48 protein-coding genes (2 of these 48 cut by a window edge) are annotated in these 57,671 nt (G+C 49.6%); 26 read left to right on the forward strand and 22 right to left on the reverse strand.

Features of this window, described 5'->3' with window-relative positions; genetic code table 11:
- The 4 genes in view from ispD to ACXAGR_RS20480 are tightly spaced (at most 56 nt apart) and all read right to left on the reverse strand, a layout consistent with a single transcriptional unit that may run on beyond the window.
- Positions 1-514, reverse strand: the 5' portion of a protein-coding gene (ispD, locus tag ACXAGR_RS20465; protein WP_474852257.1) for a 2-C-methyl-D-erythritol 4-phosphate cytidylyltransferase. Its footprint begins 188 nt before the window's first position; the window shows 514 of its 702 coding nt (coding positions 1-514); the start codon lies at positions 512-514; its stop codon lies beyond the left edge, outside the window.
- Between the two features lie 3 nt (positions 515-517).
- Positions 518-808: a cell division protein FtsB gene (ftsB, locus tag ACXAGR_RS20470; protein WP_119503280.1), complete on the reverse strand. Its 291-nt coding sequence runs from the start codon at positions 806-808 to the stop codon at positions 518-520.
- A gap of 56 nt (positions 809-864) precedes the next feature.
- The gene (locus ACXAGR_RS20475; RefSeq protein WP_474852259.1) at positions 865-2,574 is read right to left on the reverse strand and encodes a TIGR03545 family protein; all 1,710 of its coding nucleotides are present in this window, start codon (positions 2,572-2,574) and stop codon (positions 865-867) included.
- A gap of 23 nt (positions 2,575-2,597) precedes the next feature.
- Positions 2,598-4,229 (reverse strand): methyl-accepting chemotaxis protein, encoded by a 1,632-nt coding sequence (locus ACXAGR_RS20480; protein WP_474852261.1) that lies wholly within the window; start codon positions 4,227-4,229, stop codon positions 2,598-2,600.
- 370 nt (positions 4,230-4,599) lie between these two features.
- Here ACXAGR_RS20480 and putA point away from each other — a divergent pair, with 370 nt between their 5' ends.
- On the forward strand, positions 4,600-8,400 hold the full coding sequence (gene putA, locus ACXAGR_RS20485; protein ID WP_474852263.1) for a bifunctional proline dehydrogenase/L-glutamate gamma-semialdehyde dehydrogenase PutA: 3,801 nt from the start codon (positions 4,600-4,602) through the stop codon (positions 8,398-8,400).
- A 104-nt stretch (positions 8,401-8,504) separates the two neighbouring features.
- On the opposite strand, the gene ACXAGR_RS20490 is transcribed toward putA, so the two are convergent.
- On the reverse strand, positions 8,505-9,119 hold the full coding sequence (locus ACXAGR_RS20490; protein WP_474852265.1) for a TIGR04211 family SH3 domain-containing protein: 615 nt from the start codon (positions 9,117-9,119) through the stop codon (positions 8,505-8,507).
- A 203-nt stretch (positions 9,120-9,322) separates the two neighbouring features.
- Between ACXAGR_RS20490 and ACXAGR_RS20495 the strand changes: the two genes are divergently transcribed.
- On the forward strand, positions 9,323-10,828 hold the full coding sequence (locus ACXAGR_RS20495; RefSeq protein WP_474852267.1) for a CYTH domain-containing protein: 1,506 nt from the start codon (positions 9,323-9,325) through the stop codon (positions 10,826-10,828).
- 54 nt (positions 10,829-10,882) lie between these two features.
- Complete coding sequence (locus ACXAGR_RS20500; protein ID WP_474845180.1) at positions 10,883-11,947, forward strand: helix-turn-helix domain-containing protein; 1,065 nt, start codon at positions 10,883-10,885, stop codon at positions 11,945-11,947.
- 40 nt (positions 11,948-11,987) lie between these two features.
- On the opposite strand, the gene mutH is transcribed toward ACXAGR_RS20500, so the two are convergent.
- Positions 11,988-12,662 (reverse strand): DNA mismatch repair endonuclease MutH, encoded by a 675-nt coding sequence (gene mutH / locus ACXAGR_RS20505; RefSeq protein WP_474845178.1) that lies wholly within the window; start codon positions 12,660-12,662, stop codon positions 11,988-11,990.
- Positions 12,663-12,768: 106 nt separating this feature from the next.
- On the opposite strand from mutH, the gene rppH reads away from it, so the two are divergent.
- The 7 genes from rppH (at position 12,769) to ACXAGR_RS20540 (ending at position 20,247) form a co-directional block, all read left to right on the forward strand.
- Positions 12,769-13,314 carry an RNA pyrophosphohydrolase gene (rppH, locus tag ACXAGR_RS20510; protein ID WP_119500007.1) on the forward strand — a complete coding sequence of 182 codons (546 nt, stop codon included), beginning with the start codon at positions 12,769-12,771 and terminating at the stop codon, positions 13,312-13,314.
- 34 nt (positions 13,315-13,348) lie between these two features.
- The gene (ptsP, locus tag ACXAGR_RS20515; protein WP_474845364.1) at positions 13,349-15,640 is read left to right on the forward strand and encodes a phosphoenolpyruvate--protein phosphotransferase; all 2,292 of its coding nucleotides are present in this window, start codon (positions 13,349-13,351) and stop codon (positions 15,638-15,640) included.
- Positions 15,641-15,763: 123 nt separating this feature from the next.
- Entirely contained in the window at positions 15,764-16,570 is an 807-nt protein-coding gene (locus tag ACXAGR_RS20520; protein ID WP_119500009.1) for a sulfite exporter TauE/SafE family protein, read from the forward strand.
- 3 nt (positions 16,571-16,573) lie between these two features.
- The gene (gene lgt, locus ACXAGR_RS20525; protein WP_119500010.1) at positions 16,574-17,386 is read left to right on the forward strand and encodes a prolipoprotein diacylglyceryl transferase; all 813 of its coding nucleotides are present in this window, start codon (positions 16,574-16,576) and stop codon (positions 17,384-17,386) included.
- Positions 17,387-17,398: 12 nt separating this feature from the next.
- A complete protein-coding gene (locus ACXAGR_RS20530) occupies positions 17,399-18,232 on the forward strand; it encodes a thymidylate synthase (RefSeq protein WP_474845174.1) in 834 nt (277 codons plus the stop codon).
- Between the two features lie 9 nt (positions 18,233-18,241).
- Positions 18,242-19,264 (forward strand): response regulator, encoded by a 1,023-nt coding sequence (locus ACXAGR_RS20535; protein WP_474852270.1) that lies wholly within the window; start codon positions 18,242-18,244, stop codon positions 19,262-19,264.
- Positions 19,261-20,247, forward strand: coding sequence for a sensor domain-containing diguanylate cyclase (locus ACXAGR_RS20540; RefSeq protein WP_474845170.1), 987 nt, complete (start codon positions 19,261-19,263; stop codon positions 20,245-20,247). The genes ACXAGR_RS20535 and ACXAGR_RS20540 overlap by 4 nt, the downstream gene beginning before the upstream one ends.
- On the opposite strand, the gene ACXAGR_RS20545 is transcribed toward ACXAGR_RS20540, so the two are convergent.
- The 6 genes from ACXAGR_RS20545 to rapA all read right to left on the reverse strand — a co-directional run bounded on the left by ACXAGR_RS20545 (position 20,244) and on the right by rapA (position 28,875).
- Positions 20,244-22,430 carry a response regulator gene (locus ACXAGR_RS20545; RefSeq protein WP_474845168.1) on the reverse strand — a complete coding sequence of 729 codons (2,187 nt, stop codon included), beginning with the start codon at positions 22,428-22,430 and terminating at the stop codon, positions 20,244-20,246. The genes ACXAGR_RS20540 and ACXAGR_RS20545 overlap by 4 nt on opposite strands.
- Before the next feature lie 67 nt (positions 22,431-22,497).
- The gene (locus tag ACXAGR_RS20550) at positions 22,498-23,838 is read right to left on the reverse strand and encodes an AmpG family muropeptide MFS transporter (RefSeq protein WP_474852271.1); all 1,341 of its coding nucleotides are present in this window, start codon (positions 23,836-23,838) and stop codon (positions 22,498-22,500) included.
- A gap of 88 nt (positions 23,839-23,926) precedes the next feature.
- Positions 23,927-24,247 carry a hypothetical protein gene (locus ACXAGR_RS20555; protein WP_474845164.1) on the reverse strand — a complete coding sequence of 107 codons (321 nt, stop codon included), beginning with the start codon at positions 24,245-24,247 and terminating at the stop codon, positions 23,927-23,929.
- 136 nt (positions 24,248-24,383) lie between these two features.
- The gene (locus tag ACXAGR_RS20560) at positions 24,384-25,265 is read right to left on the reverse strand and encodes a DUF3530 family protein (RefSeq protein WP_474845162.1); all 882 of its coding nucleotides are present in this window, start codon (positions 25,263-25,265) and stop codon (positions 24,384-24,386) included.
- Positions 25,266-25,321: 56 nt separating this feature from the next.
- A complete protein-coding gene (locus ACXAGR_RS20565) occupies positions 25,322-26,047 on the reverse strand; it encodes a pseudouridine synthase (RefSeq protein ID WP_474852521.1) in 726 nt (241 codons plus the stop codon).
- Between the two features lie 2 nt (positions 26,048-26,049).
- Positions 26,050-28,875 carry an RNA polymerase-associated protein RapA gene (rapA, locus tag ACXAGR_RS20570; RefSeq protein ID WP_474852273.1) on the reverse strand — a complete coding sequence of 942 codons (2,826 nt, stop codon included), beginning with the start codon at positions 28,873-28,875 and terminating at the stop codon, positions 26,050-26,052.
- A gap of 324 nt (positions 28,876-29,199) precedes the next feature.
- On the opposite strand from rapA, the gene ACXAGR_RS20575 reads away from it, so the two are divergent.
- Entirely contained in the window at positions 29,200-30,597 is a 1,398-nt protein-coding gene (locus ACXAGR_RS20575; RefSeq protein WP_119500020.1) for a PhoH family protein, read from the forward strand.
- Between the two features lie 40 nt (positions 30,598-30,637).
- On the opposite strand, the gene ACXAGR_RS20580 is transcribed toward ACXAGR_RS20575, so the two are convergent.
- The 3 genes from ACXAGR_RS20580 to ACXAGR_RS20590 form a co-directional block, all read right to left on the reverse strand.
- On the reverse strand, positions 30,638-31,591 hold the full coding sequence (locus ACXAGR_RS20580) for a hypothetical protein (RefSeq protein ID WP_474845156.1): 954 nt from the start codon (positions 31,589-31,591) through the stop codon (positions 30,638-30,640).
- 107 nt (positions 31,592-31,698) lie between these two features.
- Positions 31,699-33,084 (reverse strand): siroheme synthase CysG, encoded by a 1,386-nt coding sequence (gene cysG / locus ACXAGR_RS20585; protein WP_474852276.1) that lies wholly within the window; start codon positions 33,082-33,084, stop codon positions 31,699-31,701.
- A 149-nt stretch (positions 33,085-33,233) separates the two neighbouring features.
- On the reverse strand, positions 33,234-34,961 hold the full coding sequence (locus ACXAGR_RS20590; protein ID WP_474845152.1) for a DEAD/DEAH box helicase: 1,728 nt from the start codon (positions 34,959-34,961) through the stop codon (positions 33,234-33,236).
- Between the two features lie 187 nt (positions 34,962-35,148).
- On the opposite strand from ACXAGR_RS20590, the gene prsT reads away from it, so the two are divergent.
- Entirely contained in the window at positions 35,149-37,929 is a 2,781-nt protein-coding gene (prsT, locus tag ACXAGR_RS20595) for an XrtA/PEP-CTERM system TPR-repeat protein PrsT (RefSeq protein WP_474845150.1), read from the forward strand.
- Between the two features lie 86 nt (positions 37,930-38,015).
- Here prsT and ACXAGR_RS20600 read toward each other — a convergent pair whose 3' ends face one another.
- Positions 38,016-38,828 (reverse strand): ion transporter, encoded by an 813-nt coding sequence (locus tag ACXAGR_RS20600; protein ID WP_303573822.1) that lies wholly within the window; start codon positions 38,826-38,828, stop codon positions 38,016-38,018.
- 113 nt (positions 38,829-38,941) lie between these two features.
- Between ACXAGR_RS20600 and ACXAGR_RS20605 the strand changes: the two genes are divergently transcribed.
- The gene (locus tag ACXAGR_RS20605; protein ID WP_474845148.1) at positions 38,942-39,109 is read left to right on the forward strand and encodes a hypothetical protein; all 168 of its coding nucleotides are present in this window, start codon (positions 38,942-38,944) and stop codon (positions 39,107-39,109) included.
- Between the two features lie 71 nt (positions 39,110-39,180).
- Here ACXAGR_RS20605 and tolC read toward each other — a convergent pair whose 3' ends face one another.
- Complete coding sequence (tolC, locus tag ACXAGR_RS20610; protein ID WP_119500025.1) at positions 39,181-40,560, reverse strand: outer membrane channel protein TolC; 1,380 nt, start codon at positions 40,558-40,560, stop codon at positions 39,181-39,183.
- A 246-nt stretch (positions 40,561-40,806) separates the two neighbouring features.
- Here tolC and nudF point away from each other — a divergent pair, with 246 nt between their 5' ends.
- The 5 genes from nudF (at position 40,807) to parE (ending at position 45,242) form a co-directional block, all read left to right on the forward strand.
- Entirely contained in the window at positions 40,807-41,433 is a 627-nt protein-coding gene (gene nudF / locus ACXAGR_RS20615; RefSeq protein WP_474852278.1) for an ADP-ribose diphosphatase, read from the forward strand.
- Positions 41,434-41,471: 38 nt separating this feature from the next.
- Positions 41,472-41,867, forward strand: coding sequence for a DUF1249 domain-containing protein (locus tag ACXAGR_RS20620; protein WP_119500027.1), 396 nt, complete (start codon positions 41,472-41,474; stop codon positions 41,865-41,867).
- Entirely contained in the window at positions 41,867-42,601 is a 735-nt protein-coding gene (locus ACXAGR_RS20625) for a metallophosphoesterase family protein (RefSeq protein ID WP_474852280.1), read from the forward strand. The genes ACXAGR_RS20620 and ACXAGR_RS20625 overlap by 1 nt, the downstream gene beginning before the upstream one ends.
- Entirely contained in the window at positions 42,598-43,176 is a 579-nt protein-coding gene (locus ACXAGR_RS20630) for a YqiA/YcfP family alpha/beta fold hydrolase (RefSeq protein WP_474852282.1), read from the forward strand. The genes ACXAGR_RS20625 and ACXAGR_RS20630 overlap by 4 nt, the downstream gene beginning before the upstream one ends.
- 173 nt (positions 43,177-43,349) lie before the next feature.
- Positions 43,350-45,242 (forward strand): DNA topoisomerase IV subunit B, encoded by a 1,893-nt coding sequence (parE, locus tag ACXAGR_RS20635; RefSeq protein WP_474852284.1) that lies wholly within the window; start codon positions 43,350-43,352, stop codon positions 45,240-45,242.
- Between the two features lie 44 nt (positions 45,243-45,286).
- On the opposite strand, the gene ACXAGR_RS20640 is transcribed toward parE, so the two are convergent.
- Positions 45,287-45,745, reverse strand: a complete 459-nt coding sequence (locus ACXAGR_RS20640) for a GNAT family N-acetyltransferase (RefSeq protein ID WP_474845139.1) — start codon at positions 45,743-45,745, stop codon at positions 45,287-45,289.
- Between the two features lie 199 nt (positions 45,746-45,944).
- On the opposite strand from ACXAGR_RS20640, the gene ACXAGR_RS20645 reads away from it, so the two are divergent.
- Entirely contained in the window at positions 45,945-47,567 is a 1,623-nt protein-coding gene (locus tag ACXAGR_RS20645; RefSeq protein WP_474845137.1) for a PAS domain-containing sensor histidine kinase, read from the forward strand.
- Positions 47,568-47,570: 3 nt separating this feature from the next.
- Here the strand turns inward: ACXAGR_RS20645 and ACXAGR_RS20650 are convergent, their stop codons facing one another.
- Entirely contained in the window at positions 47,571-48,749 is a 1,179-nt protein-coding gene (locus ACXAGR_RS20650; RefSeq protein WP_474845135.1) for a GGDEF domain-containing protein, read from the reverse strand.
- A gap of 171 nt (positions 48,750-48,920) precedes the next feature.
- Here ACXAGR_RS20650 and ACXAGR_RS20655 point away from each other — a divergent pair, with 171 nt between their 5' ends.
- Positions 48,921-49,592 (forward strand): HAD family hydrolase, encoded by a 672-nt coding sequence (locus tag ACXAGR_RS20655; protein ID WP_474845133.1) that lies wholly within the window; start codon positions 48,921-48,923, stop codon positions 49,590-49,592.
- 80 nt (positions 49,593-49,672) lie between these two features.
- Positions 49,673-50,962, forward strand: a complete 1,290-nt coding sequence (locus ACXAGR_RS20660; RefSeq protein ID WP_474845131.1) for a hypothetical protein — start codon at positions 49,673-49,675, stop codon at positions 50,960-50,962.
- A 7-nt stretch (positions 50,963-50,969) separates the two neighbouring features.
- Here the strand turns inward: ACXAGR_RS20660 and ACXAGR_RS20665 are convergent, their stop codons facing one another.
- The gene (locus tag ACXAGR_RS20665; RefSeq protein ID WP_119500037.1) at positions 50,970-51,281 is read right to left on the reverse strand and encodes a hypothetical protein; all 312 of its coding nucleotides are present in this window, start codon (positions 51,279-51,281) and stop codon (positions 50,970-50,972) included.
- 145 nt (positions 51,282-51,426) lie between these two features.
- Between ACXAGR_RS20665 and ACXAGR_RS20670 the strand changes: the two genes are divergently transcribed.
- The gene (locus ACXAGR_RS20670; RefSeq protein ID WP_119500038.1) at positions 51,427-51,618 is read left to right on the forward strand and encodes a hypothetical protein; all 192 of its coding nucleotides are present in this window, start codon (positions 51,427-51,429) and stop codon (positions 51,616-51,618) included.
- Here ACXAGR_RS20670 and epmB read toward each other — a convergent pair whose 3' ends face one another.
- On the reverse strand, positions 51,619-52,644 hold the full coding sequence (gene epmB, locus ACXAGR_RS20675) for an EF-P beta-lysylation protein EpmB (RefSeq protein ID WP_474845129.1): 1,026 nt from the start codon (positions 52,642-52,644) through the stop codon (positions 51,619-51,621).
- 36 nt (positions 52,645-52,680) lie between these two features.
- On the opposite strand from epmB, the gene efp reads away from it, so the two are divergent.
- From efp to ACXAGR_RS20695, 4 genes are all read left to right on the forward strand, one after another.
- Positions 52,681-53,250: an elongation factor P gene (efp, locus tag ACXAGR_RS20680; RefSeq protein WP_303573808.1), complete on the forward strand. Its 570-nt coding sequence runs from the start codon at positions 52,681-52,683 to the stop codon at positions 53,248-53,250.
- 93 nt (positions 53,251-53,343) lie between these two features.
- Complete coding sequence (gene epmA, locus ACXAGR_RS20685) at positions 53,344-54,321, forward strand: elongation factor P--(R)-beta-lysine ligase (RefSeq protein WP_474852286.1); 978 nt, start codon at positions 53,344-53,346, stop codon at positions 54,319-54,321.
- Positions 54,322-54,539: 218 nt separating this feature from the next.
- Positions 54,540-56,951, forward strand: coding sequence for a TonB-dependent receptor (locus ACXAGR_RS20690; protein WP_474852288.1), 2,412 nt, complete (start codon positions 54,540-54,542; stop codon positions 56,949-56,951).
- Positions 56,952-57,080: 129 nt separating this feature from the next.
- Positions 57,081-57,614: a GNAT family N-acetyltransferase gene (locus tag ACXAGR_RS20695; RefSeq protein ID WP_474845123.1), complete on the forward strand. Its 534-nt coding sequence runs from the start codon at positions 57,081-57,083 to the stop codon at positions 57,612-57,614.
- 29 nt (positions 57,615-57,643) lie between these two features.
- Here ACXAGR_RS20695 and ACXAGR_RS20700 read toward each other — a convergent pair whose 3' ends face one another.
- A protein-coding gene (locus ACXAGR_RS20700) for a peptidylprolyl isomerase (RefSeq protein ID WP_119500043.1) crosses the window boundary here: on the reverse strand, positions 57,644-57,671 show its 3' portion. It continues 572 nt past the right edge of the window; only the last 28 of its 600 coding nucleotides appear in the window; its start codon lies beyond the right edge, outside the window; it ends in the stop codon at positions 57,644-57,646.

The following is a 57,671-nucleotide window of genomic DNA, read 5'->3' on the forward strand; positions in this document are numbered from 1 at the left end:
CGGCACGAAACAGTTGTGGCGTCAGCGCATGCCATAGTTGTTCTCTGCATTCAGTGTGGGAAACAATATTGTTTTTACTCGCCATTTCCCGCTTCATGGTGTCTTTTACCGGCGTTGCCAGAATGCCGCCTGCCACGTCATCCCGTTCTCTGACCTGTAAAAGTGTGTCTATATCAGTCAGTGACACGCAGGGCCGCGCAGCATCGTGTACCAGGGCCCAGTCATTGTCGTTCAGTTGTGAGAGGGCAGCGAATACCGAGTCTGCCCGTTCTGCACCCCCATCAACCACAGTCAGCCAGGGGGCACTAGCCACCGGTAACTCCGGAAAGAAAGGGTCGCCGGCACTGACCGCTACTACAATATGAGAAATTTTCGGATGGGCGTGCAACGCAGAAAGCGTATGCTCAAGAATGGTTTTTTCGCCGAGCCTGAGATATTGCTTAGGTCTGTCAGCTTGCATGCGGCTGCCGACACCTGCTGCCGGTACCACAGCAACTACAGAAGGATGAGACATGGACTATTCGTTATCCGCGGGAAGGATCCGGTAGAAGGTTTCGCCCTGCTTAATCAGGCCCAGCTCATTTCTGGCCCGCTCTTCAATAGACTCAAGGCCGATTTTTAAATCGCTGATATCAGCCTTAAGCAGATTGTTTCGCTGGGCAAGGTTGTCGTTCTGTAACGACTGTTGCTGAACTTCCTGTTTAAGCGCAAGGTAGTCTGGCAGTGAATTCTTACCGAACCACAAGCGGTACTGGAGTAATCCCAGCAACACAATCAGTACAACGGTAACCCACTTATCTTGCCACACGGCAAACACCTTAACGTTAAATAAATGACTATTATGCCTGTACTGGCCCGGCGGGTCTACTGACCAAACTTGCTTTTAAGTTTGTCCAGCAGTTTATCCTTTTGCTTATCTATCACGCTGTTCAGCTGCGTTTTTAATAACCCTTCCAGTTCGCTGCTGTCTCCCTGCGCTGCTTTCAGCATGCTCTCCACACTCACCAGTTCGGTTTGTGTGTCTGACTGCAGGGCGCTGATCTTACTGTTGAGCTTATTCATGGCTTCGTCCAGCTTATCCTGTTGAGATGCCGTTAACTCTGTAAGTGCAGCCTGTGCCAGCTTATTATCGAGATCTGACTTTATACTGAAGCCGGGATCATTGAGTGTACCGGATAACGCCATTTGCAAATCCAGCGACGATAGCTGTTTCAGTGCATTGGCAATGGCGGTAGTGAGTTTATTGGTGCCGGCTGCCTCCATCGCCAGCCCGGCAAGATCGATATCGCTGCCGCCACTGAGCTGGTTATCTTTAACAGACATACTTCCGGTGGCGCTCATCAGGGCTTTTTGTAAAGCGGCAGAGAGTTTCTCACTTTTGACCATGGGAATATCTGCCAGATTAATGCCAGATAGCGACCATTGCTGGAAGGCCTCAACCACGCCGTCGTCTATGCGGAACTGGCCTGACGACTCAAACTGCTTAAGTAAGGCACCGGCAGCAGAAATGGTGAAGGTAGTCGCATCACCGGCCACATCGTGCATGTTGGTGATGTTCTTCCATACGCTGCCAATGCTTTCATTCTGCCATTTCACTGACACTTCTGCGTCTTTAACCAGAATATAAGGTAAATCAGCAGGGGCCTCTTCTGCAGGTTGCGTATCGCCCTGTATCAGAGGCAACACAATTTCTACGGCAGACATGAGATACTGTGTATATTCCGCGGCTTTGTCGCCGAACACCATCTGCGTAACCTGTTGCATGGCGGCATCGTCGCCGGCGATAACATTTTTAATGAACTGGTAATCCTGCTGCGGGGCGTTCTTCAGGGCTTTGAGGCTGTCTGACAGGGCGGTTCTGGCATCCCCCGCTTTGTCAGTGAACTCCCGGATTCTGGTCCGGTCTGAGGTAATTTCCGCTTTCAGAGACTCAAGCTTTTCCTTTGCAGAAAGCAGGGTTTGAGGATCTTTATAATCTGTATTTTTCAGAGCCTCAATCTCTGATTTATAGAATGCGATTCGGGATTTGTCCGGCAGCGCCTTGTAGTTCGCTTTTAAATCTTCAGAGTAAGTGGTGTAAGCCTGTTGCGCCTGTTCCACCGCCGCAGTAGTTTTCAGCGGGGAGCGGGCCAGTAATTCATCCACCGTAGGTACAGCATCTTTGGCTTTTTGTTTCATTTCGTCAAAGGTCAGACTCTGAGTTGGCTGACGGTATACCGCGCCTGGCGTACTTCTGGGCTGATTGAACTGCACATCCAGCACAGACAGTTTATTGACAATGACCTGATCTGACAGCAAGGGCATCAATGCTATATCGCCGGAGGCTTTTCCTACCAACACCTGATTCCTTGCCGGAGTCGTGGCATCCGTCAGTTGCACATTTTCAAGGGTAAAAGTAGTGGGGTACAGCGAGTGATCGAAACTGCCGATGTTTACCTCAGCTCCGTAAGATTCCGACAACTGAGATTCCAGTACGGACTTGATGAGGGCATTGGCAAACAGCCAGTACGCCACCACCAGCAGAACGATAATGAAAACGGGATAGTAGCGTTTCTTTACCCTCAAACCTGACATGAATAACTCCTGGTTGGATGCGGTCAGTACTGGAATTTTCGCATAGCCTGACGCGCCTGCTCAACATGACCTGCCAGTGCAATACTGGTTTGTGTCATTTCTTCTACGTTACTCACAGTATGCCTTGCGGACTCAGAAAGTTCATTAATTCGCAGGTTTACTTCCTGTGCCGCGTCACTTTGCTGACCGGTAGCCTCCGCAATATGCCGGTTCTTAGCGGCGATGTCAGACATAATACTTAATAGAGTACGTAACGTTTCATCTGCCTGCCTGATATTTGCAACGGTGCTGTCTACAGCGGACTGGCTGGTTTTAACCGCGTTCACTGCGGCAGATGATCCACTTTGTAACTCCTGAATCATCTGCTGAATTTCATCAGTACTCTGACCGGTTCTGCTGGCGAGCGTACGTACTTCATCGGCCACCACTGCAAACCCGCGACCCTGTTCTCCGGCGCGGGCAGCCTCAATAGCCGCGTTCAATGCCAGTAAATTAGTTTGTTCAGAAATACCCCGGATAACATCAAGCACGCTGCCAATCTTGTCGCTCTGCTGGGCAAGCTGGCTCACCGTGTTTACCACTGATTCAATACTCTGGTTAAGCGACTGAATGTCTGTCACCGATTGTGTAACAGCCTGAATCCCTGCTTTGGCACTTTGCTCCGCTGACTCTGTAGAGTGGTCAGCCTCTGTGGCATGACGACTGACATCGCCAATATTCACGGTCATTTCTTCCATTGCAGAGGCAACCTGTATGGCATTGTGACTCTGCGTTTGTGCCTGACTCTCGCTGGACTGACGGATATCGGCTAACCGTGAGCCTTCCTGTGCGACCTGTTCTATTGCACCATGCAGAGACTGCAATGACTCCCTCACTTTCGCCACAAACGCATTGTAATGACGGCTGAGTCTGGCTATTTCATCGTTTCCGTCTTCGGGCAGTTCACGGGTTAAGTCCCCCTGACCCTGGGAAATGTCTTTCATCCGCTCAGTCGTCGCACGTAGCGGAGTAATAATGCTCTGACCAATTAACCAGGCAAACAGAATAACCAGGATCAAACACACCACGCCCAGGCCGATAAACACATTGCGGATATGAGAAAACGCTGCGTCGAGACGGGTAAGGTAAATGCCGGTGCCAACGGTCCATTGCCAGGGAGCGAAACGTTTTACGTAGGATATTTTATCCACGGCTTTTTCGGAATTGGGCAATGGCCAGACGTAGGGAACAAAGCCTTCATTCTCAGACTTCACCAGCCGTGCCATGGTGACGAAGAACTTATCGCCGTTAGCATCTTTGAAATCCGTTAAATCCTGACCGTCAAGCGCGGGCTTCAGAGGATGCATGACCATGGCCGGCGTATCATCCTGGATCCACAAATAGTTACCGTCGTCATAGCGTATTGCTGCTATAACACCTTTGGCCTGCATTTGTGCTTCAGCGATGGTCATATCCCCGTTTTCTGATAACGTGGAAAAGTGTTCCAGTACCGAGTAAGCCGACTCTACGATGTGCTTCGTCTCTTCATAAGCCTTATCTTTTTGCGCTTCATAGTGTTGCTGCAACACTACCACTGTCATTAAAAGCAGCAGGCCTGCTACCAGCAGTACAAGAAAGGCTAACCGTTGAACAACGCTGAAATTTCGTAGCTTCATGATATCTCATCCATTTGTTTATGAAGGGAGTGTAGGAAAGCTTTGGTCATTCTGCCATATGAAAAACGGTGAGTATCAGTAAGAAAGTTGTATTTTCCGCTGGCCTTTTTCCAGGCCCTTTCAGAGATGTACATCTTTTTATACAATTCGCGCCGGACGACAGAAAAGTCAGGACAGAGCGCCCCTTTTCCTTACTGGGGTTTGTGATAGCATGCCGCCGCTGAAAGCCGGTCGTGATCTTTACAGGTCAGGGAACATACTAATGATCAACAATCGACTTTACTTGCTATTTCAGCCCCTGAAGGGCATCGTGAGTGCAAGAATTAACCAGCAGGTAATGACAACACCATACAGATAAAGAAGGGTTTCAATGCTCACTAATGACAATCTCAATTCGCTGCCTTCTATTCGTCAGCGCATCCGCGACCACTACCGTATCGATGAATCCACCGCGATAGATCAAATTCTGCCTGTTGCCGAAGTCAATCCCAGAGCACGAAGCCGGGCCTGGGAGCGAGCACGTAAAATGGTGCTGCAAATCCGCCGGGAGCAGGAGAGTCATGGTGGCGTTGATGCTTTACTCAATGAATATTCGCTGTCTACCGCTGAAGGTGTGGTGTTGATGTGTCTGGCCGAAGCTCTGCTTCGTGTGCCGGATAAAGCCACTCAGGACGAGCTTATCCGTGACAAACTGTCAAAAGGTCAGTGGACTCCGCACCTGGGGAACTCAGATTCCATGTTCGTTAACGCATCGGCATGGGGTCTTCTGTTAACCGGCAACATGGTCAACTATGCGGACAAGCGTCGTAAAGAGCAGTTCGGCTTATTGAAGCAAACTCTGGGCAGATTGGGTGAACCGGTTATCCGCCGTGCAATGAATATTGCTATGCGGGTTATGGGCCGTCAGTTTGTTATGGGTGAAACCATTGCTGATGCGGTAGAGCGGGCGAAAGAGAAAGAGAAGAAAGGTTACGTCTATTCTTACGACATGCTGGGCGAAGGTGCCCGCACCATGGAAGATGCAGATCGTTACTACGACGCTTACGTTAAGGCCATTAAAGAAATCGGCAAAGCGGCAGCAGGTCGCGGGCCCAAGCGTTCTCCCGGGATTTCTGTCAAGCTGTCGGCGATCCATCCCCGCTATGAATTTTTACATGCAGAACGGGTGATGGCGGAAATTCCGCCCAAGCTGAAAGCCCTGTGTATGATGGCGAAAGAGTACGACATTGGCCTCACCGTTGACGCTGAAGAAGCGGATCGTCTGGACATTTCTCTGGACGTCATCGAAACCGTATTCCGCGACCCGGACCTTGAGGGCTGGACAGGATTTGGTCTGGCAGTTCAGGCTTATCAGAAACGGGCTATTCATGTCATTGAGTGGTTACGCACGCTGACCCTGGAAGTGGGTCGCAGCTTGATGGTGCGACTGGTTAAAGGCGCTTACTGGGATACAGAAATTAAGATGACCCAGCAGGCTGGTGTGGACGGTTTCCCTGTATTCACACGAAAATCCTCGACTGACGTGTCTTATCATGCCTGTGCTAACCGTTTGCTGGATTATCGTGATTCGATTTACCCCCAGTTTGCTACCCATAATGCGTACAGCGCATCGGTGATCATTGAGCTGGCCGGTGATGACAAAGACGGGTTTGAGTTCCAGTGTCTTCACGGTATGGGCGACACCCTTTACGATCAGGTTGTGACGCAGGAAAAAATTCAGTGCCGCGTTTATGCGCCGGTGGGTGAGCATGAAGATCTGCTGGCTTACCTGGTTCGCCGCCTGCTGGAAAACGGGGCGAACTCATCTTTCGTTAACGCAATTGTTGATGATGAAAAGCCGGTTGAATCACTTCTGGAAGACCCGGTCGAGAAAACCCAGCGTCTTAAAACCCGTTACAACAAGCAAATCAGTGCCCCACGCGATCTTTACGCGCCGGAGCGTGACAACTCCCGCGGTCTCGACCTCACTGATGTTAACGCCGTGCACGCGCTTCAGCATGAACTGGCCCGCTGGAAAAATTATTATGTGGTAACTGACGGTAAATTACCGGAAGGGGCCACGGCAGTCCTGAACCCTGCCAACAAATCTGATGTGGTGGGTTTCCATCATTATGCAGAACAAAAACAGATGACAGAAGCGCTGGACAAAGCCCACAACGGTTTTGCGGCCTGGTCAAAACGTTCTGTGGAAGAACGGGCGGACATTCTTGAACGCACGGCTTTTGCCCTTGAGCGTCATATGGGCGAACTGATTGCCATTTGTATCCGTGAAGCAGGTAAAGTTACGCAGGACAGTATCGACGAAGTCCGTGAAGCTGTGGATTTCTGTCGTTATTATGCTGTCCGTGCCCGTGAGCTGGACGAGGATCAGCGTTTTGTTCCCCGTGGTGTTGTGCTGTGTATCAGCCCCTGGAACTTCCCGCTGGCGATTTTCTTAGGTCAGGTGGTGGCAGCTTTAGCGACCGGTAATACGGTGGTGGCGAAGCCTGCTGAACAAACCAGTATGATCGCTAAACGTGCGCTGGAAATTATGCACACAGTGGGTCTGCCGGAAGATGCTCTGCAACTGATTATTGCGCCCGGCAAGCATGTCGGCAGTACATTACTGCCTGATGAGCGCATTAAAGCGGTGATGTTCACCGGTTCAACCCAAACCGGTACGTTGATTTCCCAGTTACTGGCAGAGCGGGGCGGTGAGCAGGTTCCTCTGATTGCTGAAACCGGTGGCCAGAACTGTATGATTGTTGATTCAACGGCCTTACCTGAGCAGGTGGTGGATGATGTGGTTCATTCCGGCTTCCAGAGCGCCGGTCAGCGCTGTTCTGCATTGCGGGTGCTTTACGTTCAGGAAGACATTGCTGATGATTTAACTGACATGCTCATCGGCGCGATGAAGGAATTGAGTATCGGCGATCCGGCCCTTCTCAGTACTGACGTAGGTCCGGTGATTGACGAAAAAGCTTTCAACAGCCTGAAACAGCACGAAGAAGTGATGCAGGATAAAGGTAAGTTGCTTTATCAATGTGAGATCCCGGAAGGTTGCACTGACGGTTATTTCTTCCCGCCAACTCTGTACGAGATCAAGAGCATTGATGTGCTGGAGCGTGAGGTTTTCGGTCCGGTCATTCATATCGTCCGCTTTAAAGGTAAAGAGATCGGCGAAGTGGTGGACAAGATCAACAGCACCGGGTTTGGCCTGACAATGGGCATTCACTCCCGCATTGAAGAAAGGGCAAACGAACTGGCTGCCCGCAGCCGTGCCGGTAACGTTTATGTTAACCGCAATATGATCGGCGCCATCGTCGGCGTACAGCCATTCGGCGGACGGGGACTATCCGGTACCGGGCCTAAAGCCGGCGGTCCGAACTATCTGCGCCGTCTGATGCAGGAGCGTGCTACACCGAAGCCTTCTCAGGTCGACGATATCGATAATCTGGATGCTGCATTGTCCGGTGAGAAGCAGGACGCCGAAGCTGCAACCCGCCTGATGAATCAGGGTGTTAATGTTGAAGCGCAATGGCGACATACTCCGCTGAACGACCGTATTTCTATGGTGCGTCAGTTACTGGCAAAGCTTGCCAGAGTCGACATTGTTGATGAACTGGCAGATGACTTAAACCGCACCCTGGCAACCGCCCGTCAGCAACTGACAACGGTTGAACGCACATTGTCCAAACCCACACAGCTGCCGGGGCCGACTGGTGAGTCTAACAAGCTTTACCTTGAACCCCGTGGCGTACTGGTTTGTTTCGCCGATAAAGGCGTGACATTCGAATACTGGACGTTGTCTATCGTGACTGCACTGGCAACCGGTAACGTTGTGGTATCAGTAGTATCTGATCTATTTTATGAAGAAGCGCTGGAATTCCAGAAACACTTCAATAAAACCGGTGCCGCTGAGGGGGTATTCCAGGTAGCAAGATTAAGTCATTTAAACGACTTACTTATGCATGAACATCTGGCCGGTGTGGTGGTGGATTCTCACACTGAACGTACTGCTCAGATTGCGGCCATGTTATCTTCCCGCAAGGGCGCTATTCTGCCGGTCATCACCGCAGAATATAACGATAACCTGATCCAACGTTTGCTTACTGAGAAAACCATCAGTATTGATACCACCGCATCCGGCGGTAATACTTCGCTGATGACGCTGGTGGAAGACGACGAGTAAGTCCTTAAGGTCTGTCGTAAACACCACAAAAAACCGGTCCCGCTTAAAAAACGGAACCGGTTTTATTAACTTTAAATAAAATGGCGTTGCAGGTTATGTCCGGCTTACATCCATTCGTCGTTACGACGGCGCTTCTTCGGCAGGAAGGTAAGGATCACGCCAAGCAGTACGCCACCACCGGCAACAATACCGCCCCAGGTAAACCACTTGATCATTTCATCTTTACTCTGCTGTTCCAGCTTATTGGTAAGACGGGTAATCTGAGTTGTCTGATCGCCGGTTTCGTCCTGAAGTTGTTTCAGTTCCTGACGGGTCGCGTTCAGTTGCTGTTTCAGCCTTTCATTCTCTGACTGTAAACCCTGTACGCCGGCTTCGCTGTCGGCCAGACGCTGAGTCAGCAACGGAATTTTCTCGGCATAAGACATTTCATTACTGATAAAACGGGTTTCTACCCAGCCAGTGCGGCCTTCATTATCTTTTATCTGCGTAAACTCTGTCTCGTTATTTCTGTCCAGTACAGTAATGGGCGTTCCGGCGGCCACAGAGCCTAAAATCCGGTAGTTCCGGCCCGCACCCGTATGAAGAAATACGAAAAGATCGTCGCGGATATAATTTGAAGAAGAAGCTTCCAGCTGCAGAGATTCTTCAATGGAATCCTCCTGTGCGAAAACCTGGATTGAAAGACCAATTAATGCGATGGTCAGCCATTTTCGTAACATAGTGCGTCCGTAGTTGTTTTAAGAAACTGTGTGATGTTATTGGCTGCAAACCTGAAAGGCAAGCGTACCCGCCACATTGGACCGGCAACCCGGCTGACAGTTCACTACGTTTGCACATTTGTAAGGTGATCATCCGTTGCGAAAAATATTATACGAAGGTATTGTGTCGGAATACTGACACTTACCGACCTGCCTTTTTCTCTATGTCGGAAATAGAAATAAAATTTGTTACCCGCGACAATGCTTTACCTGCATTTGTCGAAAAAGTGCTGCCTGCCTTTGAGCAGGCTGGTTTCAGCATTTCCCGTGAGCCGGAAATGCGCCTGCAGAACGATTATTACGATACCGCAGACCACCTTTTCCAGCAGGAAAAGATGGGTTTCCGCGTCCGTGGTAATAATGGCCGTTTTGAACAGACCATGAAAACCCATGGCAAAGTCAGCGGCGGTCTGCATGAGCGTGCCGAGTACAATGTGGCCCTTGACGGTGCTGAGCCGGACTTGCGCCTGTTTCCCGGGGATGTCTGGCCGGACGACTGGCTGATTGAGCAGGTAAACGATAAATTGCAGCGCCAGTTCAGTACCCATTTCGTAAGAACCGCGTTCGATGTTGAATGGGACGGCGCATGTGTAGAAGTGGTGATTGACGAAGGTGAAGCCAGTACGGGTAAGAACAGCTCTCCTATCCATGAGATTGAGCTGGAACTGAAACAGGGCGAAGTGACTCACTTGTTTACACTGGCAAAGTTGATCACAGAAAACACATCTGTGCGCCTGAGCGATGTGTCTAAAGCTGCGCAGGGCTACCAGTTGCTTAACGGGCTGTCGCCGGTTATTTCCCAAATGCAGCCTTATTTAAAGCTGGAACAGGGTACAACAACCGAAGAGGCTTTCTGCCGGGCAGTGCAGCAAGCGTTATCTCACTGGCAGAAACATGAGCATCTGTATTTCGAAACCGGGTCTGTGAAGATGCTCGGCGAAATCGTTAAAAGTGCACGCCTGTTGTTGCAAACCGTATCTTTGTATCTGCCTGTTCTGCAGTGCCCGCAATTATTGTCAGTGCATCAGTTGCTGATGAAATATATGCAAGTCTGGTTATGGCAGGATGATCTGCAGAGCCTTCGCTATCTGTTGTCGAAAAAAAGCTTGTTTAATAAGTGTCTGAGTCGTTATCCGGCACTGACCAGTTATTTGCAGGGCAGAAAAGCCGGGTTAATTCATGCACACACACCTGATGAAATACTGTACAGTAAACAAACTAATACGTTAAAAGTATTAGTTGCTCAGTTATTGCAGGAAAAACCCTGGCGCCAGCATTCAACTGCATACAGCCTGCCGGTAATGGAACATGCACAGGGATGGTTATCTCAGGGCTGGCAAACGGTACAACAAACTATGCCGGGCAGCAAAACAATGACACCCGAAAATTATCTGGCCATTGGTGTACTGCTGAGACAAACCTTATGGAACGGTTTTCTGCTGGCTGATTTATTTGATGAAGAACGACATCATTTCCGCGCGCCATGGTTAGATATTCTTACCGGAATTGACGAATTAAAAGCGTTAATGATGCTGCGGGCCCTTGCTACTGAATCTGAGCTGGACGAACTGTCAGATGTATTCACTTGGGTGGATGATAAGATTGCTAATTTGATGCATGTCATGGAGAGAACCAGACAAGCCGGTATGCAGGGCGACGTATACTGGTAAGCAGGCCGTCTGGTCGCACAACGTTTCTTGAAGGAAGTGAGGTAGAAATACATTATGTTGCATCGCTACACCCTTTTCGTGCTGGTTTTGCTCTACCTGGTGATACTGGTTCAGTTCTTCAGGGAAAAGCACCGTGTTTCCGGTGCGCCATGGGTGCTGGCAGCCATGATAGTGTGGCCGTTCATTCTCACTGATGAATGGTTGCGTGCCTTCGGACAGGATGCCGCCGGACTGTCGGTGCTTACTGTATTTACCCCGTTGCTCTCACTAACCTTACTGTACCGTAGTGTCAAACTGCTGGTTATTGATAATGCCAGACCTTCTAAATTGTTACTGTGGCTGCCGGTCGCCCTGGCGCTGCTGGCAGAAATCCCCTTACTGTTTGTCAGCGCTGATGAAAAAGCGCAGTGGCTGGTCTCTTCTCCCACAGGTCATCCGCTGGACAACTGGCATATTTATCTGGTTTATATGGTCACCGGGTTCGGTATTCTGGTACTCGGGATCCTGATCACCGAACTGATACAGAATTACCACCGTTACCTGTCATCTCAGGTGGCTGATGTGCGGGAATTTCGTGTGCAGTGGCTCGGTGGTGCTATGGGAGTTACTGTTGGTCTGGCATTCTGCTGTATTTTGCTGGTCACAGCCGGTGCATTCGGTTTTTTCGATATTCACTTCTGGCAGTCATTGTTTAACCTGCTGTTTGCTATCGCCTTATTGCAAACGTTTATTGCTGTTATTCGTCCGCAACACACGTCTCCGTCGCCGCTGGATTATCACCGCCTTGACGATTTAAAAGCCGAACAGTGCATCATGCGGGAGGCGCTGGTTAAGGCTGAGCAGACAATGACGGATACAGAAGCGTTTAAATCCCCCGGCTTGCAGCTCAAAGCCTTTGCCGGTCAGTGCCATGTGGATCCCACTACCCTGGTGATTGCGCTGAGGTTACTGGAAAAAAGAGATTTCAGAAGCTTTGTTTATCAGTACCGTCTGACCTATGCCAAAAATGAGCTTCTCGGTAGCGATGACTCACTGGCGGCGCAGGCGAAACGTCTTGGTGTGCATTCAGAACAGTTTCTGAGCGGTGTAATGATGAACCACATGCGTAAGCAAAGGTAGTCTGTTGCGCGTTATCACCTGACGCCTGAAAAAGCTGATGTCAGGTGAAGTGGCGGTGCAATACTGCGCCGGTAAACGAGGTACGTAAGTAAAATCCTCTGGGGCGGGTTTTTATTTTCTGTCCGTCAGCATCAAAGGCATCTGTCAGCACATTGCCACTGGCTGCTTTAGGACGGATGTGCAGTGCCTGACCAAGACGCGCAGTGATTTTTTCTACTTCCCCCAGCACAATCATTTCTGTGAGTTCTTCCCAGTCCTTTTGCAAGATTGCGTCTTCCCGGGCATCCGGTTGCCAGAAAAATGCCGTGGCAACACGTCGCTGTGCGAGGGGGATGGCGCGGTCACCTTCCAGCGGCACCCATAAAACCTGCTGAAGCTTATTGCGCACATTAGACGTTTGCCAGGTAGTACCGGGTTTACTTATCAGCGGCGCGTAACAAACATACGTGGTTTCCAGCGGAGTAAAATTCCCGTCAATAGGAATCGTTTTCAGCTCTACACCGAGTTCCGGGAAGTCCTGTTGAGGTTTTGAGCCGGCTGTGGCTCCCAGCCATTTTTCTATCAGCATACCCGGCCAGCCCTTGTGCCGTTGCAGATTTTCCGGAATGGCCACGTGCGCCAGCTCTGCCAGTTCGCCCAGTGACAAGCCGGCAATCCGGTAGCTGCGTGCCAGTAACTCTTCCGGTGTAGCGGGGGCGGTATCGGGTGGCTGCAAGAGACTCTCCGGGTAATATTTGCTGAATTAGGATTAATGCTTTGAAAGGGCTATAGTTTATGGAAGAATGCAGAAATAGAAAAGTTTATCGTGCCCGGGAGTCTATGTGATAGATGCCGACGGATTCCGTGCGAATGTGGGCATAGTGATTTGCAACAAAATGGGTCAGGTGTTTTGGGCAAGGCGTTATGGTCAGCATTCATGGCAGTTTCCACAAGGCGGAATTGATGAAGGGGAAACTGCAGAACAAGCTATGTACAGGGAGTTGCACGAAGAAGTAGGGTTAACGCAAAAAGACGTTACTGTTTTAGGTGTTACCCGCAACTGGTTGCGATACAAATTGCCAAAGCGATTAATTCGCCAGGGCAGTTCTCCGGTATGTATCGGGCAAAAACAGAAGTGGTTTCTACTTCAGTTAGATTGCCAGGAAAAAGATGTCAATGTGCTCAAAAGTGGTCATCCTGAATTTGATGACTGGCGCTGGGTGAGTTATTGGTATCCCATCCGAAATGTCGTGTCTTTCAAACGGGATGTATACCGTAAGGTGATGAAAGAATTTGCCGGTGTTGCAATGCCCGCGGGTCAACGCGTGCAAAACAATCCGCCGGGGAAACCCAACAAACGTAACCGCAAGCGCCGGCGTAGCGGTTAAACAGGAGAGCATCTTCGTGGCTGGAACCGGGAATATACTCACCACGTTAAAACGCATCGTACAGGAAATGAACCAGATCCCGGATTTGGATCAGGCTTTGTTTCGTCTTGCGTCCCGGGTTAAGCATACAATGCAGGTGGACTCCTGCTCTATCTATCTTGCTGATTATGAAAAGCAGGATTTCGTGCTTAAAGCCACAGATGGTCTGCACCCTGATGCGGTGGAACTGGTCCGCATCGGATTCTCCGAAGGCTTGATTGGTCTGGTGGGACAGCGTGAAGAGCCGCTGAATATCGAAAATGCGCATCAACATCCCCGCTTTAAGCATTATCCCGAAGTAAAAGAAGAAAACTACAACGCTTTCCTTGGTACGCCGATCATTCATCAGCGCAAAGTGCTGGGCGTCATCACCATGCAACAAAAAGCCATGCGCCGTTTCGGCGAAGACGAAGAAGCGTTTCTCGTTACACTGGCTACCCAGCTTGCGCTGGAAATCACCAATGCGGATATCCGCGGTGCACTTACGCCGAATGCGGCAGTGGAATCTGTTCCGAGACAAAAAAATGTGCGCGGTATTGCCGGCTCTCCCGGCCTCGCTGTGGGTACCGGCTATTCCACAGACAGTTCAATTTCCCTCCGTAACTGGGTAGTAAAACGCTGTACTGATAAAGATCTGGAAATCCGTCTGTACCGGCGAGGTGTAGAACTTACCCGTAAGCACGTTGATGATTTATCCGGTCGTCTGGATGAAGCAATTCCCGATGACGTAAAGTCCATTTTTCAGCTTTATCATCATTTGCTTGACGCCAACAGTCTGGGACGTGAAGTTGAAGCGAAAATCCGTGAGGGGTGGGATGCAGCTTCATCGCTGAAAATGGTGGTGGAAGATTACGCCGCTAAATTCCAGAATATGGAAGATCCCTACATGCAGGAGCGGGCAATTGATATTGTCGACCTGTCGAACCGGATCCTGCTGAACATTCTGTACGACAACAAAGGCAAGTCGCCGGTTAATAATGAAGTGAAAGGCGACAGCATTCTGGTTGCCGAAGAAGTCAGCGCCTCTATGCTGGCAGAGTTTCCGCGAGCTCACCTTAAAGGCATCATTTCTATCCGCGGGTCGAATAACTCCCACGCTGCAATACTCGCCAGAGCCATGGGTGTTCCTGCGGTTATGGGATGCCAGAACGTCTCCCCGGCACTGCTGAACGGTAAAGAAATCCTGCTTGACGGCTATGGTGGCGAAGTGATTATTTCGCCGGAAAAAACCATCCGTAACGAATTTACCCAGCTGATTGCTGAAGAAGCGACCCTGTCTGAGCGTATTGATGCTGAAGCAGGGCAGATATGTAAAACGCAGGATGGCTGTCGCATTGCGCTTTACGTGAATGCGGGTTTATCGGCGGAGATTGAAGCGACGCAATTTGCTAATGCAGATGGCATTGGCCTTTACCGTACCGAAATTCCGTTCATGCTCAGAGAGCGTTTTCCGTCTGAGCAGGAGCAGGTAGAGCTGTACCGGCAAATCCTGATGGCTTCACCGGAACAACCAATCACCATGCGTACGCTGGATGTTGGCGGTGATAAACCTTTGCCTTACTTTCCGATTAACGAAGAAAATCCGTTTCTTGGCTGGCGGGGGATCAGACTGACGCTGGACCATCCGGAGATTTTCCTGGTACAGGTGCGGGCAATGTTGCGGGCCAGTATTGGTTTAACGAATCTGCAAATCATGCTGCCAATGATCTCCTCTGTCGCGGAAGTTCAGGAGGCAAGACGTCTTATCGATCAGGCTTTCTTTGAAATCAGTGATGAAGTCAAAGACATGGATGTACTGCTTGAGCGTCCGAAGCTGGGTATTATGCTGGAGGTGCCTTCGGTACTTTATCAGTTGCCACAGCTGGCCAGACAGGTAGATTTCTTCTCTGTCGGTAGTAATGACTTAACGCAATATTTGCTGGCGGTGGACAGAAACAATACCCGTGTGGCCAGTTTGTATAACAGTTATCACCCTGCGGTGCTCAGTGCTCTGTATGATATTGTTAAGCAGGCGGATGCCAATCAGGTACCGGTTACTGTTTGCGGAGAGATTGCCGGTGAACCGGGCGGTGCCATTCTGCTTATGGGAATGGGTTACCGCAAATTAAGTATGAATGCCCACAACCTGCGCAAGATAAACTGGGTGGTACGCAATGTATCGCTGGAAGAGTCTAAACAGCTACTCATCAAAACCCTGACGGCAAGTACTCATGAAGAAGTGTTTGTTTATATCAATCAATATCTGGAACAGCGCGGGCTGGGTGGTCTGGTACGGGCAGGCTCCTAGGAGTTTACAGGAGCTGGTTGCTGCCGTGACAGATCTGGGAGAATAGTTGCTGCCGGTATCAAGAAACACAAATCGTCATGGTTCTGTGATACGCTACGCGCCTCGTCAATCCGGATGCGGCGCATGGACCCTTTTTTAATACTTTTCTTTTGCTGTATGGCCTTAGGCCTGGTTGTTGGCCTGCTCGCCGGGATGCTTGGCATCGGCGGCGGTCTTATTATCGTTCCCTGTCTTTCCTACCTGCTGGTACACTTCCTTGGCGTAAATACCGATACCGTCATGCCTATGGCTGTTGCCACCTCGTTATCGACCATTATTTTTACCGGTTTATCCTCCGCGCTGGCCCATCACAAACTGGGTAATCTCGACCGTCATATTGTTATCTGGAGCAGTATTGGTATTGCCTTCGGAGCCATAGCCGGTGCTCACGTCGCCAGCGCCATATCGGGACATACATTGAAAAATATTTTTGCTGTGCTGGTAATAGCAGTGGCTGCACAGATGGTATTTGGCCGCAGACAGGCTTCTTCTCATAAAGCCGGTAAACCCGCACTGGTTTCTGTGGGCGCGGGAACCGGTTGTGTCAGTGCATTAATGGGCATTGGCGGTGGCGCTCTGCTGGTGCCGGCATTGGTGTGGTTTCAGGTGAATGTACGGCAGGCAATCGGCTGCGCAGCATTCAGCGGACTGGTCGTCGCACTGTTTGGTACTGCCAGCTTTATACTTACCGGTTCAGCCGTCGACGGACTTCCGCAAAACTCGATAGGTTACGTGTATTGGCCGGCAACTTTAGGTATTGTGTGTACCTCGGTATTTACCGCCAATATCGGCGCCCGTCTGGGTCAGCGGATGAATACTGTTTTATTGAAGAAAATGCTCGCCTGCTTGCTGGTGCTGGTAAGTATAAGAATGATTGTAGGAATAGAATAAACCATGGCAGAAAGTAGTTATCTGGTCTTTCCCAACATAGACCCGGTTATATTTAGCATCGGCCCGTTGAGTGTGCGCTGGTACGGTATGATGTACCTTGTGGGTTTTGTGGCTGCATATATGCTGGCGCAAAAACGCCTGTCACAAACTAACTGGACCCGTGACCAGTTGAGCGACCTGCTGTTCTGGGGATTTGTGGGGGTGATTTTAGGTGGTCGTATCGGCTATGTACTGTTTTATCAGTTCGGTATGTTCCTGGAAGATCCTACTTATCTTTTCAGAATATGGACCGGTGGTATGTCTTTCCATGGCGGGCTTCTGGGGGTACTGGTTGCACTAGCATGGCAGGCAAAGAGAATGAACGCTACATTCCTGCAAATCGGTGATTTTGTTGCGCCTCTTGTCCCCATTGGCCTTGGAGCAGGCAGAATAGGTAACTTCCTGAATGCCGAATTATGGGGGCGTCCTGCCGACGTGCCCTGGGCGATTATTTTTCCGGGCGCGGGAGAGCAGCCCCGTCACCCGTCTCAATTATATGAGTTCGCGCTTGAAGGTGTGTTACTGTTTACCATTCTCTGGCTTTTTTCTGCGAAGCCGCGTCCTACGGGGGCAGTAGGCGGTTTATTCCTGCTCGGTTACGGCTGTTTCCGCTTCATCGTTGAGTACTTCCGTGAACCGGATCAGCACATCGGTTTGTATTCCGTGGGTCTGAGCCAGGGGCAACTACTCTGTGTTCCCATGATCCTGCTCGGCGCCGGCCTGATGGTATGGGCTTACATGCGTAAATCGCCGGTACAAAAATCAGAACAATCATAAGAAAAAGCAAGTATGAAAGAATACCTCAAACTGATGCGTCATGTGAAAGAGCATGGCGTGAAAAAAGAAGATCGTACGGGTACCGGCACGTTAAGCGTATTTGGCTATCAGATGCGTTTCGACCTTGCGAAAGGGTTTCCGCTGGTCACAACCAAAAAGTGTCATTTGAAGTCTATCATTCATGAGTTGTTATGGTTTCTTAAAGGTGAAACCAACATTCGGTATCTCAAAGAAAACGGTGTTTCAATCTGGGATGAATGGGCCACTGATGAAGGCGAGCTGGGACCGGTTTATGGTCATCAGTGGCGCAGCTGGGATGCCGGAGACGGCACCACAATCGATCAGATTAAAGACGTAGTTGAGCAAATCAAAAGTAATCCCGATTCCCGCCGGTTGATTGTCAGTGCATGGAATCCTGCCGTATTACCTGATACATCTGTTTCGCCCAAAGAAAATGCAGCCAACGGCAGGCAGGCTTTGCCGCCGTGTCATACCATGTTTCAGTTTTATGTGCTGAACGGTAAATTATCCTGTCAGTTATATCAGCGCAGCGGTGATGTGTTCCTGGGTGTGCCCTTCAATATTGCCAGCTATGCGTTACTGACTCTCATGGTGGCGCAGGTATGCGAACTGGAACCCGGTGAATTTATTCATACTCTGGGTGATGCTCATCTGTACTCCAACCATCTGGAACAAACTGAGATCCAGTTAGCCAGAGAGCCGTTTCCGTCGCCGCAGATGAATATAAACCCGGCGGTGAAAGACTTGTTCGGTTTTACGTTTGATGATTTTGAACTGGTAAATTACCAGGCCCATCCGCACATTAAAGCGCCTGTTGCTATTTAAGGGACAGAAATGACCACTCCGGTACTGATTTGCGATGACTCAGGCTTCGCACGCAAACAAATGGCCCGTTCCATCCCTGATGGCTGGGATGTGAGTATTTCGTTTGCCGGTAACGGTCAGGAAGCCCTTGAGGCAATCCGTGCAGGTAAAGCCGATGTGATGTTCCTCGATTTAAACATGCCGGTGATGGATGGCTATGAAACCATGAAAGCCATCCGCGAACAGGATTTACCCTGTCTGGTGATTGTCGTGTCCGGTGACGTACAGCCGGAAGCGCGGGAACGCATGGTAGCTTTGGGCGCGCTGGATTTTATCCGCAAGCCGATGGACAACCAGAAACTCACCGCGTTATTGCGTCAGTATGGTATTTACAGTGGTGACAGCAGTGCGCAGAACCGTACGTTGCAACTGGCCGGCACGCAAAAAAATACCGCAGATGAGCAACTGGATGCCTACCGCGAACTGGTCAATGTTGCCATGGGACAGGCCGGTGAGAGCCTTGCCCGGTTGCTCGGTGAATTTATCGATTTGCCTATTCCCAATGTTAACGTCATTGAAGCCACAGAACTGCATATGGCGCTGGCTGAAGCACACCAGAATCAGCGGGTTTCAGCCGTTTCCAAAGGTTTTACCAGCGCGGGCATTAAGGGTGAAGCACTGGTGATTTTCAGTGACACCAAAATGGAAAATATTATCCGGCTGCTGAATTACAACGACCAGGTCGCCACAGAAGATCAGCAACTCGAAGCGTTAATGGACGTATCCAATATTCTTACCGGTGCCTGTCTTAACGCATTATCAGCCCAACTGAATGTAACTTTCAGTCACAGCCATCCTATATTACTGGGACAGCACAGCGGATTTGAGACCATGTTGAACAATAATGCGAGTCGCTGGGGGAAAGTCATGGCGATTGAAATTGCCTATGCCATCAAAAGCCGGGATATCCGTTTTGATCTGTTGTTACTGTTTCCGGAGCAATCGATGGCTAAGATATATTCTCGCCTGGTCGATGAGGAATATGTAGCATGATTTCTGATGAACTGATTAGTATGCACTGGCAACAGGATCTTCTGAGCTCTGTTGAGGTAGGCATAGTAGTAATGGACAAAGATTTCACCATCGAAGTGTGGAATCAGTTCATGGAGAACCATGCCGGTCTGCGGCCGGGCCAGGTTAGCGGTAAAAAGCTTTTTTCTTTGTTTGATGAGATAGATGAACAGTGGCTGAGAAGTAAGGCGGACCCGGTTTTCAATCTGAAGACCCCTGTTTTTATCATCTGGGAGCAGCGTCCGTATCTGTTCCGCTTTAGCACTAACCGGCCTATTACATCTGATGCCCTTTACATGTTCCAGAATGTGACCATGTTTCCCCTTTCTTCACCGGATGGTACGGTAAACAAGCTGTGTATGCTGGTGTATGACGTAACCGATCAGGCATTGAGTAAGCTTCGGGTAGAGCGTCTTAATGACGAATTACAGCATATGAGCAGAGTGGACGGGTTGACCGGCTTATTCAACCGTCGCTACTGGCAGGAGCGGTTTGACAGTCTGTTTAAGTTGTCTCAGCGCCGTGAAACTGTATCGACTGCCTGTATGCTGGATATTGACCACTTCAAAAAGATCAATGATACCTACGGGCATCAGGCCGGTGATCTGGTGATAAAAACGTTGGCCAGAGTTATCCAAAAAAGCATCCGTGAAACCGATCTGGCCGGTCGTTACGGCGGAGAGGAGTTTGCGGTGATCCTGGTGGATTCAACGGCAACAAACGCGCTTAAGGTTGCTGAGCGCATCCGCCGGCTGGCGGAAGCCATGGTGATTGATCATGAAGGACATCAAATCCGCTTCACAGTCAGTATCGGCCTCAGTGAATTCCGCAAACCGGTCAATTCTTCTATGGCATGGCTGGAAGAAGCCGACCAGGCGTTATATATATCTAAGAATAGTGGCCGTAACCGGGTATCTGTATGGCACCACGAAAACGAAAAGCAAATAGGGCAGCTGCAGGGTTAAGACACCGCCAGCAGCAGCTTCATGGTATTTTTCAGTTCCTGATATGCTACCGGTTTCACCAGATGGTAACGCATACCTACTTCCATTGAGCGTTGTTTATCGCTTTCATAAGCACTGGCCGTAACGGCCACCAGATGGGATTTGCAGCCACGTTCTTTGAGTATTGTTGCTACTTCAAAGCCGCTCATATCCGGCAAATTGAGATCCAGTAAAATAATACTGAACTCTTCCTCGCCGGCTCTCGACAGTGCGCTCTCACCGTCCTCTGCAAGGGTAACGTCATAGCCAAGGTTTTCCACCATATCCCTCAGGATCTCAGCATTAATAGGCTCGTCCTCGACGATAAGCACATTGACTTTGTCTGACTGACTGAAAGATTTGCCTTTATTGAGACTCAGATGATGAATGGAGTCGATAAAACGGTTCCTGTCGATGGGTTTAACAAACACCTGCCAGGCCGGAATGTTGGAGTTGGCAATGATATTGGCAATTTGCGGCGCAGCCGAAACCATAATGACCGGTGGCATCCGCTCACCCAGCATAGCTTGCAGATAATTGGCTAATTCAGCGCCATTAATGCCTGGCATGTAATAGTCGGTGATGATGCCGTCATAGGTTTTCAGTTTATCCTGATTGGCCAGTAGATCTGCGCCCGAGAGATAGGTGTCAACGTGATAGCCTTCACTCTCAATCATGTGAGATAAGTGAATGCGGGTGATTTCCTGATCATCAACAACAGCAAATTTTGAGGACGATACAGGCTTTTTCGCCTCGCGGGTATCTCCTTTGGCTGCGTTGAGCGGTACATTCAACGTAAACTCCGACCCGTTATGAAGTGCGCTGGTAACCGTGATAGTGCCGCCCGCCTGTTCCACCAAAGTGCGGGATGCATATAATCCGACGCCTGCTCCGCTGTATAATCTTGAATTGCCGTGAGCCTTGTAGAAGCGCTGAAATATATTATGCAGGTCGCTTTCGGGGATACCGATGCCGGTATCAACCACACGAATCGTCAACAACAGCTTTCCGTCACTGACAGACATGCGGTTGTATACTGATACTGAGCCTTCAGGAGTGAATTTAACCGCATTATCCAGAATATTTTTGAGTGCTTTAATCAGACTGGATGAGTTTCCGTTCACATAGTGGGGCAGAGTACTCTCGTTCTTTACCTGATAATGCAGGTTTTTTTGCTGGCAATTGTAAGCAAACTGGCTGAGCGCATCGTCCAGTAACCGGATGAGGTCAAAATCTTCGTTTACAAACACCTCATCAATTTGTTTCGACTGCATGCTATCCACCAGGTTGCTTGTCAGCATAAGCAGGCGATAGCAGCTTTGTTCTGCTTTCTGAATCAACTGACCCTGTTTGGATTGCATGTTTGGTATGAGCTCCAACGCCCCGATAATGGCTGAAATCGGCGAACGGAATTCATGACTCATACTGGCCAGAAACTCTTCCTTCGTAGTTACCACTTTAGCCGTTTGTTCACGTTCGAATTCCACATCCCGCTTCGCTTCCTGAACCAGATTAAATTGCTCCAGCACCAGATTTTTTAAGGGTCTGAAGAGCAACAGCACAGTGAGCAAAGATAAGCCCAGAGTGATGAACCAGATTCCCAGCAACATCCACTGGTTAAATCTCAGCTCACCAGTGAGTTGCTGTTCAAAAAGCAGTACTGCATGGTCGAGGTCTTCCAATAGCTCGGTGGCTTCAGAGAGGCTTACCGGAGACGCAGAGGTCAGAGCAGAATCCGGCATACTTGCAAGTTCCAGAGCCCTGTCAGCATATTCAAGGGCGTGGGAGTCAAGATCACTTTCTTTCGAAAAATAAAGTTTTTCCAGGGCACCGGATAAGGGGGTGAACAAGCCGTTCAGAGATTGTCTGGCAACCAGTACTTCATGGCTTCTGGCAAACTCCCGTGTCCGGTCAACGAGCTCCGACTTCAGTGATACTCTGCGGGCGCGGTCATCTTCAGACACAAGCAGGTTCTGCAGAAATGCAATGCGCTGAGACAACATGCGCTGCTTTCCTGCAATATTAATTATCTGAGGTTGTATTTGGGTCGAAACGAGATACTGCTGAGTCCATGCAAAGTACACTGTGAGTAACAGTGCAATGGCACTTAGTGCAACAAGATAAGTTCGCCTGATTTTCCCTTTTAAATCTTCAATGGTCAGCATGAACGAAGGTACGTGTTGATGTTTATAAAGCGTAGTTGTTAATTTTCAAATTACCAGAAACCCGGCATTATTGTGCCTGCTGTTCTGCTTTCATAATGTGGGGTTTTATCGCCCGCAAAAACAATAAACTGGGTATTACCATCAAGGCGGTAATGATGAAAAAGGTCGACCAGTCGCCGTCCAGCTTATCCACTATGTAACCACTGCCTGATGCCAGCAGGTTTTTCCCTGCCACACTTAACGACGCCATTAATGCGTACTGGGAGGCTGAAAAGGTGCGGTTACACATCAGCGAGATGAACGCGACCATGGCAACGGTACTCCAGGCGGCTGTGAAACCGTCGACGATAATCGTCAGAGCAAATAAGGTTTTATCCGGCCCCACCCAGGCCATCAGTGAAAACATCAGATTGCTGGCTGCCATGGCAATAGCGGCAATAAACAACCCGCGATAAATGCCGTAGCGGATGGTTACCATACCGCCTATGACGGAAAACAATATGGTCACCCACCAGTTCAGTAGTTTGGAATAACCGCCAATTTCACTTTTACTGAATCCCAGCTCAATATAGAACTGAAGACTCATGCGTCCCAGAAAGGCTTCACCGATTTTAAACAGGAAGATGAAGAGTAATAGTGATAATGCCAGCCTTGTTCCGTTACGGGTAAAAAATTCGCGGAATGGTTCTGCCAGAGTAACAAAAAACCACGCGCCGGCTTTTTGCACAAAGCCTGCACTTTGCGGATCAGCGCCCAGGGCTTTCTGGTAATATTCTGTTGCAGCTTTGAGCTGTGCTGCACGGTCTGTAACCGGCTCCTGTGCAAACAGGGTGAATATCATAATGGAGCCCATTACGCCGGCCATCAACAAATAGATGTCATTCCAGGCCCAGCCTGTCCAGTCGGCAATGAAGAAAGGCAGTGCACCCAGACCGCCGTAACCGGTCCACCAACCGGCGGTAGCCATAGATGATCCTGCAGCCAGTTTCTCTCTTTCATCATCGTTAATAATATCGATCCGGTAGGCATCAATCGCGATATCCTGAGTAGCGGAACACAGAGCGATACTGAGACCAAAAAGGGCAACGTAGAATAATGAGTGAGTGGCGTTCAGCATACTCATCATTACACAGCAGGCTACGATGATTCCCTGCATCAGAAAAATCCAGCCTTTGCGCTGACCTAGCCAGGGCAGACGGATACGATCCAGAAGGGGGGACCAGAGAAAATTTATCGCATAAACCGCAAAAATACTGCCGAATAAGCTGATATCTGTACGGGATAAACCTTCATCTTTTAACCAGGCTGTCATAACAGAACTGATCATGACCCAGGGAAATCCGCTGGCAATACCGAACACAAAAATACTGAAAAGTCGCCGGTCAGCAAAGGACTGGATAAAACGCATAAGAAAACTTACCGGTCAGTAACCAAAAGAGTATTTGATCATGTAACGGGAGGAAACACAACCGCCGTTAGCAATTGTGAAAGGTCGTTCAGGGACGGATGCCTACGCAGTCGAGAGGACAGGCACCTTTGCCTTCCAGAAAAGCGGTGCAGGTGGTCAGTTCTTCCACCAGAAAGGGGTCGTACTTGAGTTTTTCTTCAGACCAGAAGTGAAGTTGATGCAGTACATGCCAGAATACACGTTCTCTTTGAGTGTATGGTTGATCGAGGTCGTAATGAACCAGGCTCCATTCTTCCATAGTGTCCCAGAAGAATATTTCTACCTCAGAATGTGGGATTTCGTCTTGCCAAAAACCGCGAAGATAAAAGCATAGCTGCGCGGCCTTGGTATCAACAAATGACAAAAGCATAGTCGGCGCTGCCTGATACCCAAATGATTAGTTAGTATAGTCGTTAACAGGGTATTTTGTGTGATTTGTAAACAAAAGTAAACAGGCTTTTGATTTCCTTGTAAAAAATCACCATTGACCTCCGCTTTGAAGCGCTTTACCAGCCGAGGTAATTTACCCAGCCATAAATTTCTTTGCTGAGGCTGTTACTGAACGCCGAGTTTCCGAACGTGCTGGCGAGATTTACTGATGCACCTAATTGCTTCTGCCGGTAGTGAAGTTTTAGCGCTTTCGTGGCGTCTGTCCGGCGGATAGCAGGGGCTCCGGCAGTCCAGGGAGTCGAACCCGGCAACTGTAAATCAAGTACCGGAAATAATGTACTGGCAAGTTGCTCTGATATATTTTGCTGAAGGCCACTTTGGGGCCAGTAGGGGCTTATCACCACCAGCCCATCGGGCGGGGGCACATTATCGGTAACGGCCAGGGAGAGAAATTGCGCTGCGCCCATTCCCTGACTGATCACCAGTCTGAACCCGGGTACATCATCCACACTGCGAAAGACTGCACCGGCTATCAACGCCATCATCGTCTGACTGGTACTGGCATCGGCTACCGGTGAACCCGCCCAGGCACGGGGATGCATCAGTGCACTCAGCGTATCACTGTCGCTTTGCAACTCATCACTTCCGGTGCCGTCCGCAGGGGGAGCTGTTTCTGCGACAGGGGTTGTTGCCAACGGATTTAAACTTACCGGAGACGGAACGATGCGGGTGTGCCAGCCCCACTGATTAAGTCTGGCAGCCAGTTGCTGCGCATTTTGTAAGGTCAGGCCCTGGTAGCCCGTATCCATAAAAATAATCGCCACACCGCGACTGAGGGTAGTGGTGGGCTGCGCGGAGAAAACCGGAATGTCTTCTTCACCGGCGAGTACGGTTTCGTACTCAGACGGCAAATACTGCTGACGAATATCGTCTGCAAGTATGCCGGCCCGTGTACTGCCGGTCAGCAATAAAAGAAAACACACTATAGAGCGGAACACTGCGACTCCGGTTAACAAATCTGGCTAAACAGGTTATCGGCAGTGCGAAGCAAAACTTAATCCGGGTTGATGTCGTCTGAACCCGGAAGTGGCAGCGTGTCAGGTTGATAGTCCATGAATGGCACATCGCTGGTAAACCGTTTCCATTCTCCCGAAGAAGGATGTTGCAGGATCAGCGTTTCGGCATGGAGCTGAAGGCGGGGAGCCTTCGCTCTGGCTTCATCATGAGCATATAACCTGTCACCCAGAATGGGATGACCTAGTGACAGCATGTGCACCCGTAATTGATGAGAGCGGCCGGTGACCGGCAACAGCTCAACCCAAGTTTCCCCGTCAAGACGTTTGATAACACGGTAATGTGTTAGTGAGGGCTTACCATTCTCAAAGTCTACTTTCTGTTTGGGGCGGTTTGGCCAGTCCACAATCAGTGGCAGGGTTATACTTCCCTCATCATCCGCCACAGTGCCATCAACCCTGGCGTAGTAACGCTTTTTCGTCAGCCTGTCCTGAAACTGCTTCGAGAGCCGGCGGTGAGCCTCTTTATTAAGTGCCATTACCATAATGCCGGAGGTTGCCATATCCAGCCGGTGAACCACGGTGGCAGAAGGCAGCACTTTTTGCACGCGGCTGATAAGTGCATCTTTGTGTGCGGGCTGGATACCCGTCACACTTAGCAGGCCACTTTGTTTATTTGCCACCACAATGTCATTGTCGTAATACACCAGCGACAAAAAAGGTGACATGGGCGGATCGTAAATAAACGGCTTTTTACCGGCGGGCATACTCACGGATTATTCACCACGATACGCAGGCCTTCCAGTTGAACTGTTGCAGACTGCAGCGCGGCGGTTAAGCCCGTCAGCTGGGTCTCAATAAATTCGATTTCACTGTCCCGTATTGACGGATTCTGTGCTTGTAAATCCCGTAAGCGGCGGGCTTCTGCGCTAAGGGTTGCCTGCATGGTTTCAATGGCATCATGCTGAATTTGGTTCGCTTGTTGCTGAGCCGCTGCGGTGGCTTTTTCAATGTGCAGTGTCAGCGGTTGTTGCAATGCCTGAATCAGTTGCTGAACAATTTTTCTGCCGGCTTTACGGGGAGCGTCAAAGACCAGGTCTACCGGTTTTCCGTGGCCATCGGTACAAATGCGCAGCGGTGTTGCCGGCAGGAAGCGGCCCGGTTGCAACTTGCGATCTGCGTTTGCCTGAAGTACAAACAGTGACTCCAGCCAGAATGCCCCTTTCGGCAAACCTTTATCAGCGATAAACCCGACACTGGCTTTACCCAGTACATCCGTTAATACCATATCGATGGCATTGTGGACCAGCGGGTGGTCCCAGCTTAAAAAGTGCACATGCTCAAGCGTGGTGGCAATGCGGCGGCGATAGGTGACTGTCATACCTTCAGGATCCAGCCCCGGAAGGTGGTTAACCATCGATTCTGATGGTGTCAGAATGAAGCAGTCGTTACCTTTCTCTTCCTGATTAACGCCAAGGGCATCAAACAGGCGGCCCATGAAGCGGGACAGCTCAACAGATGCATCCTGCTCAACAATTTCTTCGAGCAGCCCGTCTACCTTACCTTCCCCTGACGCATTCAATTCCAGCAGACGATCGCGGCCGGCATCCAGTCTGGCTTTCAGTGTGTCATTCAGGGCTTTACTGGTGGTAACCAGTTCAGAAACCAGCGCTTCGTTTTCAGGGTCAAGGCAGGCTTCCACCAATTGCGCCTGCACTTCTTCGAATACACCTGAGCCTGTGGGGCAGGTATGTGAGAAAGCACCTAACCCATCACGATACCATTTCAACAGCACTTCCTGAGCAGACTGACTGATGTAAGGCACGTGGATTTGAATATCTTTTGTCTGACCAATGCGGTCCAGACGACCGATACGCTGTTCCAGTAAGTCCGGTGTAAGCGGTAAATCAAACAGCACCAGATGATGGGCAAACTGGAAGTTACGGCCTTCGCTGCCAATTTCACTACACAGTAAAATCTGCGCCCCTTCTTCCGGGTCGGAGAAATAGTGGGCCGCTTTATCCCGCTCTACAATACTCATGCCTTCATGAAATACACTCTGGCGAATACCGCTGCGGGTTCTGATCACTTCACCCAGTTGCTGTGCGGTGCGTTTGTCGGCACAAATCAGCAGAACTTTGGCAGGGCGGACTGAGGGTAAAAATTCCAGCAACCAGTCAACACGGGGGTCGTTATCGGTCCAGCTGTTAACCAGTGCGCTCTGGCGCTCCGGATATAACGCGTCGAAGAGTTCACCGCCGCAGACGGCACTGTCGTACATTTCCGGCAGAGGCAACGGATAGCTGTTCAGCATTCTTACCGGGAAGCCTTCAATACCGGCGCGACGGTTACGGAATAACAACCGGCCTGTGCCATGTGTATCAATCAGCTGGCTGAGAATGGCTTTACGTGTGGCCGGTTCATCCATATCGCTGTAGCGGCCGGTTATCTCAGGCGCGAGAGACGTGAGTTTTTCTCTTGCGTCTGCAGATAACGGCTCGTCTGTGAGTAACGGTGACACTGCCTCTGCCAGTGCACTGTACTGACTTTCTTCTTCAAGGAAGTGATTGTAATCATGGAATCTGGCAGGATCTAACAGTCGCAGTCGGGCAAAGTGACTCTCATGTCCCAGCTGATCAGGGGTAGCTGTTAACAGCAGAACGCCGGCGGTGATTTCTGCCAGAGCCTCAATGCGCTGATATTCTTCAGAGGGGGCATCCGTGGACCATGCCAGGTGATGGGCTTCGTCGACAACCAGTAAATCCCAGCCTGCATCCAGCGCTTGCTGGTGGCGTTTAGGATTGTCTTTTAAGAAACTGATACTGCACAGTACCAGCTGGTCGTTCTCAAACGGGTTCGTGCCCGACTCGTCCAGCGCATCGCAACGGCTTTCATCAAAAATGGCGAAGGCCAGATTTACCCGGCGCAGCATTTCAACCAGCCACTGATGGACCAGAGAGTCCGGTACCACAATGAGTACCCGCTGTGCCCGGCCGGTTTTTAACTGGCGATGAATAACCAGTGCGGCTTCAATGGTTTTACCCAATCCCACTTCATCGGCAAGCAATACCCTTGGTGCATGACGGTTGCCCACTTCAGAGGCAATGTGTAACTGGTGAGGGATTAATTCAATCCGCGCACCGGACAAGCCAATCGTGCCTGATTTCAGGTACGCATGCTGATGTTCCAGAGCTTTCTGGCGCAGTTCGAACCACTTAGGGGTATCGGTTTGAAAGTTAAATAAACGCTGTTCCGGCTGGTTCAGCCGGATGTGGTGGTCGAGAAAGGTTTCCGGCAGTCGCGCCGTTTCTTTGGTGTCCTCACGCAATCCGTGATAAATCAGTACACCGTTGCTTTCTTCTACCTTTTGTATTTGTAAAGTCCAGCCTTCTTCGCTGGTAATTACGTCGCCTTCAGTAAAGATTAGACGTGTGAGAGGGGCGTTGTCCTTCGTGTAAATACGGCTGTCACCGGTTGCAGGAAAAAGTATCTCAACAGAACGAAAATCGACGCTGAGCACAGCCCCTAAACCTAATTCAGACTCAGTGTTACTCAACCAGCGCTGACCGGCTGAAAACGTATTTACAGAACTCATATTACCACCCTTTATTTTAGCGGCCGGTATTGTACTGAACACCGCTGTACGAATAAAGCCGTGAAGCACCATACCGGGTAAGTTTCACAGAAGTGTAGCCGAAGGCTGGCGGACTGCTGATGAAATCCGGATCGGGTTTGCCGCCCGCGCAATCAGAAAAGAAATTGATAGCCAAGCCGGGAAAACTGGATTATGGTTAATTTGAAGGTCGACGCGACATGGAGTTGAGCGTCCGGTTCGACACAGGCATCTTCTCCTTCGCGGGACTCTTGATTGCACGTCAGTAATCAGGCGGGCGAGGTTTTACTCTTGACGGAGCGAAGGATGCCAAGAAAAAAATCCACAGAAACAAAGATCTACGTTTTAGATACGAATATTCTGCTACACGAACCCCTTGCATTTCTCTCATTCAAAGAAAATGACGTTGTCGTTCCGATGACCGTTCTTGAAGAACTCGATTACATCAAAGACAGTAAAAAAGACGTTGCCCGTGATGCCAGAGTGTCTATCCGCTCAATGGAAGACTTACTCCATGACGCCACCCCGGAAGACATGCTGGCAGGCGTATCCCTCGAAGGGCTGGGTGCAGGAGAAAATAAACCCACTGGTGCACTGTCTATTTTCGCTGATTTGAATATGGCTGAATCCCAGCAAATATTTACCAGCAACGAAAATGACAACCGTATTATTAATGTGGCGCTGCATCTGCAGAAAACCTATGCACCCCAGCAAGTTGTGCTGGTGACGAAAGATCTGAACATGCGCCTGAAAGCAAAAGGCGCAGGGCTTGCTCACGTAGAAGACTACCGTACCGACCAGCTCATCACAGACATTAAATACTTATCGAAGGGCTTCCATAAATTTGAAGGCAATTTCTGGGAAAAGGTGAAATCGGTAGAAAGTCGCTCGGAAGGCAGAGACACCATCCACACGATCCCCCGTAATGTCATGGAAGATCCCTACATCAACGAATACCTGCTGGATGATACGCAGCAGTTCGCCGGTATTGTTGAGGATATGACTTCTGACACGCTGGAGGTGCTCGATTTAGGTTATGAGCGCTTGATGAGCCGCCATGCATGGGGGATTTCGCCTAAGAATATTGGCCAGGCTATGGCACTGCACTCGCTGCTGGACCCGCATATTGACCTGGTTATTCTTACCGGGCCTGCCGGTAGCGGTAAAACGTTGCTGGCGCTGGCTGCCGCCCTTGAAATGGTGGTAGAGAAGAACATGTACGATAAAATTATCGTTACCCGTTCTACGCCGGAAATTGCCGAGTCCATCGGTTTCCTGCCGGGCACCGAGGAAGAGAAGATGGCCCCCTGGCTGGCAGCCATCACCGATTCGCTGGAAGTCTTGCATAAGCACGATGAAAACGCGAAAAGCTCGATGAACTACATCATGGAGAAAGCGAACATCCAGTTTAAGTCCGTAAACTTTATGCGGGGGCGAAGCATCCAGAACTCCATAGTCATCCTGGATGAATCGCAAAACCTGACGGCTGCCCAACTGAAAACCATTATTACCCGGTGCGGGGAGGGCACTAAGCTGATTTGTTCGGGTAACCTGGCACAGATAGACAGCAATTATCTGTCAGCGGTAACATCGGGGCTGACCTATCTGGTAGAAAGGTTCAAGAATTTCTCCGGCAGCGCCACGATTAATCTGGACGGGGTGGTACGCTCACGTCTGGCAGAGTTTGCCGAGCAGGAACTCTGAGCTGAATGATTCCTTTCAGGCCGCCTCAGCGCGGCCTTTTTTACTGAATTTCTTCCAGCGTATATTTTTTCTGTGCTACGGCAAATTCAGAGGTTGGCGCAATTTCACCCACTTCGTATAACGCCGGGCCGGTGGGTTCTATCAACACGTAGGTTTTGCCGTCGGCTTTTATGGTTCTCTCACCTTTGCGTGGTGTAAGTGCTATGCCCAGCAGGGCGTGGTCAGGTAATAACACCAGTACCATGGCGGTGTCTGGCAGAAAAGCTCTGGCAATAGAAGCGGTCAGTACGGATTTGCTGTCACAGTCACCACGGTTTTCAGCCAGCAACTGGGCGGGTGGCGCAAAACCTGAACCGTTACTTTGTGCCCGGTTATCCAATGCGTCGTAGGGAATGCTTTGCACCCAACTGAGCAGAATATTGAAATATTCTCTGGCATCCGCCTGCGCATCCACTTTCTCGTAAAATGCCTGGGAGAGCGGGATTAGTGTACCGGTCATCTCATTAATGTACCTTATATGATCCGGCTTGATGGCTTCCTGATTAAATGATGTGCGGTAGCGTGTGTAGTAGTGCTGGTGCAGGTAATCGTTGAATGCTTTTTCCTTCGCTTGTGCAAGCTGGCCCTGAATGGCTGCCAGTTTTTCCTTATTACGGGATTTCACTTTTATTGATACTTTGTCGCCCTGTTGCCTGATTTGAATATTGGCGTCTTTAGGGTTGAACTGACGGGCCACATTCAGCAACTCTACCGTTACATATCGCATGGCAAGCTCAGGACGGTAATTTTTCTGTTCCCTTGGTCCCGCTGCCAGCTTTTTGTTATCCAGCGCAAAACTGACAGACTGGGTTCTGTCCTGAGCATCAAGCCACTTGTACTGGTACGTTGTCTGGCCGCCGGCAGTATTTTTTTTAAAAGCCGTTTGTTCTGCTATGGCGCCGGTAGCGGCAAACATAAAACAAAACAACCACCACCGGAGCAGAGAGATATTCATATCAGATCGTATCCATTTGCGCCGGGGCGCAATGCGTCAAAATCCGCCGGAATAATCTGCCCGGCAATTACACAGAGTATGGAACAAAACCTGAATTTAACAAAGGGTTAAGCAGTAAACCAGTCCAGCTTCTTATGCAGTGTGACTACGCTGCCCACAATAATGAGTGTAGGGGGCTTCATTTCATCCAGTTGCGGATGAGTGGTAATGGTATCCAGAGTACCGGTAATGACTTTCTGAGACTCTCTGGTTGCTTCCTGAACCAGTGCAATGGGCGTGGAAGCAGATAAACCGTGTTCAATCAGCTTGCTGCAAATAACAGGCAGGCCGGTGAGACCCATGTAGAATACGATAGTCTGATTTTGATGGGCCAGGGCCGGCCAGTTCAAATCGATGGTGCCGTTTTTCAGATGGCCGGTAGCAAAGGTAACAGACTGGGCATGGTCGCGGTGTGTTAACGGAATACCGGCGTAAGTACTGGCACCGCTGGCTGCGGTAATGCCGGGCACGACCTGAAAATCGATACCGGCGGCTATCAGTTCTTCGATTTCTTCGCCGCCACGACCAAATATGAACGGGTCGCCCCCTTTCAGACGGACAACACGGTTACCTTTTTTCGCTTCTTCGACCATCAGTGAATTGATTTGGTCCTGAGGCAGTGTATGGTTACTTTTCGCCTTGCCCACATAGATCTTTTCGGCGTCCCGGCGCACCAGTTCAAGAATGGCAGGAGACACCAGCCGGTCGTAAACCACGACATCCGCTTTCTGCATCAGGCGCAGGGCGCGGAATGTCAGCAGATCAGGATCACCGGGGCCTGCACCTACCAGATAGACCTGACCTTCAATTTTTTGTTCGCTTTGCGCTGCTGACAGTGCTTCCAGAAATTTGGCGTTGGCTTTGTCGTCCTGGCCTTTTTCTACCAGCTCGGCTATGTCGCCATCCAGTACGTCTTCCCAGAAATACCGTCTGGCCGTTACGCCCTTCAGTGAGGACTTCACTTTCTCACGGAATTTCTCGGAAAAAGCGCCCAGACGGGAGATATTTGCCGGTATCACTGACTCCAGCTTCTGACGTAAATAACGCAGTAATACCGGAGCGACACCACCGCTGCTCATTGCAATAACAATGGGAGAACGGTCAATAATCGAGGGCGTGATGAACTGGCAAAGTGGTGTGTTATCTACCACATTAACCAGAATGCCTTTTTCACGGACAATATCATGTACATGCTGATTAATGTCGGTTTCGCTGGTGGCCACAAATACCATTTGCTGATCGGTCAGATCAGTATCCGCAAATTCACGTTCAATGAGTGTGACCCGGGGATTATCCGCGTAGGATTTTACGGTGTCGCACATCCATGGCGCGACAACAGTCACGCTGGCTTCGGATTTCAGGATTAACTCCAGTTTTCGGGCTGCCACTTCTCCGGCACCTACGATCAGGCAATGAGATTGTTGAGTGTCGATAAATAACGGGAAGTAACGCATGTGCCTGTGGATCCTGTAACGCTGATAATAACGCAGTGGTGATAGGACTATTTTGACGGGATTCCGCGGAAAGAAAAGAGTTGTTTTGTGCCTTCTTATTTCCAAATGGCATATAAAAAAGGCAAGCTATAACGCTTGCCTTCGAGCATTTAGTTTTTGCGGGGAGCCCGGCGCTTTGGCGGCGTATCGGACCACTCGCGGATAGACAACTTTTGTCCGGCTACGCGGGTGTTCTGCAGCAGCTCTTTGGTTTCACGGGGCATGCCCTGAGGCAAATCAACGGTGCTGAATTTATCATAAATTTCGATAGCACCAATGTTCTTGCTGTTGATATTCCCTTCGTTAGCAATTGCACCAACAATGTTACCGGGCTTGGCACCGTGAGTATGACCAACATCAATACGGTAACGCTGCATGCCGGCTTCAGGCTTGCTTGAAGCGCGCTTACCACGACGGTCGCCTCTGTCACCGCGGGGGCCACGGTCGCCACGATCACGGGGGCCGCGGTCACCACGATCTTCCCGTTGTGGTTTGCTGTGCAAATCAGGACGGTCAGATTCTTTCAGTAACAGTGGTTCGTCACCCTGTGCCAGTTTGATCAGTGCGGCAATCAAACGCTCAGGCGAAGCTTCTGTTTCCTGTTGTAAGGATTCCACGATAGGCATCAGAGATTCCAGGCTGTCATCACTGGTCGCTTCGCTCACCGCGTGCTTGAACTTGCTCAGGCGCGTTTCGTTCAGTTCATTAATTGAAGGAATCGGCATACGCTCAATGGGCTGACGCGTGGTTTTCTCAATGGCGAAAAGTAAACGCTTTTCACGGTGAGAAATGAACAGAATTGCTTCACCACTACGACCTGCACGGCCTGTACGACCGATACGGTGTACGTATGACTCTGTATCGTAAGGAATATCAAAGTTAACAACGTGGCTTACACGTTCAACGTCAAGACCACGGGCAACAACGTCTGTTGCAACCAGAATGTCGATAGCACCCTGCTTGAGTTTTTCTACTGTGCGTTCACGGGCATTCTGCGGGATATCACCGTTCAGTGGCTCAACATCGTAGCCACGGGCAGACAGTTTGTCAGATAATTCAACAGTCGCCGTTTTCGTACGTACGAAAATGATCATGCCGTCAAACGGTTCCACTTCCATAATACGGGTTAACGCTTCCAGCTTATGGTGTGGTGCAACCTGGCAGTAACGCTGACGGATGGTGCTGGCCGTTGAAACTTTCGATTCAATTTTAACGTGCTTCGGATTTTTCAGGTAACGCTGGGTAATCTTTTTGATTGGTCCCGGCATGGTTGCCGAGAACAGCGCAGTCTGCTTTTCTTCCGGAGCATGACTTAAGATGGTTTCAACGTCATCGATGAAGCCCATGCGCAGCATTTCGTCAGCTTCGTCGAGAACCAGAAACTTCAGTTCACTTAAGTTTAATGTTTTGCGGTTAATATGGTCGATGATACGGCCCGGGGTACCAACAACAACCTGTACGCCACGTTTAAGCTGACGAATTTGGTTATCGTAAGACTGACCACCGTATACAGGCAGTACCTTAATTTTCTGCGAAAAGCTGGCATAAACCTGAAAAGCTTCCGCCACCTGAATAGCGAGTTCGCGGGTTGGAGCAAGTACCAGCAATTGCGGTAACTTTGCTTCCGGGTCGATATTTGCGAGCATTGGAAGGGCAAAGGCCGCAGTCTTACCTGTACCTGTTTGCGCCTGACCTAACAGGTCATGGCCTTCAAGCAGTAGCGGGATACTTTCAGCCTGGATAGGGGATGGCTTTTCATAGCCAACTTTCTCCAGAGCCTGTAGTATGCTTTCTGGTAAGTTAAGGTCTTTAAATGTCAGCTCGACAGTATTGGTCATTAATGATCCTGAATGATTATATGAAAGAGGTGGGCACGGCACACGCCGGCACGATTACCCGGAGTACCCCTGAATCATGTATCTTCTTTGAATCATGTATCTTGAGGTGGCGCGGGCTGTTTTACTAAAGAGGTATTATATTCCAGATAGGAGTGGAATACCAAACAAGAAAGTAAAGGTACAAAGGATGAATTATAACAAAACAGGAAAACGGATAATAGTGCCTCTGGCGATTGCTGCATGCTTATCTGCGGGTCTCACCGGCTGCGGCAAAAAATCCACAGAAGAACACCTTGAAGCTGCGAAGCAGTTCGCCAATGCGAATAACAGTGATGCAGCCATTATCGAGTTTAAAAACGCGATAAAAAGTAATCCTAAAGCACCTGAACCCCGTTTCGAACTGGGTAAATATTATCTGCAAACCGGTGACTTTGACGGCGCTGAAAAAGAGCTTAACCGTGCACTGGATCTGGGGCAGTCTGCCTCTGAAGTGATTCCTTATCTCTCTGTGGCCTATCAGAAAACCGGCGCTGAAAATGCGCTGGCCGGTGTTGATTTTCAAATGGAAGGCATGACTGCAGTCGAATCTGCAGAAGTTGGCTTTTACAAAATGCAGGCCATGGCGCAACTGGGCAAGAATGAAGATGCGCTGGCGCTGATCGATCAGTTAGAAACCCTCGATACCAGTTCGGTGTATAAGGGGCTGGCGTTAACTTACCGTGATATTATCAATGAGAATGCAGAAGGTGCGCTCTCATCATTAAAAGCCCTGCGTGAGCAGGCACCGCAAAACAAAGATGTGTTGCAACAGTTAGGCAAACTGGCGCTGGCGACAGGTGATAAAGCGCTTGCCATGGATGCCTTCGGAGACTACGTAGAAGGTAACCCCACTGATGTAACCAGTAAATTTGCTTACATCACGCTGCTAATCGAAGCAGGAAAAACTGAAGATGCCGACCCGATGGTCTCGGAACTGCTGAACAACAACCCTCAGCATCCGTTACTTAACCAGTATAAAGGTATCATCGAAGCTAATGCCGGCAACTATGAAAAATCCATGAGTTTCCTTGAAACTGCCATGCGTAATGGCAATAACAATCCGGCGATCAGGTTATTGGGCGGCTATGTGGCCTATCAGATGCAGGATTTTGCCGCAGCCAATGAGTACCTGTCTGAGGTGGCGCCTGCTTTACCTGCCGATCATCCTGCGTTACGCATGCTGGCCGACAGCTTGTTGCAGATGGGGCAGGGAGAAGACGCATCACAGATCCTGAACCGGGTAGAAGTTGACGGTGAAGCCGGTGCATCACTGTTTTCAAAAGCCGGTTATCAGTTGTTACGCCAGGGCAACGTGGTAGACGCCAAAGCTATGATTGAAAAATCCGGCACCATGAGTGAAACCGCAGAAGACCTTGCCAGACTTGGTGTGCTGCAGTTATCGGTTAATGATATCGACGGGTTAGTGAATCTGGAAGCTGCCGCCAAAATGGCGCCGGAGTCTGTAGTGACGCAACGTACGTTGATCACGGCTTATATGACCACAAACAAACTCGATAAAGCGAAAGCCGCATCGCTGGAATGGGCTGAAAAAGAACCGGACAACCACACGCCACACTTATTCCTGGCGGAAATTGCATTTAAGCAGGGTGACAAAGAGGGAGCCCTGGCTGAAATTGAAAAAGCCAAAGCGCTTAATCCCGGTACCACTGAAATCGATCTCGTACAGGCCAGATTGCTTCTGTCTGAAAGCGACGTGCCGGCGGCAGTGGCGGTGTTAAATAATATTCTCAAAAAAGAACCGGGTAATGTACAGGCAAGAGATGTGTTATACACCGTCGCTGTACAGACTAATGAAGCCGATGCTGCCGCCGTCGCACAAGGGGTTTATGATCAGCTTCAGAAAACGCCGGATGATCTGAATTTACGTTTATTAGCGGGCCGTATCGCCTTTGCCAATAACGAAGATGACAGAGTGATGAGTTTGCTGGCGCCGGTACAGGCTACGGTCAAGACGCCTAAGTTATACTGGAACCTCAAAGGTCAGACGCTTATCCGTCAGAACGACGTGAAAGGCGCTGCGGCACATTACGATGCGTGGCTGAAACTCTATCCTCAGGACAAAACTGCTGTGCTGGGAATGTTGTTACTGTTAGATGCACAGCAACAATATCAGCAGGGGCTGAATCTCACTAATGCATTTCTGGCGAAACAACCTGACAGTCAGGTCAAATTACTTAAAGCCCATTTTCTGGCTATGACCCGCCAACCCAAGCCTGCAAAGGCGATTCTGGATGATATGCCTGAAAACGTTAAAGCGTTGCCCTTTGTGCGCAGTATTTACGCCCGTGTTGCTATTTTGGAAGGTAAGAGCGCCGATGCTGTGAAAGATGCCATGACGGCATATGACGCCAATCCGAACAGCCAGAATGCGTTACTGGTGGTTGCAGCATACGAAACGTCTGGTCAGGCACCAAAGGTGAACCCGTTTATAGACAGTCATCTTGAGGCACATCCGGCTGATATCCGCATTGCGATGTTAAAGGCGGAGCGGTTGATCGGCTCCGATAAAGAAGGGGCGAAATCTGTGTACGCCGGTATTTTAGAGCAAATGCCGGAAAACTTTGTGGTACTGAATAACCTGGCTTACCTGTACTACGAAGATGGTGAATTGAATAAGGCCATGGAACTGGCGCGTAAAGCCGTTGGCCTGCAGCCTAAAAATGCGGATTCAGTTGATACACTGGCGCAGATCCTTATTCAGCAGGACAAGTATGAGGAATCACTGTCTTTATATGAGTCGGTGGTTAATGATCAGCCTGTTGCCGATATTGTGTATCTGAACTACGTTCAATTGCTGCTTGATATGGGCAAAAAAGAAGTCGCACGTCGTAAAATGCGCAATCAGGAATTCACGACAACCGACGGGCAGAAGCGGGCGGAACGTATCCGCGTTCGCTACAGTCTGTGATTACCCGGCATTCAAAGGTAAACAAAAATCCCCGCTGAGCCGTCAGCGGGGATTTTTTTATGCTTCACCGTGATGGATTAAACTGATCAGTCCGGTGATTTTTGTAACTTGTTTACTGTCTCACGGAGTGATTTCAGTTCGGCCATCACATCATTCAGTGTGGGCTCATTATTTTCAGCGGCGGCTTCACGGCGGGCGGCAGCGTTTTCCTGCTCCATGACACCTACCACAATACCGATTACCATATTGAGAAACGCAAACGCCGTAAAGAAGATAAAAGTGAGATAGTACAGCCAGCTGAGCGGGTACACTGCCATGGTTTCATACATGACATCCGTCCAGTCTTCAAAGGTCATTACCCTGAACAGCGTCAGCATAGAAATAGTGATATCGCCCCACAGTTCACTGTTAATTTGCTCAAATAAGGTGCTGCCAACGGCGGCATAGATGTAAAAGATGATAAACATCAGCAGCATGACATAGCCAAGCTGAGGCAAGGCTTTTACCAGTGACACCAGCAAAATCCGCAATTCCGGTATAATGGAAATCATCCTTAAAACCCTGAACACCCTGACCAGCCGGCCTACGAGAGCAAGATCGGTGCTTTCAGCCGGGATAAGGCTGACAATCACAATCAACGTATCAAACCAGTTCCAGAAGCTTTTGAAGAACTGCTTTTTATTTTTCTCGCCCAGAAAGCGAATGGTGATTTCCGTCAGGAAAAAGGCACTGATAAACCAGTCGAGTATTAATGTTACCGAGGCAAAACCTCTTGGCATATCATAGGTTTTGGCGCCTACCAGTAAGGCGGAGATGATGATGACTGAGATGACAAAAATCTCAAATGTTTTATTAGAACGGATCCGTTCAAAGCGATTCTGGAGTTCAGTGGCTTTCATGATGTTGGCAAAATTACTACTTAAGTATAAATATTAAGAATCAAGAGTGTTTCAAAAATGCAGTTGGTTTTTCTACAATGTCATTAACGTTAACATCATCGAAGGCATGTATAATGGATGACTCATTATCAGGCTTGCAAGGAAAATTGCTGGATACCAGTGAAAAACTGGAGAATTTTATTCCCACTTCAGAGCATGCTTCCTCGCTGAAAGAGGACCTGCATGACTTGCTATCCATGCTTTCTGCGTTGCAATCCCATTCAGCAGACCCGGGCCAGTAATCTTATTTCATGCACATACGAAAAAGCCGTTTGCCCGCTAAGGCAAACGGCTTTTGCTTTTCTCTTCACAATTAACTGTTTTCGGTATCCGCCGGACGTAAACCTTTGTTAATCATTTCAATATCCTGTGCTGTCAGCGTACCGGCTGCCTGTTTCAGGTTAACTACCGCCTGAATGAAATCGTAGCGGGCACCAGCCAGGTTACGGCGGGCATCAAACAGGTTTTGCGTGCTGTCCAGTACGTCAACAATGGTACGGGTACCCACATCGAAACCGGCTTCAGTGGCTTCAAGTGCACTGCGGGCAGAAACCACAGCCTGTTCCAGTGCGCGGATTGTCGACATCGATGCTTTCACATCGTTAAACGAGCTGCGTACTGACTGAACAGTCTGACGATAAGTCAGTTCCAGATCCTGACTGGCAGAAATGTAGTTAAACTTCGCCTGCTCAGTTTGTCCCGATACGCTCAGGCCCTGGAAGATAGGTACGTTCAGTTGCACACCAACGCTGTAGCTGTCGAGGTAAGGCGTGGTGTTGTCGATAACTTCGTTACCTACAGTCGTTGTACTGTGAGTTTTGTCCTTACCCGCAGACGCAGTTAAATCCAGTGTTGGCAGGTGACCGGCACGGGCAGAAGAAATGTCTTCTTTCGCAATGTCCATCGCCAGGCGGTTAACCAGTAACGATAAGTTCTTCTCTTCGGCGGTTTCCAGCCATTCATCCGGGGTGGCCGGTTGTGGCATGGTTGCAGAGAAGTTCTCTGTATTCAGTTCGTACAGTCTGTCGTGGTACTTACCGGAAATTACACGAAGTGCTTCAAGTGCCAGCTCAACGGCATTTTCTGCCTGAATCTCCTGAGCAATGGTATTGTCGTAGTTAGCTTGCGCTTCATGCACGTCAGTGATCGCCGTTAAGCCCACTTCAAAACGTTGCTTGGTTTGTTCAAGCTGACGCTCAATGGCACTTTTCTGAGCTTTAACAAATTCCAGGCTGTCTTTCGCACGTAATACATCAAAATACGCAGTGGTTACCCGTACAATCAGTTGCTGCATGGCAGAGGCCAGAGTGGCGTCACTTTGTTCTGCTACTTTTTCAGCGCGGTCCAGACCTACCCAGTTAGCGTGATCGTACAATGACATGGAAAGGTTCAGGCCATAGCTGGTGGTATCACTGTCGGAGTCAATCATGGTGATACCTTCGCCTAAAAACTGGGCACGTTCAGCAGAAGACGTGGTATAACCTACGGTTCCTGAAATTTGTGGCAGCAAAGAGGCACGGCTGATGGTAATACCTGAGTAGGCAGCGTCCCGTTGCGCTTTGGCCTGATTTACAACCGGATCATTTGCCAGTGACTGCTGATATACTTGCAAAAGGTCGTCTGCAAATGCCGTTGCCGGAACACCTGCGGTAATACCTAATCCAACCATCAACGATAAGAGTGTTCGTTTCATTAATGTGCCTTCCTGTAATTATTGACGGTCCACTGGACTCATAAGCTATGAAGTGTATGAAATCACTCCGTAAACCGGTAGTCTGTTCTGGTAACAGGGCGTGTTTAACTGTAACAGAATATGTTATCGCCGCTTTTCTCTGTAAGCTTGAGTACGGCTTTTTACCAGAAAACCAAAATGGTGATTAAACAGCCGGTTTCAAGTTGACCAGTATCATAAGGCTTTTACATGCGAGAGTGAATGTAAATGAGCAAAAAAATCGGGATGTTTAACTCAAACGATATAAAGATTGAAGCAAAAACGCCATTGTATCAGGGCTTTTTTAAAATGGTGCGTTACGACTTCAAACACAAGCTGTTTGCCGGTGGCTGGAGCGATACAGTACGCCGTGAAATATTTGAACGGGGTCATGCCGTTGCCGTTCTGCCTTACGATCCTGATACGCAGGAATTCGTACTGATCGAGCAAATCCGGATAGGGGCAATGGCCACCAGTGATAATCCCTGGTTAATTGAAGTTATCGCCGGCATTATCGATGAAGGTGAAACCGAAGCGGATGTGTGTTGCCGTGAAGCTGAAGAAGAAGCCGGTATTGTGCTCAGGCAACTGAGTAAAGCTACCAGTTACCTCGCCAGTCCGGGCGGCACCACGGAACGTATTCATATTTTTATGGCCACCACGGATGCCACTAGCGCCAGCGGTATTCACGGCCTTGATCATGAGTCAGAAGATATCCGTGTTCACCGTGTGGCAGAAAAAGACGCCCTTGAATGGCTGGAAAATGGCCGCATTGACAACGCTGCTACCATAATTGCGCTACAATGGTTCTTCATGCATAAAGAAGTACTGTTGAAAAACTGGAGTCAGGTTTGAATCAGACAACGCGAAAATATGTACCACATCTTCCCAGCATGCAGGCACTGTGTGAACTGAACTACAGCCGTTTCCTGCGTTTGCTGCCGGACTGTGATACCGAATCGCTTGTCTACCGGTTTTCAGTGGCTGAACAGTTTACTTATCAGATTACCATTGATGAGGCTGCCCGTTACACCACCACGCTGACGGTTTCTCAAAACAGTACCGGCACGCCGGAATATCTGAAACCGTCTATGTCTGTCAGGTTGTATCACGATGCCAGAATGGCTGAAGTCATCACCAGCCAGAACACCGGCGCGTTTGCACCGTCATACGATTATCCCAACAGCAAAATGCGCCAGCGCAACGAGAAATTGATGATTAATATCTTTCTTGCAGAGTGGCTGCAGTTTTGTCTGAAAAATAAACCTGTGGTATCGGCCCCGGTTTAATGCGGCTGCTGCAACTTTCCGATTGTCACCTGTTCGCCGATCCTGATCAGACAGCATACGGTGTTAATCCTTATCAATCGTTAAGCCGTGTGCTTGAATGTGCCGCCGGGGAAGCGCCGGACAATGTGATAATTACTGGCGATGTCAGCGGCGATAACCGCGAAGAAAGTTACCGGCATTTTCTGTCACTGATGGACCGGTATCTGCCCGGCTGTGAGTGGCGGGTCATAGCCGGAAACCATGACAGTAACGCTCACTTTGAAGCTATATTCGCTGATCACATTCTTCATGCCGGCAACGCCTGGTGCATCAATAACTGGAAAGTACACGGGCTCGATACGCGTTTTCAGGGCGCCCGGGGACAAATTTTGCCGGCAGAATTGCAGGCGGTGAGTGCAGATATCAACAGTACCGCTGATTGTTTTCACTTACTGGCACTGCATCATCATGTTGTGCCTACCGGCAGCTGGATGGATAAACACGCCCTGGAAAATCCTCAGGATCTGCTGGCCTGGCTTGAGTCCGCTACTGGTATCGCTCTGGCAATACATGGTCATGTGCATGCCGGATTATGTTCTGAAGCCGCCGGAATCTCCGTGCTGTCAGTACCCTCGACCTGTTGGCAATGGCAGCTAAACCCTGAATTTGGCACTGCTGCGTTACCCCCGGGATTCCGGGAAATTATGTTGTCGCCTGATGGCGAATGGTCCTCTTCAGTCAGGAGAATTGAATGATTCACGTGTTGTACCTGCACGGCTTTCTAAGCTCACCTAAATCAGTGAAAGCGCAACAGACCCTCGCCTGGTGTGAAAAGCACCGGCCGGATATCACATTACATATCCCGCAACTGTCGAATTACCCTTCTCAGGTGGGGCAGCAATTGACTGACTATATTCAGGCCCATCCACAACTGACGGAAACGGGTCTGCGTGCCATAGGCAGTTCAATGGGAGGCTATTTGTCTACCTGGCTGGTGGAGCAGTACGGCGGCAAAGCGGTCTTAATCAATCCGGCGGTAAAGCCATTCGAATTGTTGCTTAAGTACGTCGGTGAGCATGTCAACCCTTACACCGGTGAGCCGTTTAAGATTGTGCAGGAAGATATGGCGGTACTGAAGGCGATGGACAGCGAAAGCTTAGCGGCACCTGAGAGTTATAAGGTACTGCTGCAAACCGGTGATGAAACCCTGGATTACCGCCAGGCTGAAGAAAAGTACGCTGACAGCGAACTTATCATTGAGCAGGGCGGCGACCACAGTTTTACCGGTTTTGAAACACACCTGCCGGCTATTTTCCGCTTTCTTGATTAAAATCCGGCAGGGGGCTGTGTTGCAGCTTTTTCGCAAGTAAGCCGAACAGCCTGTGTCAGATGCCCGCCGGACGCAAACGGGCAATTGCTCACATAACTGATGCCTGCTAACATCGTTTAAAACTGTGGCACGCCCGTGCCTATAATAAACAGCGTCCTGGAATAAGCAGCACTATGTCTAATCAATATAATTCCGAAGCGATAGAAGTCCTCAATGGTCTGGACCCGGTTAAACGCCGTCCGGGCATGTATACCGATACGATGCGGCCAAATCACCTCGGTCAGGAAGTTATCGATAACAGTGTGGACGAGGCGCTGGCCGGACACGCGACGAATATCAAAGTGATCCTGCACGAAGATCAGTCGCTGGAAGTCATTGACGATGGCCGGGGTATGCCGGTAGACATTCACCCGGAAGAAAAAATGTCCGGTGTGGAATTAATCATGACCAAGCTTCATGCCGGCGGTAAGTTTTCCAATAAAAACTATGCTTTTTCCGGTGGTTTGCACGGGGTAGGGATTTCTGTTGTTAACGCTCTGTCTACCCGCGTCGAAGTGGTTATCCGCCGTGACGCAAACGTCTATCAGATTGATTTTGCCAATGGTGAAAAGGCGGAAGAGTTACGGGTTATCGACTCCTGTGGTCGCCGGAATACCGGCACTCGTGTAAGGTTCTGGCCTGATCCTCAGTATTTCGATTCTGCTAAATTCTCTGTTTCCCGCTTAGTGCACAACTTACGTGCTAAAGCGGTGCTTTGTCCAGGGCTGCGCATCCGCTTCGACAATAAAGTCAGCGGCGATACCACCGAGTGGTATTTTGAAGACGGCTTGCGGGACTATTTGTATCAGGCGGTGCAGGAGTTTGAAACGCTGCCGGCAGACACGCCTTTTATCGGAAACTTCTCCGGCAATGCAGAAGCTGCGGACTGGGCTGTCATGTGGCTGCCTGAAGGTGGCGAACTGGTCACCGAGAGTTACGTAAACCTTATTCCTACTGCACAGGGCGGTACCCATGTTAACGGTCTTCGTCAGGGCCTGCTGGAGTCTATGCGGGAATTTTGTGAATTCCGTAATCTAATGCCCCGCGGTGTTAAATTATCTCCTGATGATATCTGGGACCGCTGTGCTTACATTCTGTCGACGAAGATGCAAGACCCTCAGTTTGCCGGTCAGACAAAAGAACGTTTATCCAGCCGTCAGGCATCAGCGTTTGTTTCCGGCGTTGTTAAGGATGCTTTCAGTTTGTGGCTGAACCAGCATACTGATGTGGCAGAAGCCCTGGCTGAAATGTGTATTAACAACGCCCAGCGCCGTCTGCGCCAGAACAAGAAAGTAGCCCGTAAGAAAGTCACACAGGGCCCGGCACTACCCGGCAAGCTCACAGATTGTTCCGGCCAGGATATTACCCGTTCAGAACTGTTTCTGGTGGAAGGGGATTCCGCGGGTGGTTCTGCCAAGCAAGCGCGGGATCGTGAGTTCCAGGCGATTATGCCGCTGCGGGGAAAAATTCTGAACAGCTGGGAAGTCGAGTCCTCCCAGGTGTTGGGTTCACAGGAAATTCACGATATTTCTGTTGCACTGGGTATTGACCCGGATTCTTCGGATTTATCCGGTTTGCGTTACGGGAAAATTTGTATTCTGGCTGATGCTGACTCCGACGGACTGCATATTGCCACGTTGTTGTGTGCCTTGTTCGTCCGTCACTTCCGTGCGCTGGTAGATGCCGGTCATGTGTATGTTGCCATGCCGCCGCTGTTCCGCATCGATGTGGGCAAAGAAGTGTTTTATGCGCTGGATGAAAGCGAGAAACAGGGTATTCTGGACCGCATTGAAGCAGAGAAGAAGCGGGGCAAAGTGAACGTGCAACGCTTCAAAGGTTTGGGTGAAATGAACCCTATGCAGTTACGTGAAACCACCATGGATCCTAATACCCGCCGGTTAGTTCAGCTTACCATTGATGACAGCACAGAAATGTTAGAGATGATGGATATGTTGCTGGCCAAAAAGCGCTCCGGCGACAGAAAGTCCTGGCTGGAAAGCAAAGGGAATATGGCCGAAGTGGTGTAATACCCCGCAGCCTTTATTAAAACTAAAAATAGCCACAAATGTGGCTATTTTTGTCTTGTAAGTTTCATATCAATATGGGGAATACCGTCTTCCAGATACATAGTGGATGTTGGCGTAAAGCCAAATTTTCCGTAGAAACCTGCCAGATGTTCCTGTGCGCCGATTTCAATATTCTGCTCAGGCCAGTATTCAGCGCAGTACGCTAATGCCTTTTCGATCAGAGTGTATCCCTGACCTGAACCGCGACACTGGCTGGTTGTCAGCACCCTGCCAATACTGACTGACGGATAGCTGAGCCCGGGCGGTAACAAGCGTGCGTAGGCGACAATGTCTCCGTTCTCATAACCAAGCAGGTGACGAACACAAGCCTGAGTATCTTTATCATCCAGCTCAGAATAGGGACAATTTTGCTCTACGACAAATACATTTATTCGTGCCTGAACCAGGGCGTACAGTTGGGTGATTGTGAGCTCACCGAAAGTCAGGCATTGCCAGTTCAGCATAGTATTATCTGCATTGTCTTTAAAATGAATTAGGGGAATGTATCAGGCTTTCCGGATTATTGCACCGGCATTCCGCAAGCATAGTCTATTATTTCACCGGTATATCAGGTGGCACTATGTTCAATCTTTGCTAATTTTTGTATGAGGTGGCAATCAGGCCGCTTTCTTTTTTAGCGATCCGGCTTCGGAACATTTTTCAATGAAAGACATCAGCTTGCACGATAACGGATTTGAGGCCGTTTTCAGGGCCTCAAAAGATGGTCTGGGTATTTTCCGCGAAGGTATATTCTTCGATTGTAATCAGTCGATGCTGGATCTGGTCGGCATCGCTGATAAAGAACAGTTCATCGGCCTGACGCCTTTCGATTTTTCTCCTGAATTTCAGCCTGACGGCCAGGTGTCGGCTGAGAAAGGCGCAAAGCTCATTGAGCGTTGTATGGAGGAGGGGAGTTTACGATTTGAATGGCTGCACTCCAGATTCAACGGGGAGCCATTTTGGGCGGAGGTCATCATCACAAAAATGATGATGAACGACGAAGTTGTGGTGCACGCAAACTGGCGGGATATTTCTGAAAAGAAAAACCTTGAACTGGAAATCGCTGCACAGAAAGATGCCTTTGAAACACTATTCAATGAGTCAGTAGACGGATTATGCCTGCTCACCAGCGAGCACTATCTGGATTGCAACCGCGCCTTTCTCGAACAACTGGGATTCAGTAAAAAAGAAGACATTATTGGTCTGACGCCCATGGATATTTCGCCCGAATATCAGCCGGATGGCCGGCCGTCTGAAGAGGCTGCCGTAGAGATCATCGAAAATGCGTTTAATAAAGGTAGTGTGCGGTTCGAATGGGTGCACAAAAAAGCCTGCGGGTCAGAATTCTGGTGCGAAATTATTGTCACCCTGATTACCCTTGGCGGAGATGATGTGCTGTACGCCATCACCAGGGATATATCTGAAAAGAAAGCATTGGAATTACAAATTGTAGAGCGCAATGCGGCACTGAAAGACTCCAATGCCAGCCTTGAAACCATGATCAATGATTTGAAGCAAACTCAGGATAAGTTAATCGAGTCTGAGAAAATGGCCAGTTTAGGGTCGCTGGTGGCGGGGGTGGCTCACGAAATAAATACGCCGGTAGGCATTGGCCTGACGGGGGTAACCCAATTGATGGAAGAGTGCACAGATATCCGTCAGCGTTACGATAAAGGCAGCCTGACAGAAAACGACTTCGAAGACTTCCTTAACAGTGCCAATGAAATCGCTGATATCGTGAAAAAGAATCTGGTAAGAACCGCTCACCTGGTGAGAAGCTTTAAGCAAGTTGCGGTTGACCAGACCAGCGAGGAAGACCGCGAGGTAAACCTTAAGCAATACTTCGATGAAGTGGTGTTCAGTCTTGCCTCGGTGTTACGAAAAGCCAGTGTCGTGGTGGATATTCATTGCCCTGATAATCTCAATGTTATTACTAACCCGGGTTTGTTGTCTCAGGTACTGACCAATCTTATAGTCAATTCAGTCAATCACGGCTTCAGTGATCGGGATAGCGGGCACATAGCCATGACTATCAGTGAGCTGAACAGTCACGAATTTTTGCTGGTGTACAAAGATAACGGGAAAGGGATCAGCGAGGAAAATGCACCGAAAATCTTCGACCCGTTTTTTACCACGCGCCGGGGGACCGGCGGCACCGGACTCGGGCTCAATATCACTTACAATATTATTACGAATGCATTGGGCGGAAGCATTAAATGCAGAAGCAAAGAAGGCGAAGGCGTAGAGTTTACCATTCAGTTTAAAGTGACTGACCGGCTGTTGTAATGTTCAGCCCTTGACCAGTGACAACGCATTTGCGGTAAGAAAACGGGTGTTATTCCGTCCGCCTTTTTTCGCCGCATAGAGTGCGTCATCAGCTCTTTCCAGCACCACATGCCAGCCCAGATCGCCCTGTTCCATGGTGGCCATTCCCACACTGACAGACAAGGGAAGGGATTCGGTTCCCATACACAAGGGCGTGGACTGAATAGCGAACCGCACACGTTCAGCAATGGCTTTCACATCGCTGACTTTCAGCCCTGCCAGCATGATCACAAACTCCTCGCCGCCAAGACGGAAGTGATAGTCGTACTCCCGGGTGGCTTCCCTGGCGACATTAGCAATATGACGAATGGCTCTGTCGCCGGTTGTGTGTCCGTACTGGTCGTTTACATTTTTAAAAAAATCGATGTCGAAAGTGACAAACGCGAAGGAAAGCTGATTACGCTGGCAGCGGGTAAATTCTCTGCTGGCAGATTCATTCAGGGCATGCCGGTTAAACCAGCCAGTGAGCGCGTCGGTTCTGGATACGGTTTTAAGGGTAACCTCCCGTTTCCAGGCGTGAACAAATATTAATCCGAGTGTCAGACCGGAAATATACAACAGCACAACCAGTGAATTAGTGGTCTGAATAATATCGTTACCAAGGAACTCAAGGTGGTCAGGGAAAAGAAGAATTGCCACAGCACTGCCGGCGGTGTGAACAATGAAAAGCAGAATAATCGTCATGACAGCCCAATAACTCTTACCATGGGCCGAGTGTCTGAAGCGCCACAAGTGGAAGACACTCAGCAGGTTTAATGTCAACATAACCGGGTAGATGGCCAGCATGCGGAATTCCACATTGCTGCTGATTGCATCGTTAAAATGCATCAGCAAAACAAAAGCTGAAAATACACCAATGGAAAGGTGGCTGTTCACCGAGCGGGTTTGCGATGTAATCCCGCTGAGCACAAAACCATGGGCGGCGATATACAGTGTGTTAGATAACACAGGAGTAAGAAGCCAGGGCACGGTGCGAACAGACGCAACAAGGATTAACAGGCTGCAGGCGAGAAAACAGACGCCGGCCAGGGACCAGTCACGCATGGCTTTATCAGCGGTGTTGGTCAGAAAGAGAGCTGACAGCGTAATGGCCATCATTGCACTTAGTAAAACCGTGCAGAGGGAAAGCGTAAACAAGTCCATGTGAGTTCCACGTCAGGGAAGAAATATCGAAATCCGTGATATGGAAAAGTAATTTGCAGCAATACCGGATGCAATTCAATACTAATGCGATGAACGGATTAAGATTGATCCGAATCCGGGGTAAGGTTAGTTTCAATGAGATACCCGCTTAAACAAGGACATTCACACCCTATGACATCTCCCCGTGCAATCAGCCCGACAACCCGCGCCATTTTGTTTGATCATGACGGTACCCTTATTGATTCTGAACAGGTGCATTATGAAATCTGGCGAACAGTGCTCCGCCAGCATGGTGTGAGCCTGACGGAAGCTTTTTACAGTGATGTCATGGCCGGTATTCCGGTTGCCCAAAACGCAGTTGATGCAGTGACAACATTTAAGCTGCCCGTTGCAGCAGAAAGTCTGGCGGAAGAAAAACATGAACAAACCCGCCGTTATCTTGCAGAGCAGCCTTTTCCACTGATGCCTCATGCAGTACAGACCATTAAAAAGTGTTACCAGAGCGGGTATCAACTGGCCATCGTGACCGGTGGAAGCCGCATTTCAGTAGAGCGTACGTTGGAGGCCAGGAACCTTCGTCATATGTTTTCCGCAACGGTTTCCGTTGAAGATGTGACTAACAGCAAGCCGGCGCCTGATTGCTATCTGCTGGCCATGAAAAAGCTGGGACGCCAGCCTCATGAATGTGTCGCCGTTGAAGACACGGAACATGGTATGCGGGCTGCCGTGAACGCCGGTGTGCCTTGCGTCGTTATCCCCACAGTCCATTCAGCCGGACATAATTTTAACGATGCCACATCCAGATATTCATCCCTTCAGGCATGGTGGATGTTAGAGTCCTGATTGTCTGAAGACATACCGGGATTGAATTTATTCCGGAATTCACAAAGAATAATAACCTTCGGTTTAAGAGGCGGATCCGTTTGCGAATATTACGTGGTGTCATTATAGCGTTGCTGGTGAGTGTATTGCTGGTGGCGGGACTGATTGTACTGATGATAGAAAGTGAACCTGTGGTTGATGTAAAAGCAGCGGAACAGGTGGCAGATGCCGATACCGTACATGAACTGCTGTCTCAGCTGGAATCCAGTGTTTCAGATCGCCATCAGGGTCACACTATTACTATCACAACTCAACAGTTTGACTCCATTGTCGGCTTCTTACAGCGTGCCACGCCGGACTTCCGCGGTAAGGTAACTGTGCATCCCGATGCCACCCGTTTACAAGCCAGCATTGCTATTCCGGTGGACTTATTTGACAGCTACCTGAACGTTGATGCCACGATTTTGCCGGCTAACTTCCTGTTGCTGGATGAAGTGAAAATTGGCGATTTACATATACCCGGGCATTTGGCGGTAGGGTTGGCCGAGTGGTTGGTTAACCGCTGGACTAAAAGTGATATCGCCACTCAGGCAAGGGAGCAGATTGAAAAAGTCAGTATGACGGAACAGGAAATGATGGTCAGTCTGCGTCCTATGGACGGCTTCCTGCGCAATCTGAACGAAGTCAAAAATGGTTTATCGGTGGATCAGGACGACGAGCTGCGGGACTTAACGGCCTATTACCTGCGCTACATCTCTTTTCAGGATATTACCCTGGCGGATACCCCGCAACCGGCAGTGGATTTTATCCGTCTGACCATGAAACGCGCAGCTCAGCGAAGCACGCCTGAGAACGCGGCGGAACATAACCGGGCAGCCATTCTGGCGCTGGCAATTTTTATCGGCCATCACCGGGTTGCCAACTTTGTCGGAGACGTTCAGCCTGATGCGGATAAAGCCCTGAAACCGTTAACGCCACCATTACTGCGGGGCCGCAACGATCTTGCCAGACACTTCCTGATTTCCGCTGCATTAAAAGTATTAAGTGAGCAAGGCGTTACACTGGCCATCGGTGAATTTAAAGAATTGATGGACCGTGCTATGGGCGGAAGCGGTTATTCCTTCGTTGATCTGACAGCTGATATGGCCGGTATTGAGTTTGCGCGTGTTGCGACGTCACCGGTTCATGCTGTCCGGGTGCAGCAACTATTATCTGAAATGCATGACGACGATGTGATCATGCCGCCGGTTGACGGTCTGGCAGAGGGATTGTCGAAAGACCAGTTTATTGAACAGTTTGAGCGGGTAGACAGCGACGCCTACCTGCAGGAAGTGGCAAAGATAAAGGCCCGTCTTGCAACGGTGCCTCTTTACCAACTTGAAGAAAACTGAGGGCGGGTCAGGCTTTGCCTACCGCCTGAAACTGTGACAGGGTCGTCAGCGCCAGTTCTATCTTTTTCACCAGCGGAGCCAGGCCTGCTTTAAAGGTCGCTTCGTCAGCGTCTTTGATGGCCTGCCAGTCGCGGGCGATTTCTTCCACGTAGGGCGAGAAACGCTTTGCCTGTGTTTCAAACCCGCTGTCTTCTGCGAATACTGCCTGAAACTTGCCTTTCTGAACCTGTTGTAACTGGTCCAGCACCGCATCGGCGTCTATCGCTTTGCGGTAGAGGGTTTGTAAGGTTTCCTGAAGTTGTTCGTTAATTGCCTGCATGACTTTCCGGATTTCAGCTAAAGTTTATGAGTGTATGGTCGATAACGATATACCCGTACTGCATCATTAATGATGGAGTACGCTGATGAAGGTGGGCAATTCTGCCTACTTTTTTACTTTGCTACAAGCAACAAAGGAAACTGGTATGGATATACAAGGTGCTGGTGCATCTGCAACATCCGGTGCGTCGCTTGAGTTGGCCTCTCTTAAAATGGCGAAAAGCCAGCAACAACAAGAGGGACAAGCAACGCTTCAGCTGCTGGAATCAGCCGCTGACGTACCAAAACCGTCATCCGGTAATCCGTCGTTGGGTGCCAACGTCGATACCTACGCGTAATTACGGGTGAATATGTAAGTCGACAGGCGTTTTGCCGGGCTGGCCACCGATTTCTCTGGTGAGTTTCGGTACCAGAAAACCCGGTAAGCGCTTTATTACTTCCGCCATCAATGATCTGGCTTCATCGTCAGACACTTCAAAGTGGGCCGCGCCCTGAACTTTGTCCAGCAAATACAGATAGTAGGGCATCACGCCTGCTTCAAAAGACGCCTCCTGCAAATCTACCAGTGCATCAGCCGTATCATTAACGCCTTTCAATAATACTGCCTGATTGAGCAGCGTCACGCCATGCCTGCGTAATGCATCTAAACGGTCGTTCAGTGCCGGACTGAATTCATTGGCGTGGTTAGCATGTAATACCAGAATCGTTTTCACCGGCAATGACGTTAACCAGTCACTGAACTCTGCGTCCAGGCGTTGGGGGAGCACGACCGGCAGGCGTGTATGAATTCGCAATCTGCGGATATGGGGGATCCGTGATATTTCACCGGCCAGCCAGGCCAGATGGGTATCTTTTGCCATCAGCGGATCACCGCCCGAGAAAATCACTTCGTTAATGGCCGGATCGGCAGCAATATAAGCAATGGCGTTTTCCCATTCCTGTTTGCTCACCGCATTGTCGGCGTAGGGGAAGTGGCGACGGAAGCAGTAGCGGCAGTTTACAGCGCATCCGCCTTTTACAATCAGCAGTACGCGACTTTGGTACTTATGTAATAACCCCTTACCGGCAGTATCATGTTCATCCAGCGGGTCGGTGCTGTAGCCGGGGGCGGCTTCAAATTCCTGAGATAAAGGCATTACCTGGCGGAGCAACGGGTCATGCCAGTTGCCTTTTTCCATCAATGAGGCGAAGTGGCGGGGGACGCGCATGGGAAATAACCGTCTGGCAGCGCCGTGATGACCCAGTTGGTCTACATCGAGATCGAGGTAGTCCAGCAGGTCTTCCGGGCGGGTAAACGCCATTGCAAGATCTTTTTGCCAGTTTGTCTCTACAGACAGCCGATTTTTAGGTATTATTTGCGCCACTTCGTATTTACACCTTATGTATTGGCAGAGAAAAATATGGCTTTTTACAGCACTAACGAATTCAAAGGCGGCCTCAAGATCATGCTTGACGGCGAACCTTGTAACATTCTGGAAAACGAATACGTAAAACCGGGTAAGGGTCAGGCTTTTAACCGCGTTAAAATCCGTAAGCTGATCTCCGGTAAAGTTCTGGAAAAAACGTTCCGCTCCGGTGAAACCGTAGAAGGCGCAGACGTGATGGATACGGAACTGGCCTACCTGTACACCGACGGCGAATTCTACCACTTTATGAATAACGATACATTCGAACAAATCGCAGCAGACGAAAAAGCGGTTGGCGAAAACATTAAGTGGCTGAAAGAGAACGATGTGTGCACCATCACACTGTGGAACGGCTCACCTATCACAGTAACTCCGCCTAACTTTGTTGAGCTGGAAATCACTGAAACAGACCCAGGCCTGAAAGGCGATACAGCGGGAACCGGCGGCAAGCCTGCTACGCTGTCTACCGGCGCTGTTGTTCGTGTACCTTTATTCGTTCAAACCGGTGAAGTTATCCGTGTTGATACCCGCTCCGGCGAATACGTATCACGGGCGCAGAAGTAATCTGAACCCGCTGCCGGCCGGTACGCACTTACGTGCACTGGCCGGATATATTCTTATGCCCTCTCCGGCCTGATAATTCCCGTATCCGATCTCATGTCATCAAATACTCCCTGGCAACCCACCGCATCGCTGAATAATTTGCGTAAGCGGGCTGAACTGCTGCGCCAAATCCGTGATTTCTTCGCCTGCAGAGATGTGCTCGAAGTCGATACACCATTGCTAAGCCACGGTACCGTTACCGATGTGCATCTGGCTGCCTTTTCCAGTGAATTTGATCACAGCGACACAGGCAGAAAGGAAACCCTGTATTTGCAAACGTCGCCGGAATACGCCATGAAACGGCTGTTGTGTGCAGGCTACGGTTCGATTTATCAGATATGCAAAGCGTTTCGTCATGAAGGGGCAGGGCGCTTTCACAACCCTGAATTTACTATGCTGGAGTGGTACCGTACCGGCTATGACCATCATCAGTTGATGGCAGAAATGGACACCCTGCTGCAACTGACATTGTCGACCGGAACTGCGGAAAAAATCAGTTATCAGGATGTATTCCTCAGGGAATTAAACGTCGATCCTCTTACCGCCACAGTTGAACTTCTGCAGCAAACCGCTTTGCAATGCGGGCTGGATATGCATGCCGGCATGCCGGAAGACGCAGACACCCTTCTGCAACTGCTGTTTAGCCTTTACATCGAGCCCCGTATTGGCGCTGCCGTACCCTGTTTTGTTTATGGCTTTCCAGCCTCGCAGGCAGCACTGGCAAAAGTGAATGAAGATGACCCCCGTACTGCTGATCGTTTCGAAGTGTATTTTAAAGGCGTGGAACTGGCGAACGGGTTTAATGAACTGGCTAACCCCGCGGAACAGCGTCAGCGCTTTCTTAACGATAATGCACAACGCCGTCAAACCGGCTTACCGGAACTGCCGGTGGATGAGCATTTCCTCTCTGCGCTGGAGCAGGGATTACCTGACTGCGCCGGCGTGGCACTGGGTATCGACCGATTGCTGATGCTGAAAACAGGTGCTGAACATATTCAGGACATCATTTCGTTCCCCGTATCGCGGGCCTGAATAAATTCCCTTATCCTACCCTGACAGTATTTTCTGCTTTTTGAACGATTCCTGAAATCAATCTGTGATAATTTTGCAAAGTTTATGGCATGATATGTTATATCATCGATAAAACGCTGATGTTGTCGACAAAATGCCGTTGACGTTAACGCTAATTCGCCTGAAAATGTTATAACATTACGAAACAGGCGATAACTCAGTAGTTAACGGAAATCACCATGCATACTCCCTCTCTTATAGCTGTTGCTTTGATGACAGCATTCAGCAGTGCCGCACTGGCCACGACAATAACAGGTAAAGTCACTGATCAAGCCGGCGCTCCCGTTGCAGGAGCAGAAGTCTCAGTAGAAGGTTCAAGGCGCGTAGTCTATACCGACGAAAATGGCATTTATTCAATGGATAATGTCACCGCACAAGACGTCCATATTCATGTGGCAACGCCGAAATATCTGCATGGTGATAAAGATTTAGGTCCCGTTTCTGAAGACCAGCAGGTTAACTTTACGCTTCTGCCAGCTTCCATTGAGAACATCACGGTAACTGCTACCGCAATGCAAACCTCTGTACTGGAAAGCGTGACGCCGGTCTCGGTTATAGGCTCAGAAGAACTGCGCAGAAAACAACAGCCGACTTTGGGTGAAACACTGAAAACTGTTCCGGGTGTGCATTCCAGTTACTTCGGACCGGTCTCAAGCAGTCCGGTCATTCGTGGTGCCGGTGGTCCGCGGGTGAAAATCGTGCAGAACGGTCTGGATGTATCTGATGTATCACGAATTGGTCCTGATCATAACGTAGCGGCCAGCACTTCCAGTGCCACTCAGGTGGAAGTACTGCGCGGTCCTGCCACATTACAATATGGCTCCGGCGCGATCGGCGGTGTGGTCAACGTGGTCGACAAACGTATTCCTCAGGAAATGCCATACGGCACAGAAGGGGAAGCAGAAATGCGTTATTCCACCGTGGACAACGGTAAGTTCGGTAAGGTGGACGTGACCACCGGAACCGGAAATGTGGCATTTCACTTCGATGGTTTCAAACGCAAAACGGATGACGTGGATATTCCCGGCTACTCAGAGGCTGAGCCGGATGATGATGCCACTTACGGCACACTGGCCAGTACAGATATGGATACAACCGACTTCAATGCCGGTATCAGCTATGTAAAGGATGAAGGCTTCTTCGGCTTTTCTGTAGAAAAACTGGATAACCTGTATGGCGTGCCCGGTCATCATCATCATCATGAGGAAGAAGAGCATGAAGAAGGTGAAGAGCATGAGGAAGAAGGCGCAGAAGAAGGTACCAAAATTGATGTGGATATGACCCGCTATCAACTGGCGGGTGAATGGCATTCGCCCACTGCCGGCATTGACAATATCCGGTTCTCTGCTGCTTATACAGACTACACCCACGTTGAAATTGAAGATGGCGAAATTGGTACGCAATTTAATAATGAAGGCGTGAATGCCAAGCTGACGATTGCCCATACCGGTATTGCCGGATGGCATGGTGTATTTGGTTTCCAGCTGACGGACAGCGATTACGAAGCGATTGGTGAAGAAGCATTTTCCCCGCCAACCAGCACAGATACACAAGCTGTTTTTCTGATTGAACAGAAGAAAGTGGGCGACGTGACTTTTGAGTTGGGTGGCCGTCTTGAGCAAACCTCCTACGATGCGGATGACGCTGAAGTGGAACTTCATGTGGAGCACCTTGACGAAGAAGAGCATGAGGAAGAGGAAGAACATGAAGAAGAGGCTATGGTCTTCAACTTCCCTGACTATGACTTCACCAGTGTTTCGGTATCTGCCGGTGCAAACTGGGAATATCAGCTGGGTTACTCTGCCGCACTGACATTATCCCGCAATGAACGTGCGCCAAGTCAGCAGGAATTGTTCTCCGGTGGTCAGCACATTGCGACCCGGACTTATGAAGTCGGGTTGGTGTATCAACTGGATGATGAAGGTGAGTTATCTGACACGCTCAGAAGTGTAGATGAAGAAGTCAGTACCAACATGGATCTCACATTCCGTAAATTCAGCGGCAACTGGGGTTACACTGCGTCACTGTTCTACAACCAGGTAGACAACTACATTTATGAAAGTGGTACAGGCCTGATTGCTGTAACCGAAGAGCATGAACACGAGGAAGAAGGGGCAGAAGAGGAAGGTCATGAGGAAGAGGGCACACCGGTGTACTACTTCCGGCAATCCGATGCTGACTTATACGGTATGGAAGCCGAGGTGTTCTACAACATTACCGGTGAATGGCGTGTGGATTTATATGGTGACTACATTCGTGCCAAACTGGATAACGAAGACTTGCCACGCATTCCGCCTCTGCGTATCGGCTCGTCAATCCGTTATCAGGGGCAATCACTTTCCGGTGAGGTGGGTGTGGAATGGTATGACGACCAAACCCGTACTGCACCATATGAAACTGCAACTGATGGCTACACCTTGCTGAACGCTAGTGTTGAATATGACATCGCATCTGCCGGGGTGGACTGGGTGCTGTTCGCTACTGCAGACAACATCACAGACGAAGAGGCCCGCATGCACACGTCGTTCCTGAAAGATTTAGCGCCGCTGCCCGGCCGCAACTTCTCGGTGGGTGTAAGAGCCGTGTTTTAAGTCCCTGGCATGCCGGCATGGTGATGTGTGTGTTCGTGTAGTAACTGAATCTGTCAGTTTGCTGCGTGAAGCCGGGCCGGCGAGACGCTATACTGACTCCCGTTATGGTTTTCCATTGCGGGAGTTTTTTTGTTAAAAGGCACATCTTTGATTCTTTCTACATCGCGGCTGCATCTGCGCAAGCCGGTGGCTGATGATCGCAACTGGATTTTTGCGTTAAATCACGACCCTCTGTGGCTACGTTTTATTGGAAACCGGGGTGTACATACACTTAAAGATGCGAACCGGTATATTGATAATGCGCTGGTGCATTTTGAAAACCATGGCTATGGTTTGTTTGCCGTAGTAGATAAATTAACCGGTAAACCGTTGGGGATGTGTGGTTTGATAAACCGCGGTATTTTCAGTGCGCCTGATTTAGGATTCGCCTTGCTTCCGCAAGCCCGCGGGCAGGGGATTGGTGGCGAAGCCGGTGAAGCGGTTATCAGCTATGCCAGAGACACCCTTGGCGTGACTTACCTCACTGCGATGACTCATGCTGATAATACGGATTCTCAGAAACTGTTAATGAAACTGGGCTTTAAGAAGCGGGGCAATCTGTTTATGTCAGGTGTCTTTGCGCAACATTTTTTCTGGCTGGATTTAAAAACGCGGCAGCGCTGAATTTACGCGCTGCCACAGCGTCAGCTTTTTTACACCGCCGGAAGTAAAGTGACAGAT

The sequence above is a fragment of the Alteromonas sp. ABH4_457 genome, from assembly GCF_056160625.1.

Bases quoted from the DNA above. Each gene is read 5' to 3' on its own strand.
- ACXAGR_RS20690 (WP_474852288.1), top strand. From the start codon at position 54,540: ATGCATACTCCCTCTCTTATAGCTGTTGCTTTGATGACAGCATTCAGC.
- prsT (WP_474845150.1), top strand. From the start codon at position 35,149: ATGAATTATAACAAAACAGGAAAACGGATAATAGTGCCTCTGGCGATT.
- ACXAGR_RS20495 (WP_474852267.1), top strand. From the start codon at position 9,323: ATGTCGGAAATAGAAATAAAATTTGTTACCCGCGACAATGCTTTACCT.
- ACXAGR_RS20545 (WP_474845168.1), bottom strand. From the start codon at position 22,430: ATGCTGACCATTGAAGATTTAAAAGGGAAAATCAGGCGAACTTATCTT.
- ACXAGR_RS20600 (WP_303573822.1), bottom strand. From the start codon at position 38,828: ATGAAAGCCACTGAACTCCAGAATCGCTTTGAACGGATCCGTTCTAAT.
- epmA (WP_474852286.1), top strand. From the start codon at position 53,344: ATGTCATCAAATACTCCCTGGCAACCCACCGCATCGCTGAATAATTTG.
- efp (WP_303573808.1), top strand. From the start codon at position 52,681: ATGGCTTTTTACAGCACTAACGAATTCAAAGGCGGCCTCAAGATCATG.
- ACXAGR_RS20475 (WP_474852259.1), bottom strand. From the start codon at position 2,574: ATGTCAGGTTTGAGGGTAAAGAAACGCTACTATCCCGTTTTCATTATC.
- rapA (WP_474852273.1), bottom strand. From the start codon at position 28,875: ATGAGTTCTGTAAATACGTTTTCAGCCGGTCAGCGCTGGTTGAGTAAC.
- nudF (WP_474852278.1), top strand. From the start codon at position 40,807: ATGAGCAAAAAAATCGGGATGTTTAACTCAAACGATATAAAGATTGAA.
- ACXAGR_RS20645 (WP_474845137.1), top strand. From the start codon at position 45,945: ATGAAAGACATCAGCTTGCACGATAACGGATTTGAGGCCGTTTTCAGG.
- ACXAGR_RS20625 (WP_474852280.1), top strand. From the start codon at position 41,867: ATGCGGCTGCTGCAACTTTCCGATTGTCACCTGTTCGCCGATCCTGAT.
- ACXAGR_RS20490 (WP_474852265.1), bottom strand. From the start codon at position 9,119: ATGTTACGAAAATGGCTGACCATCGCATTAATTGGTCTTTCAATCCAG.
- ACXAGR_RS20500 (WP_474845180.1), top strand. From the start codon at position 10,883: ATGTTGCATCGCTACACCCTTTTCGTGCTGGTTTTGCTCTACCTGGTG.
- ACXAGR_RS20575 (WP_119500020.1), top strand. From the start codon at position 29,200: ATGCCAAGAAAAAAATCCACAGAAACAAAGATCTACGTTTTAGATACG.
- ACXAGR_RS20580 (WP_474845156.1), bottom strand. From the start codon at position 31,591: ATGAATATCTCTCTGCTCCGGTGGTGGTTGTTTTGTTTTATGTTTGCC.
- ACXAGR_RS20605 (WP_474845148.1), top strand. From the start codon at position 38,942: ATGGATGACTCATTATCAGGCTTGCAAGGAAAATTGCTGGATACCAGT.
- ACXAGR_RS20480 (WP_474852261.1), bottom strand. From the start codon at position 4,229: ATGAAGCTACGAAATTTCAGCGTTGTTCAACGGTTAGCCTTTCTTGTA.
- ACXAGR_RS20640 (WP_474845139.1), bottom strand. From the start codon at position 45,745: ATGCTGAACTGGCAATGCCTGACTTTCGGTGAGCTCACAATCACCCAA.
- tolC (WP_119500025.1), bottom strand. From the start codon at position 40,560: ATGAAACGAACACTCTTATCGTTGATGGTTGGATTAGGTATTACCGCA.
- ACXAGR_RS20550 (WP_474852271.1), bottom strand. From the start codon at position 23,838: ATGCGTTTTATCCAGTCCTTTGCTGACCGGCGACTTTTCAGTATTTTT.
- ACXAGR_RS20540 (WP_474845170.1), top strand. From the start codon at position 19,261: ATGATTTCTGATGAACTGATTAGTATGCACTGGCAACAGGATCTTCTG.
- ACXAGR_RS20670 (WP_119500038.1), top strand. From the start codon at position 51,427: ATGGATATACAAGGTGCTGGTGCATCTGCAACATCCGGTGCGTCGCTT.
- ACXAGR_RS20655 (WP_474845133.1), top strand. From the start codon at position 48,921: ATGACATCTCCCCGTGCAATCAGCCCGACAACCCGCGCCATTTTGTTT.
- ACXAGR_RS20565 (WP_474852521.1), bottom strand. From the start codon at position 26,047: ATGCCCGCCGGTAAAAAGCCGTTTATTTACGATCCGCCCATGTCACCT.
- ACXAGR_RS20630 (WP_474852282.1), top strand. From the start codon at position 42,598: ATGATTCACGTGTTGTACCTGCACGGCTTTCTAAGCTCACCTAAATCA.
- ACXAGR_RS20535 (WP_474852270.1), top strand. From the start codon at position 18,242: ATGACCACTCCGGTACTGATTTGCGATGACTCAGGCTTCGCACGCAAA.
- ACXAGR_RS20620 (WP_119500027.1), top strand. From the start codon at position 41,472: ATGCAGGCACTGTGTGAACTGAACTACAGCCGTTTCCTGCGTTTGCTG.
- ACXAGR_RS20650 (WP_474845135.1), bottom strand. From the start codon at position 48,749: ATGGACTTGTTTACGCTTTCCCTCTGCACGGTTTTACTAAGTGCAATG.
- ACXAGR_RS20590 (WP_474845152.1), bottom strand. From the start codon at position 34,961: ATGACCAATACTGTCGAGCTGACATTTAAAGACCTTAACTTACCAGAA.
- ACXAGR_RS20555 (WP_474845164.1), bottom strand. From the start codon at position 24,247: ATGCTTTTGTCATTTGTTGATACCAAGGCCGCGCAGCTATGCTTTTAT.
- lgt (WP_119500010.1), top strand. From the start codon at position 16,574: ATGGCAGAAAGTAGTTATCTGGTCTTTCCCAACATAGACCCGGTTATA.
- ACXAGR_RS20665 (WP_119500037.1), bottom strand. From the start codon at position 51,281: ATGCAGGCAATTAACGAACAACTTCAGGAAACCTTACAAACCCTCTAC.
- ACXAGR_RS20520 (WP_119500009.1), top strand. From the start codon at position 15,764: ATGGACCCTTTTTTAATACTTTTCTTTTGCTGTATGGCCTTAGGCCTG.
- cysG (WP_474852276.1), bottom strand. From the start codon at position 33,084: ATGCGTTACTTCCCGTTATTTATCGACACTCAACAATCTCATTGCCTG.
- ACXAGR_RS20530 (WP_474845174.1), top strand. From the start codon at position 17,399: ATGAAAGAATACCTCAAACTGATGCGTCATGTGAAAGAGCATGGCGTG.
- parE (WP_474852284.1), top strand. From the start codon at position 43,350: ATGTCTAATCAATATAATTCCGAAGCGATAGAAGTCCTCAATGGTCTG.
- putA (WP_474852263.1), top strand. From the start codon at position 4,600: ATGCTCACTAATGACAATCTCAATTCGCTGCCTTCTATTCGTCAGCGC.